Raw genomic sequence first — 55,540 nt, 5'->3', positions numbered from 1 at the left:
CGGACGGCTCGGTGCGCGGTGCGCCGGTCACAGCTTGCCTCCTCGGCTCTCACGGCGGGCGGGGGCGATGAGTGTGGACAGATAGGGCAGTCCGGTGTTCCCGGGGGCGGGTTCCGCCTCCAGCTCGGCCGCCGGGCGGATCGACTCCGCCGGCAGCCCCAGCGACGAACCCCACACCGCGCCCTCGGTGCGGCCCGTGGCCCGCAGCGCGGCGGCGACCTCGCCGGCCAGCCGCCCGAACTTGTACGCCACCACCGTGCCCGGCCCCTGAAGGGCCTCCTTCAGCACCGCCGTGCCCGCCGTCACCGGTACCAGCGTCAGCGGCTCCGTCCCCTCGGTGAGCACCGCACCGCTCCGCGCGGCCAGATCCTGCATCGCGGTGATGCCCGGCACGGTCTCCACGGCGGTCCCGGGCACCAGGGCGCCCACGGTCTGGGCGAGATAGGTGAAGGTGGAGTAGACGTTCGGATCACCGATCGTGGCGAAGGCCACCGTGCCGTGGGCGCGCAGCAGCTCCGCGACGCGCTCGCCCGCCATGTCCCACGCGGCCTCCCGGCGGGCCCGGTCCTCGCGCTCGTTGAGCGCGAAGACCACCCGGACGATCTTCTGCGGTGCCACGTAGTGCAGCACGGTGGCCTCGGCCCGGCCCGTGCCGCCGCCCGCCAGGACCGGCACGACCACCACGGCCGCCTCGCGCAGCGCGTTCACCCCCTTGACGGTCACCAGCTCCGGGTCGCCGGGACCCACCCCGACCCCGACCAGCCGTGGTTCGCGCGCGCCACGGTCACTGCCCGTGCTGCCCGCACCGGTCATGCGGCATCCCTCCCGACACACCTGTTGACGAAGCGCCGGGCGACGGACGGCTCGGCGGCCCAGTGCACATGCAGATACGAGGCATGCACACCGCCCTTCACAAAACCCTCGACGCGCCGCTCGGGACGGTCCGCGCCCCGGGAGCCTCCCCAGGTCAGCCCCCACGCGGGCGCCGCACCGGGGCCCGCCCCGGCCGGCGGTTCCACCGCGGTGCGGTGGAACTCGTGGCCGCGCACCCGGGTGCCGGCGGCGGCCAGCGCGCTGTCGCCCACGGCGACCGCCTCCCGGTAGCCGAGGGTGAGCCGCTCGGTCATCCGGGCGGTGACGTCCAGCACCCCGCACATCGGTGCCCCGTCCAGCTCCCGTGCCAGATACAGCAGCCCGGCGCACTCGGCGGCGACCGGTGCCCCCGAGGCGGCCAGTTCCGCGACGGCCTTCCGCAGCGGCTCGTTCGCCGACAGCTCCGGCGCGTACACCTCCGGAAAACCGCCGCCGACCACCAGCCCGGCCGTCCCCGGCGGCAGCGCGGTGTCCCGCAGCGGATCGAAGACGGCCACCTCCGCGCCCGCCGCCCGCAGCAGTTCGGTGTGCTCGGCGTAGGAGAAGGTGAACGCGGCCCCGCCCGCCACCGCGACCACCGGCCGTGCGCGCGGCGCGGAACCGGGACCCGGGAGCGCCCAGGGCTCGTCCGGCAGCGGTGGCGCGGAGTGCGCCAGAGCGAGCAGCGCCGTCAGATCGCAGCCGGACCGCACCTGCTCCGCCAGCGCGGCCACCGCCTCGGTGGCCTCGGCCCGCCGCTCGGCCACCGGCACCAGACCCAGATGACGCGAAGGGCTGCGCACCTGCCTCACACGGCGCAGCACACCCAGCACCGGCACCCCCGAGGCGTCCAGCGCCTCGCGCAGCAGCCCCTCGTGGCGGTCGGAGGCCACCTTGTTGAGGATCACCCCCGCCACCCGCACCCGGGGGTCCCAGGACGCGAAGCCGTGCACCAGCGCCGCCACCGAGCGCGACTGCGCGGAGGCGTCCACCACCAGCACCACCGGCGCCCGCAACACCTTCGCCACCTGCGCGGTCGAGCCGAGTTCACCCTCCCCCGCCGCGCCGTCGTACAGCCCCATCACGCCCTCGACCACGGCCAGGTCCGCCCCGGCCGCCCCGTGCAGGAACAGCGGCGCGACCAGCTCCGGCCCGCACAGGTACGCGTCGAGGTTGCGGCCGGGGCGGCCGGTGGCCAGCGCGTGGTAGCCCGGATCGATGTAGTCCGGGCCCACCTTGTGCGGGGAGACGGCCAGCCCGGCCGCCGTGAAGGCGGCCATCAGGCCGGTGGCGACGGTGGTCTTGCCGCTGCCCGAGGAGGGCGCGGCGACCACCAGCCGGGGGACGGCCGTACTCATCCGGTGCTCACCCGGCTCACCACTCCGCTCACCATTCGATACCCCGCTGGCCCTTCTGGCCGGTGTCCATCGGATGCTTGACCTTGGTCATCTCCGTCACCAGATCGGCGGCGCCGACCAGCGCCTCCGGCGCGTTCCGCCCGGTGATCACCACATGCTGGGTGCCGGGCCGCTCCCGCAGCACGGCGACGACCTCGTCGGTGTCCACCCAGCCCCAGTGCATCGGGTAGGTGAACTCGTCCAGCACGTACAGCCGGTACGTCTCGGCCGCCAGGTCCCGCCTGACCTGGGCCCAGCCCTCGCGCGCCGCCTCCTCGGAGGACTCGATGCCGCGCTGCACCCAGGACCAGCCCTCGCCCATCTTGTGCCAGGTGACGGCCCCGCCCTCGCCGCTGTCGCCCAGCACCCGCAGCGCGCGCTCCTCGCCGACCCGCCACTTGGCCGACTTCACGAACTGGAACACCCCGATCGGCCAGCCCTGGTTCCAGGCGCGCAGCGCCAGCCCGAAGGCGGCCGTCGACTTGCCCTTGCCGGTGCCCGTGTGCACCGCCAGCAGCGGGCGGTTGCGGCGCTGACGCGTGGTGAGCCCGTCCTCGGGCACGACACTCGGCTGTCCCTTCGGCACTACGCGGCCCTCCCGCGGCTCTGGTTCGGGTTCTGTGCGGACTGTACGGAGCGGGCGGAGCGGACGAGTCCCGCGACGGCGTCGGCGTGCAGCTCCTCCAGGGTGACGGCCGAACCGCCCAGCTCGGCGGCGAGCGCGCCCGCCAGTCCGAGCCGTACCGGCCCGGACTCGCAGTCCACCACCACCGACGCCGTCCGGCCGGCGGCCAGCAGCCGCGCCGCCTGCCGGGCCCGTGCCACGGGCTCGGGACCGCCGGTGGCCCGGCCGTCGGTGACGGCGACCAGCAGCGGCCGCCGCGCGGGGTCGCGCAGCCGCTCCACCCGCAGCACGTCACGGGCCTTCAGCAACCCGGCGGCCAGCGGGGTGCGGCCGCCGGTGGGCAGCGACTCCAGACGGGCGGCGGCGGCGTCCACCGAGGAGGTCGGGGGCAGCACCACCTCGGCCTCCGCGCCGCGGAAGGTGACCAGCCCGACCTTGTCACGGCGCTGGTAGGCGTCCAGCAGCAGGGACAGCACCGCGCCCTTGACGGCGCTCATCCGCTGCCGGGCGGCCATCGAGCCGGAGGCGTCCACGACGAACAGCACGAGGTTGCTCTCCTTGCCCTCCGTACGGGCCTCCCGGAGATCGTCCCGGCGCAGCACCAGCCCCGGCCCGGAGCGCCCGCGCGCCCGCTGGTGCGGAGCGGCGGCCCGGACGGTCGCGGACAGGTGCAGCCTGCCCAGCGCGCCGTGCGGGCGGCGGGCGCCGGTGGTGCGGCCCTGCGCGGTACGGGCCCGCGAGCGCCGTCCGGTCGTGCCCTCGCCCACCCCGGGCACACTCAGCGTCCTGGTGCGGAACGGCTCACCGGCCCGGGCGGGGGCCTGCTCCCCGGCGTCCCCGCCCCGGCCACCGGTCTCCTCGTCACCTCGGGACTGCCCGGGCACGGACGGCTCCGGGGGACCGTCCTGCGGCGGCTGCCCGCCACCGCCGTCCCCGTCCCCGGGGCCGCCGGGGCCGCCGTCCGGTCCGTCCGGGTCCGGCTCGTCGTTCCCGCCGCCGTGCTGCCGCAGCGTCTCGTCGAGCTTCTCCTCGTCCAGGCCGGGGGCGTCGAAGGGATTGCGGCGCCGGCGGTGCGGCAGGGCCAGCAGCGCCGCCTGCCGCACGTCCTCGGCCGCCACCTCGGTGCGCCCCGCCCAGGCCGCCAGCGCGGTGGCGGTGCGCGCCATCACGATGTCGGCCCGCATGCCGTCCACCTCGAACGCGGCGCAGGTCGCGGCGATCTGCCGCAGTGCCGGGTCGCCCAGCCGTACGTCCGGCAGCAGGGCCCGCGCCGCCGCGATCCGCTCCCGCAGCGCGTTCTCCTCGGCCACCCAGCGGGCGGCGAAGGCGTCCGGGTCCGCCTCGTACGCCAGCCGCCGCCGCACCACCTCCATCCGCTCCCCGGTGTCCCGGGAGGCGGCCACCTCCACGGTCAGCCCGAAGCGGTCCAGCAGCTGCGGGCGCAGCTCGCCCTCCTCGGGGTTCATCGTCCCCACCAGCAGGAACCGGGCGGCGTGCCGCACCGAGACGCCCTCGCGCTCGACGTGGGAGGCACCCATCGCGGCGGCGTCGAGAAGCGAGTCGACGAGAAAGTCCTGCAGCAGGTTGACCTCGTCCACATAGAGGACTCCCCGATGGGCCTGTGCGAGCAGACCCGGCTCGAACGCCCTGACTCCCTCGGAGAGCGCGCGCTCGATGTCGAGCGCCCCGACGAGCCTGTCCTCCGACGTGCCGACCGGCAGCTCCACCAGGTGCGCCGCCCGCGTGGCGCCCCGGCCCGTCTCGTGCGGGCCGTCGGGGCACCGCGGGTCCGGCCGGTGCGGATCACAGGAGAAACGGCACCCGGGCACCACCTCGATGCGGGGAAGCAACGCGGCGAGAGCCCTCACCATCGTGGACTTCGCCGTCCCTTTCTCACCCCGCACCAACACGCCGCCGACCGCGGGACTCACCGCGTTGAGCAGGAGCGCGAGGCGTAGATCGGCCATTCCGACCACGGCGCTGAAGGGGTAGGGGACGTTCATGTTGTTCTCCCTCCGTCGAGTGAACGAGCGGTGAGGTTCCGGACGTCCGCCGCGGGGCCGCGCGGGGCCGAGGAGACCGGCCCCGCGCCCGCGGGGACGGTCCGCCGCCGCACGGCCACGTGGCGGAACCGCTCCTGTGGCCCCCGCAGCCGCGGGGTCGGGGCGGGAACGGTCATTCCTCCCCCTCCAGGTCACCCTCGAGCTCGAGGTAGACCTCCCGGAGCCGGTCCAGGGTCGCCCGGTCCGGCTCCTCCCACAGCCCGCGGTCGGCGGCCTCCAGCAGCCGCTCGGTGACGCCGCGCAGCGCCCAGGGATTGGAGCGCTTCATGAACTCCTGGTTCGTCCCGTCGAAGACGTACTCGGCGGCGAGCTTCTCGTACATCCAGTCGTCCACGACCCCGGCCGTCGCGTCGTAGCCGAAGAGGTAGTCCACGGTGGCGGCCATCTCGAAGGCACCCTTGTAGCCGTGCCTCCTCATGGCGCTCATCCAGCGCGGATTGACCACCCGGGCCCGGAAGACGCGGTGGGTCTCCTCGCCCAGCGTCCGCGTCCGCACCTGGTCGGGGACGGCCGAGTCGCCGATGTACGCCTCGGGGGAGCCGCCGGTCAGCTGCCGCACCATGGCGACCATGCCGCCGTGGTACTGGAAGTAGTCGTCGGCGTCGGCGATGTCGTGCTCGCGGGTGTCGACGTTCTTCGCCGCCACCTGGATGCGGCGGAACGCCGTCTCCATGTCGCCGCGCGCCGGGCGGCCGTCCAGGCCGCGCCCGTACGCGTAGCCGCCCCACACCGCGTACACCTCGGCCAGGTCGGCGTCCGAGCGCCAGTTGCGGGCGTCGATCAGCGGCAGCAGCCCGGCCCCGTACGCGCCCGGCTTGGAGCCGAAGATCCGCGCGGTGGCCCGGCGCCGGTCGCCGTGCGCGGCGGTGTCCTCGTCGGCGTGGGCGCGCACGTAGTTGGACTCGGCGGGCTCGTCGAGCTCGGCCACCGTCCGCACCGCGTCGTCCACCAGGCCCACCACGTGCGGGAAGGCGTCCCGGAAGAAGCCGGAGATGCGGACGGTGACATCGATGCGCGGCCGGCCCAGCTCCTCCAGGGGCACGACCGTGAAGCCCGTCACCCGGCGCGAGGCGTCGTCCCACACCGGGCGGCAGCCCAGCAGTGCCAGGATCTCCGCGATGTCGTCGCCCTGGGTGCGCATGCAGGAGGTGCCCCACACCGTCAGGCCCACCGACCGCGGGTAGGCGCCGTGGTCGGCCAGATGGCGGGCCAGCAGGGAGTCCGCCAGCGCGGCGCCGACCTCCCAGGAGAGCCGGGACGGGATCGCCTTGGGGTCCACGGAGTAGAAGTTGCGGCCGGTCGGCAGGACGTTGACCAGACCGCGGGTCGGAGACCCGGAGGGGCCGGCCGGTACGTAGCCGCCGTCCAGCGCGTGCAGCACGTTGCCGATCTCGTCCGCCGTACGCGCCAGCCGGGGCACGACCTCGTCCGCCGCGAACTCCAGGGCCCGCACCGCCCCCGGCACCCGCTCGCCCAGCACCCCGGCGGTCACCTCGCCGACCGCCTCCCGCGCCCAGCCGCGCGCCTCCATGCCCGCCACCAGCCGCCGTGCCAGGTGCTCCAGCAGGTCGACCGCGTCGGAGGCGGTGCGGGAGGGCCCGTCCGCGAGCACCGTCAGGGCCCGGGGCACCTCGATGCGGGCGCCCGGCTCGGCCAGCAGTACGGCCTCCTCCAGCCCCACGTGCTCGGCCAGCACCGCACGCAGGCCCGGCAGGGCGCCGCCGACGCCGCCCCACATCTGCGCCGAGCGCAGCACGGCCAGCACCAGGTTGACACGCGGCTCGCCCACCGGGCCGCCGCCGAGCACGTGCAGTCCGTCGCGGATCTGCACGTCCTTGATCTCGCAGAGCCAGCCGTCGATGTGCATGACGAACTCGTCGAACTCGTCCTCACCCGGCTGCTCCTCGACGTGCAGGTCGCGGTGGAGCTCGGCGGCCCGCACCAGCGTCCAGATCTGGCCGCGCACCGCCGGGGCCTTGGCCGGGTCCAGGTCGGACACCAGCGCGTACTCGTCCAGCAGCTGTTCCAGCTTCGCCAGGTCGCCGTAGGAGTCGGCCCGCGCCATCGGCGGCACCAGATGGTCGACGACGGTGGCGTGACCGCGGCGCTTGGCCTGGGTGCCCTCGCCGGGGTCGTTGACGATGAACGGGTAGACCAGCGGCAGATCGCCCAGCACCGCGTCCGGCGCGCAACCGGCCGACAGGCCGAGCCCCTTGCCCGGCAGCCACTCCATCGTGCCGTGCTTGCCCATGTGGACCACGGCGTCGGCGCCGAAGCCCCCCTCCGGCTCGGCGGCCGCCAGCCAGCGGTAGGCCGCCAGATAGTGGTGGGAGGGCGGCATGTCGGGATCGTGGTAGATCGCGATGGGGTTCTCGCCGAAGCCGCGCGGCGGCTGGATCATCACCACCACGTTGCCGAACCGCAGGGAGGCCAGCACGATCTCCGCGTTCTCGCCCTCCCCGGTCACGTACAGCGAGCCGGGCGGCTCGCCCCAGTGCTCGGTCATGGCCTTCCGCAGCTCCGGGTCGAGCGCGGCGAACCAGCGCCGGTAGTCCGCCAGCGGCACCCGGGCCGGGGCGGCGGCGAGCTGCTCCTCCGTCAGCCACTCCACGTCGTGGCCGCCGGCGGCGATCAGCCGGTGGATCAGCTCGTCGCCGTCCTCGGGGAGTTCGCCGGTGTCGTAGCCGGCGGCCTTCAGGGCCCGCAGCAGTTCCACCGCCGAGGCGGGGGTGTCCAGACCGACCGCGTTGCCCACCCGGGAGTGCTTGGTCGGGTAGGCGGTGAAGACCAGGGCGAGGCGCTTGCCGGCGTTGGGCTTGTACCGCAGGGCGGCGTGCCGGGCCGCGATCCCGGCCACCCGCCGGGACCGCTCGGGGTCGGCGACGTAGACGGGCACCCCGTCGGGGCCCTCCTCCTTGAAGGAGAACGGTACGGTGACCAGCCGCCCGTCGAACTCCGGGATCGCCACCTGCATCGCCGCGTCCATCGGCGACAGGGCGGCGTCCGAGGCCTCCCACGCGGCGCGTGAGCCGGTCAGGCACAGGCCCTGGAGCACGGGTACGTCCAGGGCGGCCAGGGCACCGACGTCCCACGCCTCCTCGTCGCCGCCCGCGCTCGCGTCGGCCGCCCGGGTGCCGCCCGCCGCCAGCACGGTGGTGATCAGCGCGTCGGCGCGGCCCAGCAGCTCGTACAGGCCCGGCCCGGCACCGTGCTCCTCCACCGGGCGGGCTTCGGTTCGGCTCGGCTGTGGGCGGGTGCCGGTCGCTCGTTCCTCGCTCCCTGCCCCCGCCCCCTGCCTCGCCTCGACTGCGCCCCGCAGCGAACCGCAGTACACCGGCAGGGCGTTGGCGCCGTGTTCCTCGATCGCGTCGCACAGCGTGTCGACGAAGGAGGTGTTCCCCGACAGCTCGTGCGCCCGGTAGAACAGCACGCCCACGGTCGGCCGGGCGGGGTCGTGCGCGCGGTCGCCGTGCACCCCCCACTCGGGCATCGGACGCGGCGGGGCGAAGCCGTGGCCGGTCAGCAGCACCGTGTCGGACAGGAAACGGGCCAGCTCGGCGAGGTTCTCCGGGCCGCCCGCGACCAGGTACCTCAGCGCCTCGGCGACCACCCCGGCCGGGACGGTGGACAGGGCCATCAGCTCGGCGTCCGGCACCGCCTCGCCGCCCAGCAGCACCGCCGGGATCCCGGTGGCGCGCAGCGCCTCCAGCCCGTCCTCCCAGGCGCGCCGCCCGCCCAGCAGGCGCACGACGGCGATGTCCGCCCCCTCGAGCAGCCCGGGCAGTTCCTCCGCGACGTCGACGCGCGCCGGGTTGGCGATGCGGTACGGGGCGTCGCAGGCGCGGGCCGCCAGCAGATCGGTGTCGGCGGTGGACAGCAGCAGTACCGTGCTCATCGGGCTCCCATCGGTCCGTACGTCCCTCGGATCGGTCGTGTCGTTCGCGCCGGGGGCGCCGCCCGCGCCGGCGGGCCTGCCGTTCACGGCGCCCCCGGTGGTACGAACGGCAGGCCCGCCGGCGCGCCGTCCTCGATCAGCCGCAGCAGCGCGCCGGTGTCGGCGTGCTCCTCGACCAGATCGCCCAGCCGGTCGAGCTGCTCCTCGCGCAGCGCGGCGAAGGAGGTGCCGGGCGCGGGTACGAACGCCCGGCCCGCGTCCGCGGCCACCCTCCGCAGGAAGGCGCGCCGGAAACCGTCGCTCTCCAGTGACCCGTGCCAGTGCGTGCCCCACACCGCACCCGCGCGGCAGCCGTCCAGGAACGGCTCGTCCCCGCCGGTCACCTCGGCCACGCCGTGATGGATCTCGTAGCCCGCCACGGGCTCGCCCAGTGCCTCGCCGACCGGCCGGGCCAGGGTCTTCTCCGCCGCGAAACGCACCCGCACCGGCAGCAGACCCAGCCCCGGCACCGTCCCGGCGCGGGACTCCACCTCGTCCTCGATCCGCTCGCCCAGCATCTGGAAGCCGCCGCAGATCCCCAGCACCGGACGCCCCTCGGCGGCCCGGCGGGCCAGCGCGTCGGCCAGCCCGCGCTCGCGCAGCCAGGCCAGCGCCCGCACGGTGCCGCGGGTGCCGGGCACCACGGCCAGGTCGGCGTCGGCCAGTTCCTCGGGCCGGTCGGTGAGCCGCACCACCACACCCGGCTCCGCCGCCAGCGCGTCCACGTCCGTGAAGTTCGACATCAGCGGCACCGGCACCACCGCCACCCGCAGCACGTCGCGTCCGTGCGGCGGCGCGACGGACGACTCGCGCACGGTGCCGCGCAGCGAGACGCGCAGCCCGTCCTCCTCGTCGATGCCGAGCCCGTGCGCGTACGGCAGGACACCCAGCGACGGCCGTCCGGTCAGGTCCCGCAGCATCCGGAGCCCGGGCTCCAGCAGCGTCACGTCGCCGCGGAACTTGTTGACGACATAGCCCGCCACCAGCGCCTGGTCCTCGGGGGAGAGCAGGGCGGTGGTGCCGAAGAAGGAGGCGAAGACACCGCCGCGGTCGATGTCGCCGACCACCACGACCGGCAGCCGCGCGGCCCGGGCCAGGCCCATGTTGACGATGTCGCCGTGCCGCAGGTTGATCTCGGCCGGACTGCCGGCGCCCTCGCAGATCACCGCGTCATGGGTGCGCCGCAGTTCGGCCAGGCAGTCGGTGACCGTGCCCAGCAGCCGCTCCCGCCGCCCGGCGCGCCAGCCGCGCGCGTCCAGTTCGCCCACCGGCCTGCCCAGCAGCACGACCTGGCTGGTGCGGTCGCCACCGGGCTTGAGCAGCACCGGGTTCATCAGCGCGGTGGGCTCCGCCCGGGCGGCGGCGGCCTGCATGGCCTGGGCGCGGCCGATCTCGGCGCCGTCGCGGGTGACGAAGGAGTTCAGCGACATGTTCTGCGCCTTGAACGGCGCCACCTTCACACCCCTGCGGGCCAGCCAGCGGCAGACGCCCGCCGTGACCACGCTCTTGCCCGCGTCCGAGGTGGTTCCCGCGATCAGCAGTCCGCCGCCCGTCAACGGGCTCCCCTTCCGCGCCGGCCGTCGAGCCGCCTCTCCCGCGCCGTCCCGGTGACGGCGCACACCACCAGTGCCAGCGCGCCCACCCGGCGCGACAGCCGTACCGCCCGCTCGATGTCCGCGGCCCGCACCGGACGGCCGGCGGCGTTCAGCACCGGGCGGTGCTCGACGCGGCCGCCGTACGACAGCGTCCCGCCCAGCCGTACGCCCAGCGCGCCCGCGAAGGCCGCCTCGACCACCCCGGCGTTGGGGCTGGGGTGGCGGTGGGCGTCGGTGCGCCAGGCGCGGAGCGCGCCGCGCGGGCCGGGACCGGCGAGGACCGCCAGCAGCGCGGTCAGCCGGGCACCGGGCCACCCCGCCGCGTCGTCCAGCCGGGCCGAGGCCCAGCCGAAGCGGTGGTGGCGCGGCGAGTGGTGGCCGACCATCGCGTCCAGGGTGTTGACGGCCCGGAACCCCACCAGCCCCGGCACCCCGCAGGCGGCGCCCCACACCAGGGCGCCGACCACGGCGTCCGAGGTGTTCTCGGCGACGGACTCCACCACCGCCCGGGCGACGTCCTCCGCGTCCAGGTCCCGCGGGTCGCGTCCGCACAGACGGGGCAGCCGGGCGCGGGCCGTGCCGAGGTCGTCCGCCCGGAGGGCGGCGGCGATCGCCCGGGCCTCGCGCGCCAGTGACGTGCCGCCGACCACCGACCAGGCCGCGGCGGCGGCCAGGGCGGTACGGGCGGCGGGGGAGCGGCGTACGGCCCGCTCCAGCGCCGCGGCGGCGGCCACGGCGCTGCCCGCGCACACAACGGTGTACAGCGTGCCCGCGCCGCGGTGGTCGCGCCACAGCAGCCGCTCGGCGGCCGCGGCGGCGCGCCCGAAGGCGGCCACGGGATGGCCCCGGCGGGGATCACCGGCGATCAGGTCGAGCAGATACCCGGCCGACAGGCCGAGCGCCGCTTCGGGGACCCGGCCCGCGCCGGAACGGATCCGGATGGCGGAACGGGCGGCGGTCCGGGCCGTGAGGGCGGCCGTGCCGGTGGAAGGGGTGCCTGTGCGACGGGTGGTGTGGTCGGCGCGCATCGCGTCAGCCGGCCGTCACACCTCGTACGGTCCTCGCGGTGCGGAGTGGGGGCGGCAACGGGGAAGGCAGGGTGCCCGGCATGGCGGTATGTCCTCACTCAGGGTCCGCGCCCTGGCTCGACGTGACCGGCGGTGAGAGTCTCCTGGCTCCCGGATCGGCGCTGCCCCCGGTCTTCCAGCCCGCTGTGCGGGCCGTGACGCCGAGTGGGGGAGCGCTCCCCGGTGACAGTGGCGGGACCGCGCCGGATTCGCACCGGCTTCCTCTCCTGCCGCCGTTTGGCAACGGGCAGTCCACCACGGCCGACCGGACGCGTCAACTCGGCGATGACCTGCGACGGCGCGCTGTGTGGAAGCACACAGCGCCGGTGCGCGCGCCCCCGAACGCCGGCCGGCGCCGGGCGGACAGCGCCCGGCGCCGGCCGGCGGGGGATCCCGGAAGGACGCCGGGATTCAGGAGGCGATGATGTAGATGCCGTACGCCACGGCGGCCGCGCACAGGGCGTAGCTGACCCAGGCGCCGGTGCGGGCGAGGAGGGCGGTGCCGACTCCCGTTTGCTGGTTGGCGCGGTTGCCGACGATGCCGAGGGTGAACACGGCCACCAGGCCGATCGTCATCACGAGGCTGACGACGAAGACCTGGCCGAGTGCGGCCCAGTGGATGTCCATGAGCGGGGATTCCTTCTCTGCGGGACCCTGTCCGTGAGGTTCGTGGGGTCCATGGGGGTCCGCGGGGGCTGGGAGGGGCTGCGGGGCGCTCAGGAGGCGGGGGCGGAGGCCTTCTCCGCGTGCTCCGCCCGCTCGGTCTCCTCGGTGCCCACCGGGGGCGGGGAGACGGCCTGCACGGCCGTGGTGAGCACGTCCGGCTCTCCGGCGGTGTCCGTCTCGACGTCGTTGACGTTGGTGTGGTCCACCGGCTCCCGGCGCGAGGCGAGCCAGATCGCCGCACAGGCCGCCACGGTGAGAACCATGACCGCGGTGACGCCCCAGTCGCCGCGGGTCGTCAGGAACGCGGCGCCCGCGGCCACCAGGCCGGCGGCCGGGAGGGTCAGCCCCCAGGCGGCGAACATGCGGCCCGCGGTGCTCCACCGCACCACGCCGCCCTTGCGGCCCAGACCGGAGCCCATGATGGAGCCGGAGCAGACCTGGGTGGTGGAGAGCGCGAAGCCCAGGTGGGAGGAGGCCAGGATGGTGACGGCCGAACTGGTCTGGGCGGAGAAGCCCTGGGCCGGCCGGATGTCGGTGAGACCCTTGCCCATGGTGCGGATGATCCGCCAGCCGCCCAGGTAGGTGCCCAGCGCGATGGCGATGCCCGCGGAGGCGATGACCCACAGCGGCGGGTCGGCGTCGGCGCCCAGCACCCCGCCGGAGATCAGGGCGAGGGTGATGACGCCCATGGTCTTCTGCGCGTCGTTGGTGCCGTGGGCGAGGGAGACCAGGGCGGCCGAGGCGATCTGCCCGCCGCGGTAGCCCTTGGCGACGTCCTTCTCCGGGGTGCCGCGGCTGATCCGGTAGGTCAGCCTGGTGGCGAGCATCGCCGCGATGCCGGCGACCAGCGGGGCGACGACGGCCGGGAGCAGGACCTTCGAGAAGACCGCGCCCATGGAGACGGCGCCGATGCCGACGGAGGCGATGGTCGCGCCGATCAGACCGCCCATGAGGGCGTGCGAGGAGCTGGAGGGTAGGCCGGCCAGCCAGGTCAGCAGGTTCCAGACGATCGCTCCGACCAGCCCCGCGAGGACCACCGCGGGATCCACACCGGAGTCCTCGTTGATGAGCCCCTTGGAGATGGTGGCCGCGACCTCGACGGATATGAAGGCGCCGACGAGGTTGAGGACCGCCGACATCGCCACCGCCGTCTTGGGCTTGAGTGCCCCGGTGGAAATGGTGGTGGCCATGGCGTTGGCCGTGTCGTGGAAGCCGTTGGTGAAGTCGAACACCAAGGCTGTGACGATCACGATCCCGATGAGAAGCGTGATGTTTTCCATTCACCCAGGCAATCAGTCGAAGGGGAGGCGGATACGCGGTGAACGTAGGGTTTCATGGTGAACGCGAGATGAACTGAGAACGGCTTCGGAGTGTCTCCCGGGGGCTGTGTACGCAGGGTGGTGCATGGTTGTGCGCGAAGTGCGCCCCCGGCTCTCTTCATCCAGCCCGCGCCCTCCGGATGCGCCGCGGCGCTACAGTGCTCCGCCGGAGGTGGCACGCATGCGGCGGAGCACTCGGGAGCGGCCCCCGGAGTGGGCCCGGGCCTGGCGCGAACTGGTGGCCACGGCCCGCCGTACGGTGACGGACGGGCTGGTCGTGGGCACCTCCGGGAACGTCTCGGTGCGGGTCGGCGACACCGTGCTGGTCACTCCCAGCGGTGTCCCCTACGAGGAGCTCGGGCCGGACGGCCTGTGCGCCGTAGGCCTGGACGGGCGGCAGGTGGCCGGCCGGGCGGCACCCACCAGCGAGCTGCCGATGCATCTGGCGGTCTACCGGGCCACCGGCGCGGCGGCGATCGTCCACACCCATGCCGTGCACGCCACCGCCGTCTCCACCCTCGTCGACGAACTCCCGGCGGTCCACTACATGGCCGCGGCTCTGGGCGGCCCGGTACGGGTCGCCCCGTACGCCACCTACGGCAGCGAGGAGCTGGCCGTCCACGCCCTGACGGCGCTGCGCGACCGCAGCGGCTGCCTGCTGCGCAACCACGGCACGCTCGTGTACGGCGGCAGCCTCGGCCGGGCGTACGACGACACCGCCCAGCTGGAGTGGATGTGCCGCGTCTGGCTCGCCGCCGCCGCCGTGCCCGGCCGTACGCCGGCGCTGCTGCCGCCCGAGGAGCTGGGCCGGGTCGCGGAGAAGCTGCGCGGCTACGGGCGGCGGGACCGGGCGGCGGCGGAGACCACCGCGGACACCATGGAGACCGCGGCCGAGGAGGCGGCGGAGGGCCCCGGAGCGCCCGGCCCGCCCACCCGCCGGACCCGACCCACTGGCCCCGGCGGCGTGACACCGTCATCCTGGACGGGATGAGCCTGCGCAGAACGGCGGCCGTGGCCGCCACCACGATGCTGGGTGCCGGCGTGGCCGCGGTCGCGGCCGGGCGGTACGCGGCCGACGTCGCCCTGAGGCCGCCCGGCGGCCGCGCGCGGCCCGCCGGTTTCGAGGGGCCGCCGCTGACGGTCCACGCCACCGCCGCGGGACAGATCACCCTGACCCGCTCGCTCGCCTCCCGGTGGCCCGGCACCTACGTCCTCACCGGTCCCGGCCGGCACGCGGTCGTCGGCGCCGTGCTGGACGTGCCCTCCGCCCCGGACACCGTCGTACGGCGTCTGGAGCGGGTCGACCGGGGCCTGCTCGCCCCCGGCGACCGGGTACGGCTGTCCCCGCAGCTCCACCTGGGCGACCCGCGCGCCGCCCTGGGCCTGGAGCACACGGACGTGACCCTGCCCGGCGAGCTCGGCGCGCTGCCGGCCTGGTACCTGCCGGCCCTCCGCGACGTGTGGGTGATCGCCGTGCACGGGCTGGGCACCACCCGCGAGCACGCCATGAACCTGCTGCCGTTCCTGCACGCCATGGACCTCCCGGTGCTCGTCCCGGCCTACCGCGGCGATCCCGGGGCGCCCCGGCTGTCCGACGGGATCGGGCACCTGGGCGGCGCCGAGTGGCGGGATCTGGACTCGGCGGTCCGCCACGCCCTGGACCACGGCGCCCGCAGCGTCGTGCTGTACGGCTGGTCCACCGGGGCCACCATGGCGCTGCGCACCGCCGAGTACTCCCCGCTGCGGGACCGGATCGGGGGGCTGGTGCTGGACTCGCCCGTGCTCGACTGGCGGGCGACCCTGCGGGCCCTGGCCGGCAGCCGCGGGGTCCCCCGTCCGCTGCTGCCGCTGGCGGTACGGGCCGCCCAGGGCCGCGCCCGCTCGCGTCCGGAGTCCTCCGGTGAACTGCCCCGCCCGGCGGACCCGGGGATTCCCACCCTGCTTCTGCACGGTCCCGACGACGACATCGCCCCCTGGGACCTCTCCCGGGAGATGGCCGAACGGCGCCCCGGTCTGGTGTCGCTCCACACCGTCCGGCAGGCTCCGCACGCGGCCATGTGGAACGCCGGCCCGGAGAGCTACGAGGAGGCGTTGCGCCGCTTCCTGACACCGCTGCTGTAGCCCTTCGCGCCCCCGCGGGCGCGGGGTGCTCATATGAGGCCGTTACACGGGCGTTTGGGCTTTCGGGCCGTCATCAACAACACTGCTCCCGTGACGTCCCGTATCCCGCGAGACACCCGGCTGCGCCTTGTCCCCCGTCAGCCTCTCGCCGCCGCGCACCGAGCAGAGGGCGCGCGCCGCAGGCGGAGCGCGCCCCGGCCCCCGGCGGGGGTGCCTCCCCGCGACCAGCTGGCCCGGCAGGCGCGGGCCTGCCTCGGTGACGCCGTACGTCTGGCCCGCTGGGCGGAGCGCACCGGGCTGTCGCCGGCGACGGCGGCCGAGCGGGCCGCCGCGGAGCTGCGGATGCCGGTGGAGCAGGTACCCGTCCAGTGGGACCGCGCCCGGCTCGCGGGCCTCATCGAACTGCACGGCGACACCGCCCTGCCCGGCTGGCGGCTGCGGGCCTGGGACCGGGACGACTCCGCCGTGCTGCGCGGCTGGGTCGCCCTCTTCGACGCCTGGTCGCTCGCCCACCCGGCGCCCGCCGACGCCGGTCCGGCGGCGGTCGGCGAGGTCGTGGTGGCCGCTCCGCAGTTCCTGTCCGTGATGCATCTGTCCTCGGGACCGGTGACCGTGCCGGCCCTGCTGGACCTGCTGCGGCAGCGGATCGCGGAACTCCGCGCGGAGCGCGGAAAGGACTCTGCGGAGCGCGGAAAGGACCCCGCGGAGCGCGGCGCCGCCGCCCCGGACACGGCGTCCGCCGACACCGCCTCCGTGGACGCCGATCTGGACCTGCCCGCACTGCTCGACTGGGCGCTCGACGGTCTCGCCTCCGTCGGTGCCCTCACCCGCTGCGCGGCGGACGCCGAGGGGCGTCCCGGGCAGGCGGTGCTCACCCCGCTGGGCAACTGGGCGGTGTGGGTGAAGCTGGAGCAGATCTGTGTGGCCGCCCAGAGCCCCGCCGGGAACATAGAGCACCCGGCCGAGGACATGCTGCGCGGCTGCGCCCGGCTCTCGCCGGGGGAGGCCCGTGCCGAGTACCGAGCCTGGCTCGCCGCCCGTACCACCGCCCCGGCCGTCGCCGAACTGCTGGACGCCGCCCGCGGGGAGGACGCCCTCATACGCGGGCTGGCCTTCGACGCGCTGCGGGTCGTCGGCGCTCCCGCCGAACCCGCCGTCCGGGCGGCGTCCGCCGAGCCCACCCTGCGTCCCTACGCCCTGCTCTGGCTCGCCGAGCACGAGGGCGCCGACCCCGGGGAGCCGGGGGGCGGGGCCCCGGAGGTGCTGACCCGTGAGGAGGCCACCTGGCTGTGGGTGGACACCGCCGCGGCCGTCGCCGACCACGGTGAGGGGCATCTGCTGGTGGAGCATCTGGACTCCGCCGTGCAGGGCAGCGTTCCGGCGCTGCTGGAGGAGGTCAGGGCCACCGGCCATCCGCGTACGGTCCAGGTGCTGGTCGCGCTCGCCGCCGCCCATCCCGATCCCGCCCTGGCCAAGGCGGTGCGCCGCGCGGCCTTCCAGGTCCACACCGGCGAGAGGTGACGGCACCCGTCCCCACCCGGCCGGCGGACGGCACCGGGCACGGGGGGCGGTGCCCGTGCGGTGCGTCACGGTCCGGGCCGTGCCCGGCGCGGAAACCGGGTTGCGTACCGCCGTTAGACTGGCGGCATGGCGAACCTCCTCGTGCACTAGCGGCGTACGCCCGTCCCGAGAAGTCCCTGACCATGACGTACGCGCGTCCACCCTGCCCTGGAGTCTTTCCGTGATCACCGCCACCGGAGTGGAGCTGCGCGCCGGCGCGCGGGTCCTCATCGAGTCCGCCTCCTTCCGTGTCGCCCGGGGCGACCGCATCGGCCTCGTCGGCCGCAACGGAGCCGGCAAGACGACCCTCACCCGCTGCCTGGCCGGGGAGGGCACCCCCGCCGCCGGGACCATCACCCGCACCGGCGAGGTCGGCTACCTGCCCCAGGACCCCCGCACCGGCGACCTCGACGCGCTCGCCCGGGACCGCATCCTCTCCGCCCGCGGGCTGGACACCGTGCTGCGCCGGATGCGGGAGAACGAGGACCGGATGGCCAACGGCCGCGGTGCCACCCGTGAGAAGGCGATGAAGAAGTACGAGCGGCTGGAGACGGAGTTCCTCACCAGGGGCGGCTACGCCGCCGAGGCCGAGGCCGCCACCATCGCCGCCAGCCTCGGGCTGCCCGACCGTGTGCTCGGCCAGCCCCTGCACACCCTCTCCGGCGGTCAGCGGCGCCGGGTCGAGCTGGCCCGCATCCTCTTCTCGGACGCCGACACCCTCCTGCTGGACGAGCCGACCAACCACCTCGACGCCGACTCGATCGCCTGGCTGCGGGACTTCCTCAAGACCTACCGCGGCGGCTTCGTGGTCATCTCCCACGACGTCGACCTCGTGGAGACGGTCGTCAACAAGGTCTTCTACCTCGACGCCAACCGCTCCCACATCGACATCTACAACATGGGCTGGAAGCAGTACCTGATCCAGCGGGAGGCGGACGAGAAGCGGCGCAGGCGCGAGCGGGCCAACGCCGAGAAGAAGGCCGCCGCGCTCAACGCCCAGGCCGACAAGATGCGCGCCAAGGCCACCAAGACGGTGGCCGCGCAGAACATGGCCCGCCGCGCCGAGCGGCTGCTGGCCGGGCTGGAAGGGGAGCGGCAGGCCGACAAGGTCGCCAGGCTGCGCTTCCCCGACCCCGCCCCCTGCGGCAAGACCCCGCTGATGGCGGAGGAGCTGTCCAAGTCCTACGGCTCGCTGGAGATCTTCACCGATCTATCGCTCGCCATCGACAAGGGCTCCCGGGTGGTCATCCTCGGCCTCAACGGCGCGGGCAAGACCACCCTGCTGCGCCTGCTGGCCGGGGTGGAGAAGCCCGACACCGGCCGGGTCGTCCCCGGGCACGGGCTGAAGCTGGGCTACTACGCGCAGGAGCACGAGACGCTCGACCCGGACCGCACGGTCCTGGAGAACATGCGCTCCGCCGCTCCCGACCTGGATCTGGTCGAGGTCCGCAAGACGCTGGGGTCCTTCCTGTTCTCCGGCGACGACGTGGACAAGCCCGCGAGGGTGCTCTCCGGCGGCGAGAAGACCCGGCTGGCGCTGGCCACGCTGGTGGTCTCCTCGGCCAACGTGCTGCTCCTGGACGAACCGACCAACAACCTCGACCCCGCCAGCCGCGAGGAGATCCTGGGCGCCCTGCGCACCTTCACGGGCGCGGTGGTGCTGGTCACGCACGACGAGGGCGCGGTGGACGCGCTCCAGCCGGAGCGGATCATCCTGCTGCCGGACGGGGTGGAGGACCTGTGGGGCGAGGAGTACGCGGACCTCGTCGCGCTGGCCTGAGCGCGCGACGGCCGTGTTGATCACATCTTTATGGATCATTCGGCCGACGCGTGATCCATCATCTGTGTGAGACCGGCTCGTATCGCGGCGCTGTCGGACGTCGAGAGCGCGCGCGGTGTGGCATAGACCTCCCGCGACACTGGTTTGCCCTTTCCGCCCCCGTGCTGACCTGCGCCTTCCTGTGTCCGCCCGGTCGTGTGCCCGGTGCCGACGGACCGGAATCAGGCACTCCGGCGGTTCCCGCCCCTTGCCCGCAGGCCAAGGTCGTCGTACGGACCTTGTCGAATGGGTGGCCAGAAGACCGGCAAGGGGTGATCATGAGAGTCCAGAGCGCACTTCCCATGAGGAGGCACGGGTGGCCGAGACTCTGAAGAAGGGCAGCCGGGTGACCGGCGCCGCGCGCGAGAAGCTCGCGGCTGATCTCAAGAAGAAGTACGACTCCGGTGCGAGCATCCGGGCACTGGCCGAGGAGACCGGCCGTTCCTACGGATTCGTGCACCGGATGCTCAGTGAGTCCGGCGTGACCCTGCGCGGTCGCGGCGGCGCCACACGGGGCAAGAAGACCACGACGACGTCCTGAGACCCAGGGTGTCCGCCAGGGGCGCCACCCGGTCGGCCATCCGACCGGCTGGGTGGTTACTCTTCAGTCACTTGACTGTGGAAGCCCCTGGAGGTCCTCATGACCCTGCTCGACGAGGACGGCGTACGGCTCGCCGTCGACGGTGCCGTGGCCACGGTCACGCTCGACCGCCCGGCCAAACGCAACGCCCAGACCTTCGCCATGTGGCGTGCCCTGGCCGAGGCCGGGCGACTGCTGCCCGGTGACGTCCGGGTCGTCGTGCTGCGTGCCGAGGGGCCGTCCTTCTCCGCCGGCCTGGACCGGCAGGCGCTCACCCCGGAGGGCTTCGAGGGCGAGCCGTCCTTCGTCGACCTGGCCCGCGGTTCCGACGCCGAGCTCGACGCGGCCATCGCCGGCTACCAGGAGGCCTTCACCTGGTGGCGGCGGAACGACCTGGTGAGCATCGCGGCCGTGCAGGGGCATGCCGTCGGCGCCGGTTTCCAGCTCGCGCTCGCCTGCGACCTGCGGGTGTGCGCCGACGACGTCCGGTTCGCCATGCGCGAGACCGCTCTCGGACTGGTCCCCGACCTCACCGGCACCCATCCGCTCGTCGCCCTCGTCGGCTACGCCCGCGCGCTGGAGATCTGCGCCACGGGCCGGTTCGTGCACGCCGAGGAGGCGGAGCGGACCGGTCTGGCCAATCTCGTGGTGCCCCGCGCCGAACTCGACGGGGCCACCGCCGATCTGGCGGCGGCGCTGCTCGCCGCACCGCGCGACGCGGTGATCGAGACCAAGGCGCTGCTGCGCGGCGCGGCCGGGCGCACCTACGACGAGCAGCGCGCGGCCGAACGCGCGGCCCAGGCCCGCAGGCTGCGCGAGCTGGCCGGTCTCGGCGACTGACCCCGGACGCCCGGCGGGGCCGGTGCGGGGCGTCTCGCCGGCTCGTCACCGGCCACGCTCCGTCACCGCTCGTTCGGCTGATCCGCCGCCTCCGGGGGCTCCGTCACCTCCGTCACCTCCGTCACCACGACCGCGACCGTCACCGGGCCGGGCGCGCCGTCCGCCGTCCGCGCCACCGCGTCGCGGACCTCGCGCACCACGTCGAGGGCGCGGTGGCCCCCGGCGACCGCCAACTGGATCTGCACATGGCGGCCGGAGGGGCCCCCGGGGCCGGTGGTCTCCGTGATCCGCACGGGCCGCGCCGCGCCTCCCAGGAGGGGGGCGAGGTGTGCCACGCCCGGGACGGCCAGCGCGGCGGCGCGTACCGCGGCCTCCGGACCCCCCGCCGCCTCCGCGGTGTCCGCCGTCTCCCTCTCCGCCGCCTCCGCTCCGGTGGTGTCCCCGTCACCGGGGGAATCGTCGCCGGGATCCGCCTCGGGAGCCCCCTCCGGTGCGGCGGTGTCGTCCGGTCCCTCCAGCAGCCCGGTGATCCGCAGGTCGACCGCTGCCACCGCCAGCCCCAGCCGGCTGTCCGCGGCCTCGGCCAGCGCCGTGCGCAGCCGTTCGGCGGCCACCGGCAGCGGCTCGTCCGCACCGGCCGCGAAGTCCGCCTCGATCCGCACCGGACCGGGCGGCAGCGCACTGGGGGGCGCGGGCACGGCCGGTGCGGCCGTGTCCGGGCCGGCCGGTGCGAGCCGCAGTCTGCCGGGCCGCACCCCCGGCAGTCCGTCCACCGCCCGCCGCAGCACGCCGGCCGCGGCCCGTTCCGTGAGCCAGGCGCCGTCCGCCGCCTCGCCCAGGGGAAGCAGCCGGCCGAGGCCGAGCTGCCGGCGTACGGCCTGGGTCAACTGGTCCGCGACCATGGGTCCGCGCTCCTCTCCCGCAGGCCGCCGGGAACCGCCGTGTGCCTCCGGCGGTTCCCGGTGTCCTCCGGTGTTCTCCGGTGTTCTCCGATGTGTCTGTTCCGTCGTCTTCCCCGGGACTTCCCCCGTACCGTCCCGGACGCCAGCTTTCCGTATCGGAGCCGTTGCGGGCGCATGCTTCCTCCGATTGGCGGTACCCGTACGGGGCCTTGAGATCGAAGCATGCCTAACGTGGCTAAAGGCATGGAAATATCCATTCACACAGGTAAGGGTGAGAACGATGGCGGAGACCACACAGCAGAACCGCACGGGGCCCTCCGGTGCCACCAAGGAGTCCGCCGAGCTGGGCAAGGGCAGGCAGTTCGGTGAAGGGCGCGGCGCGAGCGACCCGGGTGCCCGGGGGAAGACCACCATCGCCGACGGAGTGGTGGAGAAGATCGCCGGTATGGCGGCCCGGGACGTCGACGGCGTCCACGCCATGGGAAGCGGGGCGGCCCGCACCTTCGGCGCGGTGCGCGACCGGGTCCCCGGCGGCGGCAAGCCTGTCACCCGGGGGGTGAAGGTCGAGGTCGGCGAGGTGCAGACGGCGATCGACCTGGACATCGTCGTCGAGTACGGGGTGTCGATCACCGAGGTGGCCGCCGATGTGCGGGAGAGCGTGATCAACGCGATCGAGCGCATGACCGGGCTGGAGGTCGTCGAGGTCAACATCGCGGTCGGTGACGTCAAGCTGCCCGACGAGGAGGACGAGGAGGAGCAGTCGTCCGACAGGCCGCGACTGCAGTAGGGCGACGGGCCGCGGGGGCTCGGCGAAGCATGAGCGAAGGAGCGCACGATGAGCATGGCCGTGGTTGGTCTGGCTGCCGGCATGGCGCTGGGCTTCGCCGGGTACTTCGGCGGTTTCTGGGCCTTTCTGCTGGTGGCGGTGCTGGGGGCCGTCGGCCTGGCCGTCGGCCGGTTCCTCGACGGCGATCTGGATCCGGGGCAGTTCCTCGGTTCCGGCGGCCGCGGCGAACGGCGGCGGTGACCGGTGGCACAGGAGTTCCGTACGGCCGGGGTCTCCCTGGTGCCGGCCGCAGAGCGGGGAGCGACGAGAATCGCCGACCGGGCCGTCGCCAGGATCGCCGCACGGGCCGCCCGCGAGGCGCTGGAGGCCGAACCGGATGTGGCCGGAGTGCCCTACGGCCCGGGCTCGGACCCGCGGACGACGATCGACGTCCACCGACCCCCCGACCGCGACGGCCTGAACGGCGAGGCCCGGGTGCGGGTCGCCGTCGAACTCCCCTACCCCTGTGACATCGGGGCGCGGTGCGGCGCGGTGCGGCGCCGGATCGTCTCACGGGTGCGGGAACTGGCCGGTATGACGGTCCGGCAGGTGACCGTCGAGGTGACACGGCTGCACTCGGCGCCGCTCGACGCCGGGGACACCGGAAGGGTGCGGTGAGCGCGATGAGCCATGACGCCGCCCGGCAGCCGCCGACCCCGGGGAAGGCCGCCGGCACCACTCCGGAGGACGGCGAGGAGCGGCCCGCCACCGACGCCTCCGCCGACACCTCGGCCACGGCCTCCCCGCCGGACGGCCCGGGAGACGGCACGGAGGGGGGCGGGGGAGGACGGGCCACTGGACGCCTCTGGTCCGCCCGGCGGGTGCCCGCCGCCGTCCTGGCCCTGATCCTGGCCGTCGTGGCGGCCGTACTGCTGTACGAGGCCGTCGCCGCGAGCATCGACAAGTCCGCCGCCCCGTGGCGGCGCGAGGTCACCGGTGAACTGGACGCCCGTCCGCTGGACGACCTCTGGGTGATCGCCGGCGCGGCGCTCACCGCCCTGCTGGGGCTGTGGCTCCTGGTCCTGGCGCTCACCCCCGGACTGCGCGGACTGCTGCCGATGCGCGGCAGCGGCACCGGCGGAGTCCGGGTACGCGCCTGGCTGGAGCGGTCCGCCGCCGAACTGACACTCCGCGACCGGCTGCTGGAGGTACCCGGGGTGCAGTCGGCACGGGTGCGCGTCGGACGGCACCGGATCACCACGCGGGTACGGGCGCACTTCCGGCCGCTGGAGGAGGTGCGGGGAGACGTGGACCGGACTCTGGAGGACGGCGTCCGGCTGCTCGGGCTCGCCCGGCGGCCGAGGCTGTCGACCCGGGTGCGCCGTCCGAAGAAGGAATAGCGGAGAGGGTGAGGTGGGCCGGATGCTCAAGGCGGTGAACCGGGTCCTGCTGGGACTGGCCGGACTGGTGCTGCTGGCGCTGGGACTGGCCGTGCTGGCGGCCGGCCTCGACCTGTGGCGGCGCTGGAACCTCGACCCGCCCTCGGGATGGCTCTGGAGCGGACCGGACGAGGTGCTGCTCGGCCGCGGGAGCCCGGCCTGGTGGCAGGACGCCGGCTGGTGGCGCTGGCTGGTGGTGATCGGTGTGCCCGCCGCCCTCCTCCTGCTCGCCCTGTGGTGGCTGGCGGTCCAGCTCCGGCGGCAGCGGGCGGACACGGTACTGGTCGACAGCGGCGACGGCTACGGGGCCCTGCTCCGGGCGGGGACCCTGGAGGACGCGGTGGCCGCCGAGGCCGGGACCATGGCGGGAGTGGAGCGGGCCAAAGTGACCCTGGGCCGCCGCCGCACCGGAGTGCGGGCCCGGGTCGCGGTGGCGCTGGCCGCTCACGCGGGACCCGCCGGGACCCTGGCGGGCCTGCGGGAGGGGCCCCTGGAGCACGCCCGCACCTCGGCGGGGCTGGACAGGCTCTCGGCGGATGTCCGGATGCGTTCGGCGCGGCACCGCGCCGGACGGGTGAGCTGACGGCGCGCGTCCCGGCCCCCGGACCGGTCCGGGGGCCGGGACACGCGCCGGGACCGGGTGACCGCCCGGCGGGCACCTGAGGGTCAGAAGCCGTGCCGGGTGCCGCCGTCCACCGGGAGCAGCACACCGGTGAGGTAGGAGGCGGCGGGGGAGAGGAGGAAGGCCGCCGCCCGTCCGAACTCCTCCGGGGTGCCGTAGCGGCGCAGCGGGATGGCGGCCGAACCGCGCTCCCGGGCGGCCTCGGCGTCCCCGGTGAGCGCGTCCAGCTCACGTACCCGGTCGGTGTCGATACGGCTCGGCAGCAGCCCGACGACCCGGATGCCGCGCGGCCCCAGTTCGTTCGCGAGCGACTTGGCGAAGCCCGCCAGCCCGGGCCGCAGCCCGTTGGAGACCGTCAGACCGGCGACCGGCTCGTGCACCGAGCCGGACAGCACGAAGCCGATCACCCCGCCCTCGCCCAGCCGCCCGGCCGCGGTGCGGGCCAGCCGCACCGCGCCGAGGAAGACCGTCTCGAACGATGACCGCCACTGGTCGTCGGTGATCGTCTCGAAGGAGCCGGCGGGTGGCCCGCCGACACTGATCAGCACCCCGTCGAGCCGGCCGTGCCGCTCGTACGCCGCCGCCACCAGCCGGCCGGCGGCGGCCGGGTCGGCGTTGTCCGCCGCGATGCCGGTGGCGTCCCCGCCCAGCCGAGCGGCGGCCTCGGCCGCCGACTCCCCGGTGCGGCCGGTGACGATCACCTTCGCGCCGTCGGCGGCGAGTTCCCGGGCGGCGGCGAAGCCCAGGCCGCGGGTGGCGCCGGTGACGAGATACACCCTGTCCTGCAGTCCGAGATCCATGGTGCTCAGTCTGCCCGCCGGTCCGCCGTCCCGAGAGCCGAGGGGGCGGGACCGGTGGGGGAGGGAACGGGGTGCCCGCCGATCCCGCCCCTCTCGGCGTCCTTCCGGGGACCACCGCCGGAGCCGGCACCGGGGCCGCCGCCGGCCCCTTTCCCGGCCCGCTCCGCCTCCGCCGCGCGGTCCCGGAGCTCGCGGCGGACCAGTACCACCCAGCCCACCGGGACCGCCGCCGCGAACAGCCACCACTGGAACGCGTACGCCAGATGCGCGCCGATGCCGTTGTGGTCCGGTTCGGGGAGGAGTTCGGGCTGCTCGCCCGACGGTTCCGGCGAGGTCTCGGCCAGAGCGAGGTAACCGCCCAGGACCGGCCGGTCCAGTTCCCGGGCCAGCCGTCCGCTGTCGATCAGCATCACCTGGCGGGGCGGCAGCCCCTCCTTCTCCTTGACCCCCTCGCCCGTCCTCTCGTCCGGCATCAGCCGCCCGGTCACGGTGACCTCACCGGTGGGTGCCGGCGGTACGTCGGGGAACCTCGTCAGGTCCTCACCCGTCGGGATCCAGCCGCGGTTGACCAGCACGGCCGTGCCGTCCGCGCGGACCAGCGGGGTCAGCACGTGGTACCCGATCCGCTTGCCGGCACCGGTCCGCTGCCGTACGACCACCTCGTCGCGGGTGTCGTAGGTGCCGGTCGCGGTCACCGGGCGGTACCGGTCGCCGTCGGCCGGGCCGCGGCCCGGGGCGGTCAGCTCGTCCACGGGCACCGGATCGGCGGCCAGGCTGGCGGCGATCAGCTCGTTGCGCGCCACCCGCTCCTCGTGCCGGTTCCACTGCCAGAAGCCCAGCCGGACCATGGCCGGGATCAGCAGGAGCGCGACAAGGGCGAGGATCACCCACTGCCGGGAGAGCAGGAAGCGGTACGGAGAGGACTCCGGCGCTTCCGGGGGCGCCGGCGGACCCGGCGGTCCCGGTGGGTCTGAGGACACTGACGACACGGTTTCGACGGTACCCCGCCGGGCGTCACTCCCGTGGGGCGGGGGCCTCGGCGGCCGGGAGCACGTCCCGCAGGAGCTGGGTGAAGGCGGCCTCGTCGATCACCGGGGTGCCGTGGGCACGCGCCTTGACGGTCTTGGAGGTGCCGGAGTCGGGATCATTGGTGACCAGCAGACTGGTGAGCCGGGACACACTGGTCGCGACATGGAGCCCGGCCTCCACGGCGCGGTCCTCCAGCAGCTCCCGGTCGGTGGAGGTGTCGCCGGAGAACGCCACTCGCATGCCCTGGACCAGCGGCCCGCCCGGCTCGTACCGCCCGGGGTTGGGATAGGGGCAGGCCGGCCGCCTGCGCGAGGGACGCCAGCTCCCCGCGGGGGACCGCGGACGTCCGCCGCGGGCACCCGGGGCGGTGACGCTGTCGGTCCACTCGGTCAGTGGCTGGCAGGCCAGCAGGGGCAGCCGTATGCCGCCGGCGGCGGCCAGGCGCAGACTCGGCCGGAACGCCTCGGCCAGCACCCGGGCGTCGTCCAGCGCGTGGTGCGCCCGGCGCTGGACGACGCCGTAGTGCGCGGCGAGGGTCTCCAGCCGGTGGTTGGCCAGGGGCAGGCCCAGCTCCTTGGACAGGGCGATGGTGCACAGCCGCTGCCGTACGGGGGGCGTCAGCCGGGCCCGGGCGTACTCACGGGCGATCATCGACCAGTCGAAGACGGCGTTGTGCGCGACCAGCACCCGGCCCCGCAGCCGCTCGGCGAACTCCTCGGCGACCTCCGCGAAGACGGGGGCGTCGGCCAGCATCTCGCTCGTCAGACCGTGTATCCAGGTCGGTCCCGGATCCCGCTGGGGATTGACCGGGGTGTACCAGTGGTCGATCACGTCCCCCAGCGCGTCCAGCCGGTAGACGGCGGCGGAGACGATGCGGTCGTCCCGGGCGAGCCCCGTGGTCTCCACGTCCACCACCGCGTAGCTCTCGGGGTATTCGACGGGCCAGGCCGGGGTGCTGGGCTGCGCCGCGTGCCGCGCCGTGGGTCGCAGGCGGTGGGCCGACTGGTCTTCGAGCATGGTCCCAGAGGATACGGGGCTCAACTGACACCCCCGTATCACCGCTGGTCGCACGGGACACCGGAGCGCTGACGCGGCGTCGGGCCCGGCCACCGGAGTTCCGGCGGCCGGGCCCGACGCCGCGGACCACTCGACCGGCGGGTTACTCGACGGCGTCCAGGGCGTCGACGATGCCGTGGCCGTAGAAGCCGTTGAGGTGCCTGCCGCCCTCACAGGTGGAGTCCTCGGTCCCGTTGCCGTCCGGGTCGTAGAACTCCGGGCAGCCGGGGTTGTCCGCCTGCGCCTTCAGCATCCACTGGAGGGCGGCCGGGCTCGCCCAGGGGTGCTCGCTCTTGAGCAGTGCCGCCACACCCGCGACATGCGGGCTGGCCATCGAGGTGCCCTGCAGGAACGCGTAGGACTCGTTCGGCATGGTCGACAGGATCCGGCCGTTCCCCGAGGGGGTGTCCGGGATCTGGAACCGGTCGCCGCCGGGCGCCGCCACATCGGCGACCTTGTGGCCGTAGCTGGAGTAGTACGACTTCAGGTCCTGCACGCCCGTCGCGGTGACCGTCACCACGCCCGGCAGCTGGGTGGGCAGGTCCAGGCACTCGGACGGGTCGATGGTGCGCGGGACCGGCTCGGTGTCGTTCGGGCTGGAGTCGTCGACGATCTCGTCGGCGGCGAGGTCGTCGTTGGAGTTGCCGGCCGAGGCGACGTGCAGGGTGCCCCTGCGCTCGGCGTAGCGGGCGGCCCGGTTGACGGCCTCCACGACCGCGCCCTGGTCCGGGTCGTCCTTGCAGTTGTAGAGGTAGGGGTCGATGTAGTAGCTGTTGTTGGTGATCTCCACGCCCTTGTCGGCCGCGAAGACGAACGCGCAGATCACCGCCTCCGGGTAGAAGAGGCTGGTGTCGGGCTCGCTCACCTTGATGGAGGCGACCTTCACCCCCGGCGCGACCCCCGCCACGCCGATGCCGTTGCGGGCGGCGGCGATGGTGCCCGCGACATGCGTGCCGTGGTAGTCGTCCGCGGTGTACGGCCGCCAGGCGCCCTCGCTGGTGTCGGCGACGCCGCCGACGCAGTTCGCGGACTGGCCCGCCGAGAAGTTCGGGGCCAGGTCCGGGTGGGTGTCGTCGACCCCGGTGTCGATGACCGCGACGGTGACCTTGCCGCTGCCCGGGTTGACCTTGCTCGCCTCGTCCGCGCGTATGGAGCGCAGACCCCACAGATCGGCCTCCAGCGGTTCGGCGTCGGGGACGTCGGCCGTTTCGGCGGCGCTCGTCCCGGCCTCCTGCGACACGTACTGGGGAGCGCCCACCTCGGTCGTCGCCGCGGGCCGCAGCGGCGCGGTGCGGGTGGCGCCGGCGGACCGCACGCCGCGCACCCCGCGCATCTCCTCGGCGAAGTCCGGGTTCGCGGAGTGGGCGACGATCACGCCGATCTTCCGGTGCGTGACGACGACCGTGCCGCCCGCCCCGGCCACCGCCCTCTCGACCCGCCTGACCGTGCCGGGGTGGGAGGAGGTGTTGACCACGTACGACAGTTGCTCGCCGTCCGCGGCCGCCGGTGCCGCGACCGCGGGCGCCGCCTCCTGCGCCAGTGCCGTGCCGGCGCCCGGCAGCAGGGCCAGGGAAGCGGCCACGGCCAGTCCGGTCGGCACCGCGACGGCGCGGCGTCGGCGGGAGGGTCTCGATGCCATGGATTCTCCATGTCTGTGGGAACGTGGGACCCGCAACTCCGCGTCCGCATAGCGGACTTGGGTGTGCGGATGTACAACGATGGAAGTTAACGCCCTCACCGGCGAGGCGGCAATGGGCCGGGCCCTCCGGAGCGGCGGGCTCCGCTCCGGGGCGGGCGCCTGCCGGCGAGGCCGGTTCCGGCGCACCCCCGCTCCGCCGGGGCCTCCCGTCCGGCCGGCGCGGCTCGCCGGTGCCGGGGCGAGGAGGCGAGTGGCCGGAACGACGCCGGCCCCAGGCGCGTTCCCCGGCCGGAGCGGGGGCCCGCCGGCGGACGCCCGCGCCGCGCCCGTGCGGCGCCGGACCGGGACACCGGCCGTACGCTGCCCGCCGGATGACAGGGGCGTCGCGTACGCTGCCTGGAGATGTCCAACCGTGGGAGGGGCTGTCGGCATGCTGCTGGACACCTACGGCCGGGTGGCCACCGATCTGCGCGTGTCGCTCACCGACCGGTGCAATCTGCGGTGCACCTACTGCATGCCCGAGGAAGGGCTCCAGTGGCTCGCCAAACCCGATCTGCTCACGGACGACGAGATCGTCCGCCTCGTCACGGTAGCCGTGACCCGGCTCGGGGTGCGGGAAGTGCGTTTCACCGGCGGTGAGCCGCTGCTGCGCCCGGGACTGGTGGGCATCGTCGAGCGCTGCGCCGCCCTCGAGCCACGGCCGAAGCTGTCACTGACCACCAACGGCATCGGGCTGGAGCGCACCGCCGGGGCGCTGCGCGAGGCCGGACTGGACCGGGTCAACGTCTCCCTCGACACCATCGACCCCGAGGTGTTCCAACGGATGACCCGCCGCAAGCGCCACGCCGACGTGCTGCGCGGTCTGGCGGCGGCCCGCGCGGCGGGACTCGCCCCGGTCAAGGTGAACGCCGTGCTGATGCCCGGCGTCAACGACACCGAGGCGCCCGAACTGCTCTCCTGGGCCGTCGAGCACGGCTACGAGCTGCGGTTCATCGAGCAGATGCCGCTCGACGCCCAGCACGGCTGGCGGCGCCGGGACATGGTCACCGCGGGCGACATCCTGGCCTCGCTGCGCACCCGCTTCACCCTCACCCCCGAGGGGGAGGACAGCCGGGGGTCCGCGCCCGCCGAGCGCTGGCTCGTCGACGGCGGTCCGCACCGTGTCGGTGTGATCGCCTCCGTCACCCGGCCCTTCTGCCGTGCCTGCGACCGCACCCGGCTGACCGCCGACGGCCAGGTCCGCACCTGCCTGTTCGCCCGGGAGGAGTCGGATCTGCGCGGGGCGCTGCGCGCGGGCGCGGAGGACGAGGAGATCGCCGGGCTGTGGAGGACGGCGATGTGGGGGAAGAAGGCGGGCTCCGGACTGGACGACCCCGCCTTCCTCCAGCCCGACCGCCCGATGTCAGCGATCGGCGGCTGAGCCGCCCCGGCCCGCGCCGTCCGCCCGGCCCTCCCAGACGTCCAGGGCCACCACGTCCTTGAGGAAGTCGCGCATCCCCAGGAACCGCGACAGGTACTCCCGGTGCTCCTCGCAGGCCAGCCAGGTCTTGCGGCGCTCCGGGGTGTGCAGCTTCGGGTTGTTCCAGGCCAGCACCCACACGGCGGGTTCCCGGCACCCCTTGGCGGAGCAGACCGGCGTGTCGCCGGGGCTGTCGTGGCTGCCGGAGTTCTTCTCGGACGCGGGGGCGCTCATGGGATCGGTCACGAGTCCCATGAGAACACGGTCACGGGAGGCGGTGGCGGACCCGGCGGGTGGCCCGGGGGTGAGAAAAAACGACGCCGGGCAGCCACGGGGGGAGCCGCCCGGCGTCGGTCTGTCGCTCCGACGGGGGATGCGGAGCGTGTACGCAGTATGGCACGTGCACCCATTCTCCCGGCACCGGAACAGCGCGATTGGTGGGAGTTTCCCAAGTCCGGCGCTCCGGAGCGGCTCATTCCCGCCGCTCGGGCCCCGACCGGCTCGGTTCCTGCCGGTGCGTCGTCTCCCGAGCCGCGCCGCCGGCCTCCCGCTCGGGGGCCCGCCCGTCCGGCTCCCGGTCGGACCGCGGCTCCGGGGGCTCCGGATACCCGGTGTGCGCCGTGTGCCCCAGCGCCGTCCGCGGCGGCGCGGGGAGCAGCGACGCCGGGGTGGGGGGCGCGTTCTCCCGTCCCGCGTTGGCGACCACCACCGCCACGTAGGGCAGGAGCGCCCCGAGCACCAGGGCGAGCACGGCGAGCGGACGCTGCACGTTCCACAGCAGCACGGTCAGCAGGACCGCCGCGGTACGCACCAGCATCGCCGCCACATAGCGCCGCTGCCGGCCGCGTACGTCCTCGTCGAGACCCTGCCGCGCTCCGGTGATCTGAAAGACCTGTGGCCCGTGCTGCCTGCGCCTCACGACTCCACCACACTCCACCACCCGCTCATATGGCCGGCAACCTGGGACGTCCGCGCCGGGTTCCCGGCTTTTTCCACACTACGCCCCTGCTGCGCCGCATACGAGGCCGGGGAGAGGGCACCCGGACCGCCAGGGACGACTCCCACCCGGACGGTCTCCCGGACCACCCGGTACGGGAGCTCTCCGGCACAAGCTGAACGCACAGGGCACATCGTGCGTCGCACGAGGAGGCGACATGAGCTGGTTGTGGGCGATCATCGTGGGTCTGGTACTGGGTGTGCTGGCCCGCGCCGTCCTGCCGGGCAGGCAGGACATCCCTCTGTGGCTGACGGCCATCTTCGGAATCCTCGGCGGGATCCTGGGCAACGCCGTGGCCGGCTGGGTCGGTGTGGGGAACACCGCGGGTATCGACTGGATCCGGCATCTGCTCCAGCTCGCCGGAGCCGTACTGATCGTGGCACTGGGCACCCCCCTGTACGCCAAGGTCAGGGGAGGCAGCAGGCGTACCGCCTGACACCGCCCGGCAGGATCCGGCCGCGGCTGCGAAGCCGCCCCGTACGGCGGGACGACAGGACGGGGGCCGGCGCGCTCACCGGGCGCGCCGGCCCCGTCCCGTCCGCGGGAGTCGGCCGGGCGGGAGTCCGTACCGCTCACACCCCCCGGCTGACGGAGCTCATGTTGAAGTCGGGTACGCGCAGCGGGGGCATCGCGGCCCGGGTGAACCAGTCCGACCACTCGCGCGGCAGCGTGCGCTCGCTGCGTCCGGCCTCGGTGGCCCGGCCCAGCAGGTCGACCGGCGACTCGTTGAACCGGAAGTTGTTCACCGCGCCCGTGACCTCGCCCTTCTCCACCAGGTAGACGCCGTCCCGGGTCAGCCCGGTCAGCAGCAGGGTCGCCGGATCGACCTCGCGGATGTACCACAGGCAGGTCAGCAGCAGGGCGGGACCGTCGTGCCCGGCGCCGGCCACCATCTCCTCCAGCGAGGCGCTGCCGCCCGCGTCCAGGATCAGGTTGTCGATCCCGGGTGCCACCGGCAGACCCGTCAGCCCCGCCGAGTGCCGGGTGGTCAGCAGCTGCCGCAGCTCGCCGTCGCGAATCCAGTCGGTGGCCGCCAGCGGCAGGCCGTTGTCGAAGACCGACGCGTCGTCCCCGGAGGAGTGCGCGATGACGAACGGCGCCGCCTCCAGACCGGGCGCGTCCGGGTCGCTGCGCAGCGTCAACGGCAGCTCCGACAGCCGCTCTCCGACCCGGGTACCGCCCCCGGGCCTGCTGAACACCGTGCGGCCCTCGGCGGCGTCGCGCCCGGCGGACGACCACAGCTGGTAGATCAGCAGATCCGCCACGGCGCTGGGCGGCAGCAGCGTCTCGTACCGCCCGGCCGGCAGCTCCACCTGCCGGTCGGCCCATTCCAGGCGCCGCGCCAGCTCGGCGTCCAGCGCCTGCGGGTCGACGTCACCGAAGTCGCGGGTGGCCCGCCCCGCCCACGCCGAGCGGCTGCGGTCCGGGGACTTGGCGTTGATCTCCAGAGTGCCGGTGGGCTGGTCGTGCCGGAGCCGCAGCCCGGTGGACGTCCCCAGGTAGGTGGAGACCATCTGGTGGTGGGCGAAGCCGTACAGCTCGCGGCCCTCGGCCCGGGCCCGGGCGAAGGACTCGCCCAGCGCCGGGGCGAAGGAGGCGAAGACCGCCGAGGAGGTCTCGGCCGGTGCCTCGGTGAAGCCGGGAGCGGCCGGCCCGCCGGTCACCAGTGGCTGGGCGTCCTCCGCCGGGCCCGCGGACCGCGCGGCCTGCTCCGCGGCCCGTACCAGCGGCTCGAGGTCCGCGTCGGTGACGGCCGAGCGGGAGACCACCCCCGAGGCCGTGCCCTCGGCCCCGTCGACGGTCGCGATGACGGTGAGGGTGCGGCCCCGGGTGACGCCGTTGGTGGTCAGCGCGTTGCCCGCCCACCGCAGGTTGGCGGTGGACTCCTCGTCGGCGATGACCACACAGCCGTCGGCCCGGGACAGCTCCAGCGCGCGTTCGACGACCTCGTGCGGGGCGGGGGACGCCGAAGATACCGAGAGTGCAGTCATCGACCGGCCTCCTGGGCGGTGTTGAGGATGTTGACGCCGCGGAAGAGCGCGGAGGGACAGCCGTGCGAGACGGCGGCGACCTGGCCCGGCTGGGCCTTGCCGCAGTTGAACGCGCCACCGAGCACGTACGTCCGCGGCCCGCCGACGGCCTCCAGCGAGCCCCAGAAGTCGGTGGTGGTCGCCTGGTAGGCCACGTCGCGCAGCTGCCCGGCGAGCCGACCGTTCTCGATCCGGAAGAAGCGCTGCCCGGTGAACTGGAAGTTGTGGCGCTGCATGTCGATCGACCAGGAGCGGTCGCCGACCACGTAGATGCCCCGCTCCACCCGGGAGATCAGCTCCTCGGTGTCCGGCCCGTCCGGGTCGGGCCGGAGCGAGACGTTCGCCATGCGCTGCACGGGGACGTGGCCGGGGGAGTCGGCGAAGGCGCAGCCGTTGGAGCGGCCCAGGCCGGTCAGCCTCGCGATCCGCCGGTCGAGCTGGTAGCCGACCAGGACGCCGTCCCGCACCAGGTCCCAGGACTGGGCCGCCACGCCCTCGTCGTCGTAGCCGATCGTGGCCAGCCCGTGCTCGGCGGTGCGGTCGCCGGTGACGTTCATGACCGGCGAGCCGTACTTCAGCGTGCCCAGCTTGTCGAAGGTGGCGAAGGAGGTGCCCGCGTACGCCGCCTCGTATCCCAGCGCCCGGTCCAGCTCGGTGGCGTGGCCGACGGACTCGTGGATGGTCAGCCAGAGATTGGAGGGGTCGATCACCAGGTCGTACGTACCGGGCTCGACGCCGGGCGCGCGCATCTTGCCGGCCAGCAGCTCCGGGATCCGCGCCAGCTCCCCGTCCCAGTCCCAGCCGGTGCCGGTCAGGTACTCCCAGCCCCGCCCCACCGGCGGGGCCAGGGTGCGCATCGAGTCGAACTCGCCGGAGTCGGAGACCGAGACGGCCGTCAGCTCCGGGTGGAGACGTACCCGCTGCTGGGTGGTGACGGTGCCGGCGGTGTCCGCGTAGAACTTGTTCTCCTGGACGGTCAGCAGTGAGGCGTCCGTGTGGGAGACCCCCTCCGCGGCCAGCAGCCGTTCGCTCCACTGCGCCAGCAGCCCGGTCTTCTCCGTGTCCGGCACGTCGAACGGGTTGGTCTCGTAGGACGAGACCCAGGTCCGCTCGCCGTGCACCGGCTCCTCGGCCAGCTCCACCCGCTCGTCGGAGCCCGCGGCCCGGATCACCCCTGCCGACAGCTCCGCCATCGCCACGGCCTGCTCCGCCACCCGGACGGCGGCGTCCGCCGTCATGTCCACGCCCGAGGCGAACCCCCAGGCGCCGCCGTGCACCACCCGCACCGCGTAGCCGGTGTCGGTGATGTCCGAGGAACCGGCCGGCCGGGCGTCCCGCAGCCGCCAGGAGGCGCTGCGGATCCGTTCGAGGCGGAAGTCGGCGTGCTGGGCCCCCAGCGCCCGGGCCCGCGCGAGCGCCGCGTCGGCGAGCGCGCGCAGCGGCAGCGCGAGGAAGGACTCATCGATCTCGTGCACCACGGACGCTCCTCCTTGTCGACGCATGATCGAAGTCAACCATGCCGGACCGGCCGGGCGCGGCGGATTTCGCGGGCTCCGGGCCATGCCCGTCCGGCCTACCCTGTCAGGGCGGCACGGCACACGGGGACCGTGTGCGGCGGGCGGGGCGGCGGGGGAGCGGGAGTGGGCGACACGGACCGGCCGGGCTTCCCCGGGCCGTGGCTGCTGCCCTCCCCGGCCGTTCTGCTGACGCTGACGGCCCGGGGTGTCGCGGTCCATCCGGAACTGCCGGAGCGCGTGCCGCGGCATGTGGGCCCGGGCGGCGTCGACGCCCGGACGGACAGGTCCGTCGGCGCGGTCTTCCTTCCCGTCTTCCGCTGCGCCGGGGCCACCGCGATGATGACGGCCGTCCGTGCGGCGACGCTGCGTCTCCGCCCTGCCGACGAGCTCGCCCCGGCGAGCGGACCTCGGGGCTGGTCAACCGGCCCGTCACCCGGGCCTCGGCGCTGCGGACCGTCAGGGCGGTACTGCTGACGAACGCGCTGATCGGCCTGCTCGTGGCCCTGGGCTGCGCGGTGACGTGGCGCACCGGAGCGGACTCGGACGTTCCCGGCTGGCTCCTCGCCCTGCCCCTGGGGCTGGCGAGCGCGGTGCCGGTGCTGGTGGCGGCGGTACGGGACCGGCGGGACCGCCGAGGACACGGCCGCCGCGGCTGATCCGGCGGGGGTGTCCGCGCGGGGATCGGGGGTACCCGCCACCGCCCCGGCCTCCGTGTCAGGGAGGCCCACCGCGTGGGAGGTGTGGACATGAGCGACTACTCCGGTCCCTACGGCGTCGACCACGATCCGTCCGAGATGGCGGACGCCGAGGCGAGGGACAGGGCGAAGGGCGGGGGAGAGAAGAAGGACCGGCACCCCGGCGGTACGGCGGGCACCGAACGAGGCGGTCGTCCGGCGGAGCCGGAACACGGCCGGTCCGGCGCGGAGAGCCGGGAGGGGGACGGGGAGCCCGGGGAATAGGCCGCGGCGCGGCCGGCCGGCGGACGGAGGTCAGTCCTCTGCGCCGTCCGGCTCCCCGTCCCCCTCCGCGGAGGTCTTGAACCCCGAGGTGTCCAGGTCGCAGCCGAAAGGCTCGGGGATGCGCAGCGGTTCCCCGAACGGCGTGGTCAGCCGTGCGTTGTGACCCCGCTCGGACGGCCGCCAGAACACCGTGGCGGTCTGCTCGCGCATGTCGAGCAGCAGGTACACCGGCACACCGCAGCGGCCGTACACCTAGACCCTGTCGTTCCAGTCCACCTCGCGCGTGGAGTCGGACGTCGGCTCGGCGACGAAGGACAGCGCGTCGCCGTCGATGTATCGCTTCCGGGTTCGGAAAGCCGCCATGTCCGCGACGAACACATCCGGCCCGTAGGCACGCTCGGCCCCGGGGAAAGCGAACAGGAAAGGCGCGTGGTCGACGGTGTGCCCGGGCGGCAGATGCGGCCCCGACTGAGCCCGAAGGGACTGCATGACCGGCAGGTAGTAGCCCTTCGACCACGGCGACATGACGATGTTCCCCCCGACGATCTCCGCCCGGTAACCGTCGGGCACCTCCATGCTCAGCAGAGTGCGGCACAGCTTTTGAAAGCGGGCTGTGCCGGAGGGAACGTCCATGGCCGTCGGTCGTTCGAGCATCACTGTCATGATGCGCCTCCTCGCGCCCTTACACCATTCGCCACCCAGCGTGTTTCTTCCGGGGCGCACGGTGGTCGCCCGATTCCCGTGCGGCCGGCCGCCGTACGAGCTCCCCGGGAGCCCTCCCCGTGCGGCTCTCTGTAGAAACCCCACAGTGTCCCGGCAGAGCCCCTGTCGGCCCCCGGTTCCCCGAAGGGGCATGCCTGGCGATAGCTTCTCCAGGAGTACCCGCTACCAACGGAAGGGTGTTCCCTTGAGCCGCTCGGTTCTCGTCACCGGAGGCAACCGCGGCATCGGCCTGGCCATCGCCCGTGCCTTCGCCGACGCAGGCGACAAGGTCGCCGTCACCTACCGGTCAGGTGAGCCCCCGGAGGGCTTCTGCGCCGTCAAGTGCGACATCACCGACGCCGAGCAGGTGGAGCAGGCCTACAAGGAGATCGAGGAGCGGCAGGGCCCGGTCGAGGTGCTGGTCGCCAACGCGGGTGTCACCCGCGACCAGTTGCTGCTGCGGATGTCCGAGGAGGACTTCACCTCCGTACTGGAGACCAACCTCACCGGCACCTTCCGGGTCGTCAAGCGGGCGAGCAGGGGCATGCTCCGCGCCCGCTCCGGGCGCATCGTGCTGATCTCCTCCGTCGTCGGCCTGCTGGGCTCGGCCGGGCAGGCGAACTACGCCGCGTCCAAGGCGGGGCTGGTCGGCTTCGCCCGCTCGATCGCCCGGGAACTGGGCTCCCGCAACATCACCTGCAACGTGGTCGCGCCGGGGTTCGTGGACACCGCCATGACGCGTGTGCTCACCGACGAGCAGCGCGAGAAGATCGTCGGGCAGGTACCGCTGGGCCGTTACGCCCGGCCCGAGGAGGTCGCCTCCTCGGTGCGCTTCCTGGCCTCGGAGGAGGCCGCTTACATCACCGGAGCCGTCATTCCCGTGGACGGCGGATTGGGTATGGGGCACTGAACGCCATGAGTGGACTTCTCGCCGGAAAACGTGTTCTCGTCACCGGGGTGCTCACCGAGTCCTCGATCGCCTTCCATGTCGCCAGGCTCGCCCAGGAGGAGGGCGCGGAGGTCGTCCTCACCGGCTTCGGGCGGCTGACCCTGGTGCAGCGGATCGCCAGGCGGCTGCCGAAGGAGGCGCCGGTGATCGAACTGGACGTGCAGAACAAGGAGCACCTGGACACCCTGGCCGACCGGGTCGCCGAGCACCTCGGCGAGGGCGTCGGACTGGACGGCGTGGTGCACTCCATCGGTTTCGCGCCGCAGGACGCGCTCGGCGGCAACTTCCTCAACACCGGCTGGGAGTCGGTCGCCACGGCGGTGGAGGTCTCGGCGTACTCGCTGAAGTCCCTGACCATGGCCCTGCTCCCGCTGCTCGAGAAGCGCGGCGGCTCGGTCGTCGGCATGGACTTCGACGCGCAGGTGGCCTGGCCCAAGTACGACTGGATGGGCGTGGCCAAGGCGGCGCTGGAGTCCACCTCCCGCTACCTCGCCCGTGATCTGGGACCCAGGAACATCCGCTGCAACCTGGTGTCGGCCGGTCCCATCAAGTCCATGGCGGCCAAGTCCATTCCGGGCTTCGAGGAGCTGGCGGACGTCTGGAACACCCGTGCCCCGATCGGCTGGGACCTCGCCGACCCCGAGCCCGCGGCGCGCGGTGTGGTCGCCCTGCTCTCGGACTGGTTCCCCAGGACGACGGGCGAGATCGTGCACGTGGACGGCGGCGTCCACATGATGGGGGCCTGACGGACGAGCGTCTGACGGCGGTCTGCCGCCCGGCGCCCGGCGTGGTCGCACGCCGGGCGCCGGGGCGTCTCACGGACCGGCGGGGCCGGGCCGCCTCAGACCTGGTTGCAGTACGGCACGCTGCCGGTGTTGGCCACATAGCGGGCCGCCACCCATGCCTGGCGGTCGCGCAGCAGGTACCAGACGGGGTTGCCGTCGATGTTCTGGGCGCGCACCTTGCACTTCAGGCCGACCTGGGCCCGGTAGGCCAGGCCGCCCACGACGTGGGAGTCGGTGCTGGGGTACTGACGCTCGTAGACACCGCTGGGCGCGGTGACGGTCCCGTACGGCAGGGCGGGGTGCGCCTGGGCGGTGCCGGTCAGGACCGTGCCGCCGAGCAGCGCCGCGGTCAGGAGCGTGCCGGCGGTCCTGGCCGCCGTCCTCCGGGTTTTCGTGCCGAACATGCGGGCCTCCTCCACTTGGGGATGAAAAGGGGCAAGAAGGCCATCCCGTCCACTGGGCCGGGGCAAACCGCGTCTCCGTCTTCCGGGCCCCCGTCTTCACGCGTCCGGGGCAGCGCACGGAGGGCGCGACGGCGCAGCAGAGGGATGGGGAGCACGGATCGGGTGCGGACGCCCGGTTGCGGGCCCGGCGCGCGAAGCGGCGGCGCGTCACCCCGGCCGGTTCGCCGGCCGCCGCCCGCCTCCCGCCGGATGTCCGGCGGCCCTTCGCGGACGAGTGCCCGGGGCGGATCCGGCCCGTCCGTCCGGTGAACCTATGCTGCCTGCCATGGCCGATGACCCCGTGAGCAGTGATCACCGGCCGGACGCCGGCACGGCGGCCGTACCCGCGGTGCCCGCGGTGTTGTCCCGGCGGGCGCGGCTGCTGCTGGCCGCCGCCCTCGTCCTGGCGGCACTCAATCTCCGTCCCGCCATCAGCGGGCTCGGCCCCCTGCTGGCGGAGGTCCGCGACGGCCTGGGGATGAGCGGCACCGTCGCCGGACTGCTCACCTCCGCGCCCGCGCTGTGCTTCGCCGTCTTCGGCGGCGCCGCGCCCCGGCTGGCCCGCCGCTGGGGGCCCGCCGCCGTGGTGACCGGCGCGCTGGCCGCCGTCACCGCCGGTCTGGCGCTGCGCCCGCTGGCGGGCGGCACGGCCGCGTTCCTGGCCGCCGGCGTGCTGGCGCTGGCGGGCATAGCGACCGGCAACGTCCTGATGCCCGTGGTCGTCAAGCGCTGGTTCCCGGACCGGGTGGGCCCGATGACCGGCCTGTACTCCATGGCGCTCTCCCTGGGCACCGCGGCGGCCGCCGCGTTCACCGTCCCGCTGACCGGTGCGCTGGGCGGCGGCTGGCGCCTGGGCCTGGGGATGTGGGCGCTGCCCGGGGCGCTCGCCCTGCTGGTCTGGCTGCCGGTCGCCCGTACCTGCCGCGCGCGCGCCGGTTCCGCGGACCGGGGCGGCGGCGGTACCGGCGCGGACGGCCGGACGCCCCCGGTGCGCGTCACCCGCTCGCCCACCGCCTGGGCGCTCGGTGTCTTCTTCGGCCTCCAGGCCACCGCCGCCTACGTCACCATGGGCTGGCTTCCGCAGATCCTCCGGGACGCCGGGGTCCCCGCCGCCACCGCCGGCCTGCTGCTCGCGGTCGCCATGGGCCTGGGCATCCCGCTGTCCTTCGTGCTGCCGCGGATCGCCGCCCGGCTCGGCCACCAGGGACCCCTGGTCGCCGTCCTGGCCGTCTGCGGGCTCGGCGGGTACGCCGGGCTGTGGCTCGCCCCGGCGGGCGGCGCCTGGGCCTGGGCGCTGCTGCTGGGCGTCTCCAACTGCGCCTTTCCGCTCGTCCTCACCATGATCGGCATGCGGGCGCGGACCGGTGCCGGGGTGGCCGGACTCTCCGCCTTCGCGCAGGGCACCGGCTATCTGATCGCCGTTCCCGGGCCGCTGCTGGTCGGTGTCCTCCACCAGCACACCGGGGGCTGGCACGCCCCCCTGCTCCTGCTGGCGGTCCTGATGGCCGTCCAGCTCGCGGTGGGCACGGTGGCGGGCCGGGACCGCTGCGTGGAGGACGGCCACTGAGTGGAACACTGGGCGTATGCCAGTGCTCGAACCCGATCCGCCCAACGGCCGGAAGAAGCTGCTCGTCGTCCTCGGCGCGATGCTCGGCATCACCGTCGTCATCGCCCTCGCCGCCACCGTCATCGCCCCGTAGACCCCCGACGGCCGCCCCCGGACCGGTCCGGCCCGGTGCCCGCCCGGCCGACCGGACGGGCACCGGGTGGTGGGGCTGTCCCCACCACCCCCTAGGGGGTCAGGCTCAGGGGGCAATGGGTGGGTCACCGGATGGGATCGCCGCCCCGGAGCCCGTAGCGTCGTGGAAGAGGCAGACGAGGCCACGCGACACAGGACGGAGGCGAGTTCGATGACCGCCCACGCACCCACCGGCCGGCCCTCCCGCCGCACCGCGGGCCGCGGCGCGGCCACCCGGCTGCCGTGGTGGGCAGTGGCGCTTCCCGCACTGGCCTTCGCCGTGCTGCTGTCGCTGGCCGCCGGCGGCGGCGATGCCGAGGCGGCCGAGTCCTCCACGCACCTCTTCCGGCTGCTGGAGTACTTCTGGCAGCTCCTGACGGGCTGACCCGCGGCCCGCGCGACACACCGGTGACCGCGCCGGCGGCGGCTTCGGCGGCAACACGGCGGGCACGGGGCCGGCCGGCCCCGCAGGCGCCCAACTCCCCGCGCCACACGCCGCCATTCGTGCGAAGCTGGACACATGAGCGTCGAAGTGCCCCGCAGGATCGTCATCCTCCGACACGCCAAGGCAGACTGGCCCCAGGTGGCCGACCACGACAGGCCGCTCGCGGAGCGGGGCCGCAAGGACGCCCCGGTCGCCGGCCGCTGGCTCGCCGCGAGCGGCATCCTCCCCGATCTCACCCTCTGCTCCACCGCCGCCCGTACCCGCGAGACCTGGAAGCTGTTCGCCCACGAGCTGCCCAGCCGTCCGAAGACGGTCTACGAGGAGCGGCTCTACGAGGCCACGCTCGGCGAGCTGATCGCGGTGGTCAACGAGACGCCGGACGACGTCCGGGACCTGCTGCTCATCGGCCACAACCCCGGGATGCACGCACTGGCCGACGCCCTCGCGGGTGAGGCCGAGGAGGACGCCAGGACCAGGCTGGACCGCATCGGCTTCCCCACCTCCGCCATCGCGGTGATCTCCTTCACCGGCCCCTGGAAGTCCGTCGAGCACGGCGTCGGCCGCCTCGAGGCGCACTGGTCGCCGCGCGACTGAGCGGGTGGCGCGGGCGGGTACGCGTCCGCGCCACCCCGGCCCGGTCCGGGGCGTTCTCACGCCTGGGCGGCGTCGGCCGCCTCGACCTCCTCGCGGGTGATGCCCAGCAGGTAGAGCACGGTGTCCAGGAACGGCACGTTCACCGCCGTGTGCGCGGCCTCCTGCACCACCGGCTTGGCGTTGAACGCCACTCCCAGACCCGCGGTGTTGAGCATGTCCAGATCGTTGGCGCCGTCGCCGATCGCCACGGTCTGGGACAGCGGGACGCCGGCCTCGGCCGCGAAGCGGCGCAGCAGCCGCGCCTTGCCCGCCCGGTCCACGACCTCGCCGACGACCCGGCCGGTCAGTTTCCCGTCCACGATCTCCAGGGTGTTGGCCGAGGCGAAGTCCAGCCCCAGCCGCTCCCGCAGATCGTCGGTGACCTGGGTGAAACCGCCCGAGACCACCCCCACCTGGTAGCCCAGCCGCTTGAGGGTGCGGATGAGGGTGCGGGCGCCGGGGGTGAGCCGGACCTCGGCGCGCACCTTGTCGACGACCGACTCGTCCAGCCCCTCCAGCAGTGCCACCCGGGCGTGCAGCGACTGCTCGAAGTCCAGCTCGCCGCGCATCGCGGCGGCAGTGACCTCCGCGACCTTCGCCTCGCAGCCCGCGTGCGCCGCGAACAGCTCGATCACCTCGTCCTGGATGAGCGTGGAGTCCACGTCCATCACGACCAGGCGCTGCGCCCGCCGGTGCAGCCCGGAGGCGACGACGGCGACATCCACGCCCAGGGCCGCCGACTCGGTGGCCAGCGCGGTGCGCAGCGGCCCGGTCGCCGCGCCCGAGACGGCGAACTCCACCGCCGTGACCGGGTACTTCGCCAGCCGGAAGATGCGGTCGATGTTGCCGCCGACACCGGTTATCCGGGCGGTGATGGAGGCCGTCGCCTCGGCGGTCAGCGGATTGCCCAGGACGGTGACATGGGAGCGGCCGGTGCCGCGCGGCCGGTTGTCGCCCCGGCCGGAGATGATCTCCGCCTGGAGCCTCACCGACTCCGCCCAGGTGTGCACCCGGGCCCGCAGCTCTCCCTCGGCGCCGTCCCCGCCCGGCGTGGTGACCAGGGCGCACAGGGTTATCCGGCCCCGGGTGACGACCTGCTCGATGTCGACGACGTCGAGGGAGTAGGCGGACAGGACCTCGAAGAGACCGGCGGTGATGCCGGGCCGGTCCCTGCCGAAGATCTTCACCAGGAGGGTGGGGGTGTCCTCGTCGGTGGCGGAAGGGATAGCCGACGGGACAGTCGGCGGAGTCTGCGAAGCGCTCATGGTGGTCCCTACGGTATCGAGCACCGGTACGGTTCCGTACGTGCCGTCCGTACCCCGGACACCCGCTCCGAGACCGGTACGGAGCCGGCGGTACCCGCGTGCCCAGGGGCGTCCACCGCCCCGGGTGCCCCGTGGTGCCGCGGCGGCGGGGAGGCGTTCCCGCGCCGGATCGGCTGCGTGCGGGTTCGATGGTCTTCCCCCGGGGGAGGGCGCGGACCGTAGCGGTTCCGCAACCATCCATCGGGGCGGCTGTCTGCGTGGGCGCGTGGCCTGGGATAGTGCCTCCACGATCGTTCGCCATCCCCGCCTCCTCGTCGGAGGGGGTAGCTCGGGGGGACAACTTTGTGGGGCATGGAGTGCCGGAACTCGTAGTGCAACTGAACGGAGGGACCTGGACGCTCGACCCGTCCCGGTCCTACACCCTGGGGCGGGACCCGCAGGGGGATCTCGTGGTCGACGACGCCAGAGTCTCCTGGCGGCATGCCACGCTGAGCTGGAACGGGACGGCCTGGACCGTCGAGGACCAGGGCAGCACCAACGGTACGTACGCGCGGGGCGGCCGGGTGCAGCGGCTGGAGGTCGGCGCGGGCTCGGTCGTGCACCTGGGCAACGCGGCCGACGGCCCCCGTCTGGACTTCTCCGCCGCCACAGCCGCGGCACCCGCCGCCGGGCCCCCTGGAGCCCTGGCCGCGACGGCCGCACCGCAGGCACCCGCCCGGCAGCCGCAGTCGCAGCAGCACGGCGCCGCCCCCGGCTGGGGGCAGCCGCCGGCCGGCCCGGCCCCACAGCAGCAGACCCCACAGCAGCAGGTGCCGCCGCAGCCCACGCCGCGGCCCGCCCAGGAGGGCATGTCCCCGCGGAGCGGCGCGCCCCTGCACGGCGACCACCGCAGCCCGACCACGTTCCACCAGTTCGCGCTGGGCCGGGTCATGCGGATCGGCCGCGCGCTGGAGAACGAACTGGTCGTCTCCGACCTCCAGGTCTCCCGGCACCACGCGGAGTTCCGGTCCACCCCCGACGGCCGCTTCGAGATCCGTGACCTCGGCAGCCACAACGGCACGTACGTCAACGGCCAGCCGCTGCCCAAGTCGGGCTCGGCGGTCATCGGCCCCGACGACGTCGTCGGCGTCGGCCACTCGGCCTTCCGGGTGGTCGGCGACCGGCTGGAGGAGTTCGTCGACACCGGCGAGGTCTCCTTCTCGGCCCGGCATCTGACCGTCAAGGTCGACGGCGGCAAGGTGATCCTGAACAACGTCAGCTTCGGCGTCCCCGAGAAGTCCCTGGTCGCCGTGATCGGCCCGTCCGGTTCCGGCAAGTCCACCCTGCTGCGCGCCCTCACCGGCTACCGCCCGGCCGACATCGGCGAGGTCCTCTATGACAACCGGAACCTCTACAAGCAGTTCGCCGAGCTGCGCCAGCGCATCGGACTGGTCCCGCAGGACGACATCCTCCACAAGGAGCTGACCGTCCGCACCGCCCTGCGTTACGCCGCCAAGCTGCGCTTCCCCGGCGACGTCGCCGAGGCCGAGCGCAACGCGCGGGTGGAGGAGGTGCTGGCCGAGCTCAAGCTGGACGTCCACGCCGCCAAGAAGATCACCTCCCTCTCCGGCGGCCAGCGCAAGCGCGTCTCGGTCGCCCTGGAACTGCTCACCAAGCCGTCGCTGATCTTCCTGGACGAGCCGACCTCCGGCCTGGACCCGGGCATGGACCGGGACGTGATGCAGCTGCTGCGGGGCCTGGCCGACGACGGCCGCACCGTCCTGGTGGTCACCCACTCGGTGGCCGAGCTGGCGCTGTGCGACCGGCTCCTGGTGATGGCCCCGGGCGGCGGCGTGGCCTACTTCGGCCCGCCGGACGAGGCCCTCAACTTCTTCGGCTACGACAGCTGGGCGGACGTCTTCTCCGCGTTCGAGAACTACCGCGATTACGACTGGATCGGCCGCTGGCAGGGCTCCCAGCACTACCGGCGCTACGCCGCCGACATCGACGCCGCGGCCCCCCAGACGTACCAGCACGCCCAATACGCCCAGTACGCAGTGCCGGCCGCCCGGCCCCCCAAACCGCAGAGCTGGGGCTCCCAGCTGTGGACCCTGACCCGGCGCTACACCTCGGTGATCGCCTCCGACAAGGGGTTCCTGGCGCTCATGGTCATCCTGCCGGTGATCCTGGGCACGGTCAGCACGGTGATCCCCACCGAGTACGGCATCACCCGCAACCCCAACGGCTTCAACCAGCACGCGGGCACGATCCTGCTGATCCTCGCGGTCGGCATGTGCCTGGCCGGCGCGGCCAACTCCGTGCGCGAACTGGTCAAGGAACGGGTCATCTACGAGCGGGAACGGGCCACCGGGCTGTCCCGGTCGGCGTACCTGATGTCCAAGGTGATCGTCCTCGGGGTGATCACCGCCTTCCAGGGCGTGATCATCTCCGTGATCGGCTTCTCGGCCCGGGAGCTGCCCGACGAGGGGGTGATCCTGCCCGCGAACGTCGAGCTGTGCGTGGGGATCATCGCCTTCGGCCTCACCTCCATGATGATCGGCCTGGTGATCTCCTCCCTGGTGAAGACCTCCGAGATGACCATGCCCCTGCTGGTGGGCTTCGCGATCGTCCAGCTCGTCTTCACCGGTGTGCTCTTCCAGGTCTTCGACTCGCCCGGCATCGAGCAGCTCGCCTGGCTGATGCCCTCCCGCTGGGCGGTCGGCGTGCTCGGCGCGACCGTGGACCTGTCCCGCACCATGGCCCCCTGGGACCGGGAGAACCCCACCAACCTCGACCCGCTGTGGGAGCACAGCACGGGAGTGTGGGTGATGGACCTGCTGATCCTGCTCGCCATGGGCGTCGCCTGCGGCTTCGCGGTGGCCCGGCTGCTGCGCCGCCACGAGCCGGAGGTCATGCGCGGGTAACCGCGCCCCTCGCACGGCCACGCGGTTCCCGCGGCCGTACGTCCTCCGCCCCGCCGGACGGACCCGGCGGGGCGGAGGCGTCCCGGGACGCCCGGGAAGGCAGCACGCCGCGGACGCTGCCGGGACCGGGCAGTGCTCCCTCCTGCTCCCCGTCCCAGCCTTCTCCGGCGGCCCGTCCGGCCGCACCGGCACGGCGGGGGAGAGACGGACATGACCGGAACCACGCGGCGGGGCCGGCGGACGGGCGGCCCGGCACCGGTCGACCCGACGGGCTGAGCGGCCCCCCGGCGGGGCCCGGGCCCGAGGTCCTACGACCGCCGCCGGGACCGGCCGCGACGACGGACCGATCCGCCCCGCCCGCCTGCGCCGGTACGGTGACGGCATGCTCCCCAGAACCGGGCTGGCGGCCGTCAGCGCCGCCCTGCTCGCGATGAACCGCCGCCTGGAGGTCCGCGACGTCCTGCAGACGATCACCGCCTCCGCCCGCGAACTCCTGGACGCCGAGTACGCCGCGCTCGGCGTCCCCGACGACCACGGGGGCTTCGCGCGGTTCGTCGTGGCCGGGGTCAGCGACGAGCAGTGGAAGGCGATCGGGCCGCTGCCCCGCCAGCACGGCGTCCTCGCCGCCATGCTGCGCGACGCCACCCCGCAGCGGCTCGCCGACGTCCGCCGGGACCCGCGCTTCGAGGGCTGGCCGTCGGCCCACCCGGAACTGGCCGACTTCCTCGGCATGCCGATCGCCGACGGCGAGGAGGTCCTCGGCGCGCTCTTCCTCGCCAACAAACGCGGTCCCGACGGGGAGCGGAGCGGGCACCCGCCGGCCGGCCGCGGCTTCACCGAGGAGGACGAGGAGCTGCTGCGCCTGCTGGCCGAGCACGCCGCCATCGCCCTGACCAACGCCCGACTCTACGAGCGCAGCCGGGAGCTGACCATCACCGGGGAGCGCGCCCGCATCGCCCACGAACTGCACGACGCCGTCTCCCAGAAACTGTTCTCCCTGCGTCTGACCGCCCAGGCCGCCACCACCCTGGTGGACCGCGACCCCGCCCGCGCCAAGGAGGAGCTGCGGCAGATCACGGAACTGGCCGCCGAGGCCGCCGACGAGCTGCGCGCCGCCGTCGTCGAACTGCGCCCCGCGGCCCTCGACGACGACGGTCTGGCCGCCGCCCTGCGGACCCAGGTCCAGGTCCTGGACCGGGCGCACACCGCCTCCGTCACCTTCGACAGCGCCGGGGTGCGGGCCCTGCCCGCCGCCCGGGAGGAGGCGCTGCTCAAGGTGGCCCAGGAAGCGCTGCACAACGCCCTGCGGCACTCCGGCGCGCGGCGTGTCGCGGTCTCCCTCACCCGCCGCGGCACCGCCGTCGTGCTGCGCGTGACCGACGACGGGAGCGGCTTCGACCCCTCGGCGGTCCGCCGCGCCGGACGGCACCTCGGCCTGGTGTCGATGCGCGACCGGGCGAGCGGCGTCGGCGGCACCCTGACGGTGGAGTCGGTGCCCGGCAGGGGCACCGCGGTCGAGATGGAGGTGCCCGGTGTCTGACGGGCCGGCCGGAGTGATCCGGGTCCTGCTGGTGGACGACCACCAGGTCGTGCGCCGGGGGCTGCGCACCTTCCTGGAGGTCCAGGACGACATCGAGGTGGTCGGCGAGGCCGCCGACGGGGCCGAGGGCGTGGCGCGCGCCGCGGAGCTGCGGCCCGACGTCGTCCTGATGGACCTCAAGATGCCCGGCACCGACGGCGTCGAGGCGCTGCGCGCCCTGCGCGAGTCACAGCACCCCGCCCGGGTACTGGTCGTCACCAGCTTCACCGAGCGGCGCACCGTCGTCCCCGCCCTGCGCGCCGGTGCCGCCGGCTACCTGCACAAGGACATCGACCCCGACGCGCTGGCCGCCGCCATCCGCTCCGTGCACGCCGGGCACGTCCTCCTCGAGCCGGAGGTCGCCGGGGCCCTGCTCACCCAGGAGGGAAGCGGCGACGGCCCGGGCCGCGGCACCACCCTGACCGAACGGGAACGCGAGGTGCTCGGGCTGATCGCCGACGGACGCTCGAACCGGGAGATCGCCCGGCACCTGGTGCTGTCCGAGAAGACCGTCAAGACCCATGTGTCCAACATCCTGATGAAGCTGGACCTCGCCGACCGCACGCAGGCGGCGCTGTGGGCGGTCCGGCACGGCATGGCCGGCTGACGGCCGGCTGGCACCGCCGCTCCCGCTCGGCCGTCAGCGTCGCTCCCGCTAGGCCCTCACCGTCGCTCCCGCTCCTCCACGTACGCGTTGTACGCGGCCACCTTCGCCCGCCGCGCGGTGCGCTCCACAGGCCGCAGCGCCTCGGCCCGTACCGCCATCGCCCCGGCGCTCACCGCGCCGCCGTGCTCCGGTCCGTACGCGATGTCCACCAGCGCCCCCACCCGCTGCGCGAGCTCCAGCACCCGCACCGCACGCGGCGGATAGCCCGGTGCCAGCAGCCGGCGCCCGGCCTCCGCCCGCGCCCGGTACGCCCGGAGCGCCGCGTCCGCCACGGGTCCCGACCCGGCCACGTCCAGCCGGGTCAACGCCTCGGTCGCCTCCCGGAGCGCCTCCGCCAGCTCCCGCTCGGCCTCTCCGAGCGAGGGCACGTCCGCCGGCGGCGCGTCGCGCACCGCCCGGCAGCGCCACACGACCTCGGTGTGCACATCACCCTCCGGGCCGGCCTCGGTGACCTCCGGCACCAGCCCCAGCGCCACCCCCGCCGCGACCACCGCCTCCCCGGCGTCCAGGGCCGCGGCGTTGAACTCCGGGGGTCCGCTCAGGCCCAGCGGATGCCCCGGCGCGGGCAGCGCGAGCCGCAGCCCCGACGCACCCAGCGCGCGCAGCCGGCCGAGCGCGAGGGTCAGACCGACCTCCCCGGACTCACCGGGCAGGTCCGCCACCCGGTGCACCGCGTCACCGCCCACGACGCGCGACACGGCGTCGTCCGGCGCGACCACTCCGGCGAACAGGGCATTTCCCCAGGCGGTCAGCCGCCCGGAACGAGGTTCTTCGAGCATGCCCCCAGCCTAAGGACAGCGGTGGGGGAGGCGTGGCGTAGGTTTTCCCTGGGGACTGTGCCCACCGGCACAGACACAGGCCACAGCCGAGACTGCATTGGGAGACGACACGCCATGAGCGATGTACTGGAGCTGGTGGACGTATCGGTGGTCCGCGAGGGCCGGGCTCTGGTGGAGGACGTCTCCTGGTCGGTCAAGGAGGGCGAGCGCTGGGTGATCCTCGGCCCCAACGGCGCGGGCAAGACCACCCTGCTCAACATCGCCTCCAGTTACCTCTTCCCGACCTCCGGCACCGCCACCGTCCTCGGCGAGCGGCTCGGCCGGGTCGACGTCTTCGAACTGCGTCCGCGCATCGGCATGTCCGGCCACGCGCTCGCCGAGAAGCTGCCGCCGGGCCAGACCGTCCTCCAGACCGTCCTCACCGCCGCCTACGGCATGACCGCCGGCTGGCGGGAGCACTACGACCAGGTCGACAGGGACCGGGCGCTGGCCTTCCTCGACCGGCTCGGGATGAACGACTACCTCGACCGGAAGTTCGGCACCCTCTCCGAGGGCGAGCGCAAGCGCACCCAGATCGCCCGCGCGATGATGACCGACCCCGAGCTGCTCCTCCTGGACGAGCCCGCCGCCGGACTGGACCTCGGCGGCCGCGAGGACCTGGTCCGCCGGCTGGGCCGGCTCGCCCGAGACCCGTACGCCCCCTCGATGATCATGGTGACCCACCATGTCGAGGAGATCGCCCCGGGCTTCACCCACGTACTGATGATCCGCCAGGGGAAGGTGCTGACGGCCGGGCCGGTCGAGACCGAACTGACGTCCGCCAACCTCTCGCGCTGCTTCGGTCTGCCGCTGGTCGTGGAGCGCGTCGGCGACCGCTGGACGGCTCAGGGTCTCCCGCTCGGCTGACCGCCGCCCTACCATGACGGTGTGGACGCATGGGTGTGGTGGCTGATCGCCGCCGTAGGACTCGGAATCCCGCTCGTCATGACCGCCATGCCCGAGTTCGGCATGTTCGCGGTGGGCGCCATCGCCGGGGCGGTCGTGGCCGGTCTCGGGGGAGGGGTGGTGGCCCAGGTGGTGGTCTTCGTGGTGGTCTCGACCGCCCTGGTCCTCGTCGTACGTCCCCTCACCCGACGGGCCCAGCACCCCGGAATGAGAACCGGGATCGACGCCCTGACGGGCCGCCAGGCCGTCGTCCTGGAACGGGTGGACGGTACGGGGGGCCGTATCAAGCTCGCGGGCGAGGTCTGGTCCGCGCGCGCCCTCGACTCGAGTCTGTCCTTCGAACCCGGGGCGCAGGTGGACGTGGTGGAGATCGACGGGGCCACCGCCGTCGTGATGTGATGTCGGTAACCGCACGGTCACACCGGCGGGTCGCACCGATGCCCGCTTCGGTCACCGCAGTCAGCGCGAAATCCTAGGAACGCAGGGGGAAAGACGATGGACGCCATCATCATCGTGCTGATCATCCTGGTGGTGCTGGTCTTCATCGCACTCATCAAGACGATCCAGGTCATTCCACAGGCCAGCGCCGCGATCGTCGAGCGCTTCGGCCGCTACACCCGGACACTGAACGCCGGCCTCAACATCGTGGTCCCGTTCATCGACACCATCCGCAACCGGGTCGACCTCCGCGAACAGGTCGTCCCCTTCCCGCCGCAGCCGGTGATCACCCAGGACAACCTGGTGGTGAACATCGACACGGTCATCTACTACCAGGTCACCGACGCCCGGGCAGCCACGTACGAGGTCGCCAGCTACATCCAGGCCATCGAGCAGCTCACCGTCACCACCCTGCGCAACATCATCGGCGGCATGGACCTGGAGCGCACCCTGACCTCCCGCGAGGAGATCAACGCCGCGCTGCGCGGCGTCCTGGACGAGGCCACCGGCAAGTGGGGCATCCGCGTCAACCGCGTCGAGCTCAAGGCGATCGAGCCGCCCACCTCCATCCAGGACTCGATGGAGAAGCAGATGCGCGCCGACCGCGACAAGCGCGCCGCGATCCTCCAGGCCGAGGGTGTGCGGCAGTCGCAGATCCTCACCGCCGAGGGCGAGAAGCAGTCCGCCATCCTGCGTGCCGAGGGCGAGGCCAAGGCCGCCGCACTGCGTGCCGAGGGCGAGGCTCAGGCCATCCGCACCGTCTTCGAGTCCATCCACGCCGGCGACCCGGACCAGAAGCTGCTGTCCTACCAGTACCTCCAGATGCTGCCGAAGATCGCCGAGGGCGACGCCAACAAGCTGTGGATCGTGCCCAGCGAGATCGGCGACGCCCTCAAGGGACTCGGCGGCGCGCTGGGCAACTTCGGCCCCGGCCCCTCCGTCGGCCCCTCCTCCGGCGACGGCCGCACCGATCTGGCCAAGCGCCGCGAGCAGCCGCCGATCGAGTAGCGCCCGTACCGCCCCACCCCGGTCCACCGGGGCCACGCCCCTCGGGCATGATCGGTCGTCCACGGACCGGTCGACCGAGGGGCGTCGTAGATGAGTATCTGGGAGGCACTGGCCGTCTGTGCCGCGGGCGTCGGCGCCGGCACCATCAACACGATCGTCGGCTCCGGGACCCTGCTCACCTTCCCGGTGCTGCTCGCGGTCGGACTGCCGCCCGTCACGGCGAACGTCTCCAACGCGCTGGGCCTGGTGCCCGGGTCCGTCAGCGGCGCCATCGGCTACCGCCGCGAACTGCGCGGGCAGCGCGACCGGGTGCTGCGGCTGAGCGGCGCGGCCTTCGTCGGGGCACTGGCCGGAGCGGCCCTGCTGGTCACCCTGCCGTCCGAGGCGTTCAACATGATCGTCCCGGTGCTCATCGCGCTGGCCCTGGTCCTCGTCGTGGCCCAGCCGCGCCTGGCCGGGGCGATCCGCCGCCGCCGCGAGCGCGGTGGCGGCGCCGCCCCCCACCGCCACGGCGGCCCCGTCCTCCTCGGCGGTATCACCCTGTCCAGCGCGTACGGCGGCTACTTCGGCGCGGCCCAGGGCGTCATCTACCTCGCCCTGATGGGCCTGCTCATCCCCGACGACCTCCAGCGCATCAACGCCGTCAAGAACATCCTCGGCGCCGTCGTCAACGGCACCGCCGCGCTGTTCTTCCTCTTCGTCGCGGACTTCGACTGGACCGCGGTCCTGCTCATCGCCGTCGGCTCGGCGGCCGGCGGCCAGCTCGGCGCCCGGCTCGGACGCAGACTGCCGCCGACCGCCCTCCGCGCGGTCATCGTCACCGTCGGCGTGGCGGCGATCCTCCAGCTCCTGCTGGGCTGACCGCCGGATCGCTCAGGCGGAGGCGGGCACCGGGACGGCCGCCGGACCGGGTACGGCCAGCCACTCCGGCAGCGCCGCACCACCGTCCCGCAGCCCCAGCGCGAGGACCAGCGCGTCCGCCGGGGTCGGCTCGAACGGCCGGGTGATCAGCCGCATCCCCGCCTGCGCGGGCGTACGGTCCGCCTTGCGGTGGTTGTCCTCCGCGCACGCCGCCACCGTGTTCAGCCAGGTGTCGCCGCCGCCGTGCGAACGCGGCACGATGTGGTCCACCGTGGTCGCCCGCCGGCCGCAGTAGGCGCACCGGTGCCGGTCCCGCACCAGCACACCGCGCCGCGACCACGGCGCGCGTTGTCGGAACGGCACCCGTACGTATCTGCGGAGCCTGATCACCTGCGGCACCGGGATGTCGAGGTGCGCCGCCCGCAGCCGCAGCCCGGGGTGGGACTGCTCGACGACGGCCTTGTCCCGCATCACCAGCACCACGGCACGCCGCAGCGACACCGTCGACAGCGGCTCGAAACTCGCGTTGAGCACCAGCGCCTCGCGCATCTCACCCACCTCCGGACCCGTCCCCGCCCCCGTGGCGGGGTGGCACCAACTGTGCCGTTGCCCCGTGCGGTGAACAACGCAATTTCACGGCGCCGTACGGAAGATGCCGACGGACGGACATCCGGATGACGGGGGTGCGTCGGCGGGGGAAGCCGGTGGAGGACGGAGAAGGACACCGGACCGGAAGGCACGGAGCGACGGACGGGCGGCGGTGGGCGGCGCAGGGGCGAGAGGCAGTCGGCGCGGTCGTCCGGCCCCCGCCGGACTCCGGCAGGCGGCGGGCGTACCTGCGCCCCGCCACCCCCGCCGCTGCGGTGCCGACTGCCCGGCCACCACTGTGCGATCCGGGGAGGGCGGGGCGCAAAGCCTTTTCCGGGGCCCGGCCGGATCAGTCCCGCGCGGGCACTTCGTACTCACCGATCAGCTGTGCCCGCGCCAGGGTGTGGAAACGCAGGTTGAAACCGACCACGGCGGGGGACGCGTCCGCGTCCACCCCCAGCCGCTCGGTGTCCACGGCGTAGACCGTGAACACATAGCGGTGCGGGCCGTCCCCGGGCGGCGGCGCGGCCCCGCCGAAGGCCCTGGTGCCGTAGTCGTTGCGCACGTGCACCGCGCCCGCGGGAAGCCCCTTCATCCCACCGGTGCCGGCACCCGCGGGCAGCTCCGTCACGGTCGCCGGGATGTCGAAGACCGACCAGTGCCAGAAGCCGCTGCCGGTCGGCGCGTCCGGATCGAAGCAGGTGACGGCGAAGCTCCTCGTCTCCTCCGGGAAGCCCTCCCACCGCAGGTGCGGCGAGGTGTTGCCCTCGGCGTGCACCTGGTCGGGCTTCAGCCGGGCACCCTCGGACACATCGTCACTGACGACCGTGAACGACGGCACCGGGGGATGGAAGTCGTGGGGGAGCGGGCGCCGCTTCTGCTCGGTCACGTCGGAAACCTCCTCGGTAGCGCGACATCGCTGCGGCGGCCAGCCTAACGAGCCGCGCGCCGCGAAAGCCGGAGGCGCAGCCGCCGGGCGCCGACGGGGACCGGCCGGGCGGCGCGGGCCGGCGGCGCAGGAGGAGCACACCGCGGACAGCGAGACGGGGCGCGGCCCGTTCCCGGGCCGCGCCCCGCGTGAAAGCCGGAGTCCTCAGAGCCAGTTGCGCCTGCTGCCGACCTCGGCCAGCCACTGGTTGAGGTAGGCGACCCAGTCGTTCTGCTGGAAGTTCGCCAGGTCCACGGTGAAGGACCGGTACGTGTCACTGCCGTCGCTGAACAGACCGGGCTTCTTGTCCATCTCCAGGACGACGTCCATCTCGCGCTCGTCCGCGACGAAGCTCAGCTCGACCTGGCTGAGACCGCGGTACTGCTGCGGCGCCAGGAACTCGATCTCCTGGTAGAAGGGCAGCTTCTGCCGAGTGCCGCGGATGTGGCCCTGCTCCGTGTCCGCGTTCTTGAAGCGGAAGCCCAGGGCCCCGAACGCGTCGAGGATCGCCTGCTGGGCGGGGAGCGGGTGGACGTTCACCGGGTCGAGGTCGCCGGAGTCCACGGCCTTGGCGATCGCCAGCTCCGTCTTCACCCCGATGTTCATCCCGGTCAGGTGCTGGCCCATGAACATGGTGATCGGGGTCTCCCACGGCACCTCCAGCCCGAACGGAACCGTGTGCACCGAGCCCGGCTGGAGCTCGAAGGCGCCACCGAGCTGCTGGCGGTGGAACTCGATGTTCTTGTTGTACTCCTCCTCGCCGCTCTCGACCTCGACCTTCGCCTGGAGACCGACGGAAAGCCCCTGGATCTCCTGCGCGACCGAGCCGCCCTGGATCCGGACCTCCCCCTGGACGACGCCGCCCGGTACCACGTTCGGCTCGGTCAGCACCGTCTCCACCGACGCGCCGCCGATGCCCACGCTCGCGAACAGCTTCTTGAAGCCCATGTTCTTCCTCCCCCAGGCCCTGGCCTGTGTGTCCACTGGCTCTACATACGCCGGCAGTCTGCCCTACGGTTCCACGGTGCCGGACCCACTGCCGACAGTCGTCACCCGATGGCTGCAGTACGCTCGGCGGGCGTGATCGCCGACCATGACCGTAAGCCCCCGCCCCGCGCCTTCTTCCACCGCCCCGTCCCGGAGGCCGCCCCGGACACGCTGCTCGGCCGGACCCCGGTCCGTACGACCGAGGACGGCCCGGTCGAACCCCACGCGGGCCGGTCCGGTCCCGGACCACACGCCTGCCGCGGCCGCACCGGGCGCAATGCCGTGATGTCCGGCCCGCCCGGCCACGCGTACGCCCGCTTCACCTGTCGCACGTCGAGGCGGTCGGCATGAAGGTCATGGATCTCGCTCACCCCGCCGAAGAGGTCGCCCCCAGGCTGCTCGGTGCCGTCCTCACCCACGAGGCCCCCGAGGGAACCGTGAGCGTCACCATCACGGAGACCGAGGCGTACTCCGGTACGGCCGACCCCGCCTCCCACGCCTACCGAGGCAGGACACCCCGGAACGCCGTTATGTTCGGACCTCCGGGACACCTGTACGTCTACCGGTCTCACGGTCTCCACTGGTGCGCCAACATCGTCACCGGAACAGACGGTGCCGCCTCGGCCGTCCTCGTCCGGGCAGGCAGGGTCATAGAGGGGGAAGACCTGGCACGCAAGCGGCGCGGGACGAATGTCGAGAGTCCACGCCTTGCGCGCGGTCCGGGGAACTTCTGCCAGGCGCTCGGCATCACTGCAGAGCACAACGGCGCGGCCCTGCTGACGGGCGCCTCGGTCGTGCTGTCCGAGGGCGAGCCGGTACCCGCTGAGCTCATCCGGGTCGGTCCCCGGGTGGGCGTGAGCAGAGCCCATGACTGGCAGCATCGCTTCTACCTCGCCGGTGATCCAACAGTCTCGGCGTACCGGCTGAGTCCGAGAGCCAAGCCGTCCGGCGGAGCCTGAGCCGCTGTACGCGTCGCTCGCGAGCGTGGCTCGGTGAGCTCCCACCGGGCACATCGACCGCGCCGCCGGGCGGCGCTTGACGCAGGAGGGAACGACGTCTAACGTGGACCGAGCCGCTGAAGCGGGACGAGATCCTCACGGTGACCGAGAAGGTCGAGTGAGAGAGCCCCGGAGCGGACAACCACCATCCACGGACTCCCCGGCTGGGGCCGTCTCCGCTGTGCGGAGATCCACCCGAATGGCTCGATTATGAGTCGCCGGAAAGATCCGCTAAGGTGGGAACAC

Annotated in this window: 55 protein-coding genes, 1 pseudogene and 1 riboswitch (1 of these 57 cut by a window edge); of the genes and pseudogenes, 29 read left to right on the top strand and 27 right to left on the bottom strand. The window is 73.9% G+C overall.

What is annotated here, in order from left to right; all coding sequences use genetic code 11:
- The 10 genes from cobM to V1L54_RS19370 form a co-directional block, all read right to left on the bottom strand.
- A protein-coding gene (cobM, locus tag V1L54_RS19415; RefSeq protein ID WP_330119326.1) for a precorrin-4 C(11)-methyltransferase crosses the window boundary here: on the bottom strand, nt 1–31 show its beginning. Its footprint begins 842 nt before the window's first position; 31 of the gene's 873 nt are visible here — the first part of the coding sequence; it begins with the start codon at nt 29–31; its stop codon lies off the left edge, out of view.
- Entirely contained in the window at nt 28–813 is a 786-nt protein-coding gene (cobI, locus tag V1L54_RS19410) for a precorrin-2 C(20)-methyltransferase (RefSeq protein ID WP_330119325.1), read from the bottom strand. Before cobI ends, cobM begins: the two co-directional genes overlap by 4 nt.
- A complete protein-coding gene (locus V1L54_RS19405) occupies nt 810–2,210 on the bottom strand; it encodes a cobyrinic acid a,c-diamide synthase CobB (protein WP_330119324.1) in 1,401 nt (466 codons plus the stop codon). The genes cobI and V1L54_RS19405 overlap by 4 nt, the downstream gene beginning before the upstream one ends.
- A gap of 28 nt (nt 2,211–2,238) precedes the next feature.
- Complete coding sequence (cobO, locus tag V1L54_RS19400) at nt 2,239–2,835, bottom strand: cob(I)yrinic acid a,c-diamide adenosyltransferase (protein WP_330119323.1); 597 nt, start codon at nt 2,833–2,835, stop codon at nt 2,239–2,241.
- A complete protein-coding gene (locus V1L54_RS19395) occupies nt 2,835–4,877 on the bottom strand; it encodes a putative cobaltochelatase (RefSeq protein ID WP_330119322.1) in 2,043 nt (680 codons plus the stop codon). The genes cobO and V1L54_RS19395 overlap by 1 nt, the downstream gene beginning before the upstream one ends.
- Before the next feature lie 172 nt (nt 4,878–5,049).
- Nucleotides 5,050–8,832, bottom strand: coding sequence for a cobaltochelatase subunit CobN (cobN, locus tag V1L54_RS19390; RefSeq protein WP_330119321.1), 3,783 nt, complete (start codon nt 8,830–8,832; stop codon nt 5,050–5,052).
- A gap of 83 nt (nt 8,833–8,915) precedes the next feature.
- Nucleotides 8,916–10,427 carry a cobyric acid synthase gene (locus tag V1L54_RS19385; RefSeq protein ID WP_330119320.1) on the bottom strand — a complete coding sequence of 504 codons (1,512 nt, stop codon included), beginning with the start codon at nt 10,425–10,427 and terminating at the stop codon, nt 8,916–8,918.
- Nucleotides 10,424–11,494: a cobalamin biosynthesis protein gene (locus tag V1L54_RS19380; RefSeq protein ID WP_330119319.1), complete on the bottom strand. Its 1,071-nt coding sequence runs from the start codon at nt 11,492–11,494 to the stop codon at nt 10,424–10,426. The genes V1L54_RS19385 and V1L54_RS19380 overlap by 4 nt, the downstream gene beginning before the upstream one ends.
- A 137-nt stretch (nt 11,495–11,631) precedes the next feature.
- Nucleotides 11,632–11,757: riboswitch (cobalamin riboswitch) on the bottom strand.
- Nucleotides 11,758–11,944: 187 nt separating this feature from the next.
- Nucleotides 11,945–12,160, bottom strand: coding sequence for a hypothetical protein (locus V1L54_RS19375; RefSeq protein ID WP_330119318.1), 216 nt, complete (start codon nt 12,158–12,160; stop codon nt 11,945–11,947).
- Between the two features lie 89 nt (nt 12,161–12,249).
- Complete coding sequence (locus V1L54_RS19370) at nt 12,250–13,479, bottom strand: inorganic phosphate transporter (RefSeq protein ID WP_330119317.1); 1,230 nt, start codon at nt 13,477–13,479, stop codon at nt 12,250–12,252.
- Nucleotides 13,480–13,699: 220 nt separating this feature from the next.
- Between V1L54_RS19370 and V1L54_RS19365 the strand changes: the two are divergent.
- From V1L54_RS19365 to V1L54_RS19340, 6 genes and pseudogenes are all read left to right on the top strand, one after another.
- Nucleotides 13,700–14,362 (top strand): annotated as a pseudogene (locus tag V1L54_RS19365) (class II aldolase/adducin family protein); the annotation flags it as partial.
- Between the two features lie 143 nt (nt 14,363–14,505).
- The gene (locus V1L54_RS19360; RefSeq protein WP_330119315.1) at nt 14,506–15,639 is read left to right on the top strand and encodes an alpha/beta hydrolase; all 1,134 of its coding nucleotides are present in this window, start codon (nt 14,506–14,508) and stop codon (nt 15,637–15,639) included.
- A 90-nt stretch (nt 15,640–15,729) separates the two neighbouring features.
- Nucleotides 15,730–17,160, top strand: a complete 1,431-nt coding sequence (locus tag V1L54_RS19355) for a hypothetical protein (RefSeq protein WP_330119314.1) — start codon at nt 15,730–15,732, stop codon at nt 17,158–17,160.
- 220 nt (nt 17,161–17,380) lie between these two features.
- Nucleotides 17,381–18,979, top strand: coding sequence for an ABC-F family ATP-binding cassette domain-containing protein (locus tag V1L54_RS19350; RefSeq protein WP_330119313.1), 1,599 nt, complete (start codon nt 17,381–17,383; stop codon nt 18,977–18,979).
- Between the two features lie 355 nt (nt 18,980–19,334).
- Nucleotides 19,335–19,559: a helix-turn-helix domain-containing protein gene (locus tag V1L54_RS19345; protein ID WP_330119312.1), complete on the top strand. Its 225-nt coding sequence runs from the start codon at nt 19,335–19,337 to the stop codon at nt 19,557–19,559.
- A 99-nt stretch (nt 19,560–19,658) separates the two neighbouring features.
- Complete coding sequence (locus V1L54_RS19340) at nt 19,659–20,438, top strand: enoyl-CoA hydratase/isomerase family protein (RefSeq protein WP_330119311.1); 780 nt, start codon at nt 19,659–19,661, stop codon at nt 20,436–20,438.
- A 62-nt stretch (nt 20,439–20,500) separates the two neighbouring features.
- Here V1L54_RS19340 and V1L54_RS19335 read toward each other — a convergent pair whose 3' ends face one another.
- The gene (locus V1L54_RS19335) at nt 20,501–21,340 is read right to left on the bottom strand and encodes a nucleopolyhedrovirus P10 family protein (protein WP_330119310.1); all 840 of its coding nucleotides are present in this window, start codon (nt 21,338–21,340) and stop codon (nt 20,501–20,503) included.
- 280 nt (nt 21,341–21,620) lie between these two features.
- On the opposite strand from V1L54_RS19335, the gene V1L54_RS19330 reads away from it, so the two are divergent.
- Genes V1L54_RS19330 through amaP form a run of 5 tightly spaced genes read left to right on the top strand, consistent with a single transcriptional unit; the run spans nt 21,621 to nt 24,128 of the window.
- On the top strand, nt 21,621–22,127 hold the full coding sequence (locus tag V1L54_RS19330) for an Asp23/Gls24 family envelope stress response protein (RefSeq protein WP_330119309.1): 507 nt from the start codon (nt 21,621–21,623) through the stop codon (nt 22,125–22,127).
- Between the two features lie 48 nt (nt 22,128–22,175).
- On the top strand, nt 22,176–22,367 hold the full coding sequence (locus tag V1L54_RS19325) for a hypothetical protein (protein ID WP_330119308.1): 192 nt from the start codon (nt 22,176–22,178) through the stop codon (nt 22,365–22,367).
- A 3-nt stretch (nt 22,368–22,370) separates the two neighbouring features.
- Nucleotides 22,371–22,784 (top strand): hypothetical protein, encoded by a 414-nt coding sequence (locus V1L54_RS19320; RefSeq protein WP_330119307.1) that lies wholly within the window; start codon nt 22,371–22,373, stop codon nt 22,782–22,784.
- A 5-nt stretch (nt 22,785–22,789) separates the two neighbouring features.
- The gene (locus tag V1L54_RS19315; protein WP_330119306.1) at nt 22,790–23,506 is read left to right on the top strand and encodes a DUF6286 domain-containing protein; all 717 of its coding nucleotides are present in this window, start codon (nt 22,790–22,792) and stop codon (nt 23,504–23,506) included.
- A gap of 22 nt (nt 23,507–23,528) precedes the next feature.
- Entirely contained in the window at nt 23,529–24,128 is a 600-nt protein-coding gene (gene amaP, locus V1L54_RS19310; RefSeq protein WP_330119305.1) for an alkaline shock response membrane anchor protein AmaP, read from the top strand.
- Between the two features lie 83 nt (nt 24,129–24,211).
- On the opposite strand, the gene V1L54_RS19305 is transcribed toward amaP, so the two are convergent.
- The 4 genes from V1L54_RS19305 to V1L54_RS19290 all read right to left on the bottom strand — a co-directional run bounded on the left by V1L54_RS19305 (nt 24,212) and on the right by V1L54_RS19290 (nt 28,691).
- Nucleotides 24,212–24,967 carry an SDR family oxidoreductase gene (locus V1L54_RS19305; RefSeq protein WP_330119304.1) on the bottom strand — a complete coding sequence of 252 codons (756 nt, stop codon included), beginning with the start codon at nt 24,965–24,967 and terminating at the stop codon, nt 24,212–24,214.
- Between the two features lie 5 nt (nt 24,968–24,972).
- On the bottom strand, nt 24,973–25,872 hold the full coding sequence (locus V1L54_RS19300; RefSeq protein ID WP_330119403.1) for an SURF1 family cytochrome oxidase biogenesis protein: 900 nt from the start codon (nt 25,870–25,872) through the stop codon (nt 24,973–24,975).
- A 109-nt stretch (nt 25,873–25,981) separates the two neighbouring features.
- Nucleotides 25,982–27,013 carry a DEDDh family exonuclease gene (locus tag V1L54_RS19295; protein ID WP_330119303.1) on the bottom strand — a complete coding sequence of 344 codons (1,032 nt, stop codon included), beginning with the start codon at nt 27,011–27,013 and terminating at the stop codon, nt 25,982–25,984.
- Between the two features lie 142 nt (nt 27,014–27,155).
- On the bottom strand, nt 27,156–28,691 hold the full coding sequence (locus V1L54_RS19290) for a S8 family peptidase (protein ID WP_330119302.1): 1,536 nt from the start codon (nt 28,689–28,691) through the stop codon (nt 27,156–27,158).
- A 430-nt stretch (nt 28,692–29,121) separates the two neighbouring features.
- On the opposite strand from V1L54_RS19290, the gene moaA reads away from it, so the two are divergent.
- The gene (gene moaA / locus V1L54_RS19285) at nt 29,122–30,111 is read left to right on the top strand and encodes a GTP 3',8-cyclase MoaA (protein WP_330119402.1); all 990 of its coding nucleotides are present in this window, start codon (nt 29,122–29,124) and stop codon (nt 30,109–30,111) included.
- On the opposite strand, the gene V1L54_RS19280 is transcribed toward moaA, so the two are convergent.
- Together V1L54_RS19280 and V1L54_RS19275 are read right to left on the bottom strand one after the other, a co-directional pair.
- Complete coding sequence (locus tag V1L54_RS19280; RefSeq protein WP_330119401.1) at nt 30,094–30,384, bottom strand: hypothetical protein; 291 nt, start codon at nt 30,382–30,384, stop codon at nt 30,094–30,096. The genes moaA and V1L54_RS19280 overlap by 18 nt on opposite strands.
- Nucleotides 30,385–30,622: 238 nt before the next feature.
- Entirely contained in the window at nt 30,623–31,069 is a 447-nt protein-coding gene (locus tag V1L54_RS19275; RefSeq protein WP_330119301.1) for a DUF3099 domain-containing protein, read from the bottom strand.
- 235 nt (nt 31,070–31,304) lie between these two features.
- On the opposite strand from V1L54_RS19275, the gene V1L54_RS19270 reads away from it, so the two are divergent.
- Nucleotides 31,305–31,583 (top strand): GlsB/YeaQ/YmgE family stress response membrane protein, encoded by a 279-nt coding sequence (locus tag V1L54_RS19270; protein WP_330119300.1) that lies wholly within the window; start codon nt 31,305–31,307, stop codon nt 31,581–31,583.
- Nucleotides 31,584–31,719: 136 nt separating this feature from the next.
- Here V1L54_RS19270 and V1L54_RS19265 read toward each other — a convergent pair whose 3' ends face one another.
- Nucleotides 31,720–33,138, bottom strand: a complete 1,419-nt coding sequence (locus V1L54_RS19265) for a metallopeptidase TldD-related protein (RefSeq protein ID WP_330119299.1) — start codon at nt 33,136–33,138, stop codon at nt 31,720–31,722.
- Nucleotides 33,135–34,655, bottom strand: a complete 1,521-nt coding sequence (locus V1L54_RS19260; protein ID WP_330119298.1) for a TldD/PmbA family protein — start codon at nt 34,653–34,655, stop codon at nt 33,135–33,137. Before V1L54_RS19260 ends, V1L54_RS19265 begins: the two co-directional genes overlap by 4 nt.
- A 554-nt stretch (nt 34,656–35,209) precedes the next feature.
- Here V1L54_RS19260 and V1L54_RS19255 point away from each other — a divergent pair.
- Nucleotides 35,210–35,350, top strand: a complete 141-nt coding sequence (locus V1L54_RS19255) for a hypothetical protein (RefSeq protein ID WP_330119297.1) — start codon at nt 35,210–35,212, stop codon at nt 35,348–35,350.
- Between the two features lie 90 nt (nt 35,351–35,440).
- On the top strand, nt 35,441–35,653 hold the full coding sequence (locus tag V1L54_RS19250; RefSeq protein ID WP_330119296.1) for a hypothetical protein: 213 nt from the start codon (nt 35,441–35,443) through the stop codon (nt 35,651–35,653).
- Between the two features lie 30 nt (nt 35,654–35,683).
- On the opposite strand, the gene V1L54_RS19245 is transcribed toward V1L54_RS19250, so the two are convergent.
- On the bottom strand, nt 35,684–35,905 hold the full coding sequence (locus V1L54_RS19245) for a PDDEXK family nuclease (protein ID WP_330119295.1): 222 nt from the start codon (nt 35,903–35,905) through the stop codon (nt 35,684–35,686).
- Entirely contained in the window at nt 35,906–36,316 is a 411-nt protein-coding gene (locus V1L54_RS19240; protein WP_330119294.1) for a hypothetical protein, read from the bottom strand.
- Between the two features lie 244 nt (nt 36,317–36,560).
- On the opposite strand from V1L54_RS19240, the gene fabG reads away from it, so the two are divergent.
- Complete coding sequence (gene fabG, locus V1L54_RS19235; protein ID WP_330119293.1) at nt 36,561–37,265, top strand: 3-oxoacyl-[acyl-carrier-protein] reductase; 705 nt, start codon at nt 36,561–36,563, stop codon at nt 37,263–37,265.
- 5 nt (nt 37,266–37,270) lie between these two features.
- Complete coding sequence (gene fabI / locus V1L54_RS19230; protein WP_330119292.1) at nt 37,271–38,050, top strand: enoyl-ACP reductase FabI; 780 nt, start codon at nt 37,271–37,273, stop codon at nt 38,048–38,050.
- A 95-nt stretch (nt 38,051–38,145) separates the two neighbouring features.
- On the opposite strand, the gene V1L54_RS19225 is transcribed toward fabI, so the two are convergent.
- Nucleotides 38,146–38,493, bottom strand: a complete 348-nt coding sequence (locus V1L54_RS19225; RefSeq protein WP_330119291.1) for an SH3 domain-containing protein — start codon at nt 38,491–38,493, stop codon at nt 38,146–38,148.
- Nucleotides 38,494–38,818: 325 nt separating this feature from the next.
- Here V1L54_RS19225 and V1L54_RS19220 point away from each other — a divergent pair, with 325 nt between their 5' ends.
- The 4 genes from V1L54_RS19220 (at nt 38,819) to V1L54_RS19205 (ending at nt 41,309) form a co-directional block, all read left to right on the top strand.
- Nucleotides 38,819–40,099 (top strand): CynX/NimT family MFS transporter, encoded by a 1,281-nt coding sequence (locus V1L54_RS19220; protein ID WP_330119290.1) that lies wholly within the window; start codon nt 38,819–38,821, stop codon nt 40,097–40,099.
- 16 nt (nt 40,100–40,115) lie between these two features.
- Nucleotides 40,116–40,232 (top strand): SGM_5486 family transporter-associated protein, encoded by a 117-nt coding sequence (locus V1L54_RS19215; protein ID WP_330119289.1) that lies wholly within the window; start codon nt 40,116–40,118, stop codon nt 40,230–40,232.
- Nucleotides 40,233–40,442: 210 nt separating this feature from the next.
- Nucleotides 40,443–40,655: a hypothetical protein gene (locus tag V1L54_RS19210; protein ID WP_330119288.1), complete on the top strand. Its 213-nt coding sequence runs from the start codon at nt 40,443–40,445 to the stop codon at nt 40,653–40,655.
- 135 nt (nt 40,656–40,790) lie between these two features.
- Nucleotides 40,791–41,309, top strand: coding sequence for a SixA phosphatase family protein (locus V1L54_RS19205; protein ID WP_330119287.1), 519 nt, complete (start codon nt 40,791–40,793; stop codon nt 41,307–41,309).
- A gap of 56 nt (nt 41,310–41,365) precedes the next feature.
- Here V1L54_RS19205 and serB read toward each other — a convergent pair whose 3' ends face one another.
- Nucleotides 41,366–42,613 (bottom strand): phosphoserine phosphatase SerB, encoded by a 1,248-nt coding sequence (serB, locus tag V1L54_RS19200; RefSeq protein WP_330119286.1) that lies wholly within the window; start codon nt 42,611–42,613, stop codon nt 41,366–41,368.
- A gap of 344 nt (nt 42,614–42,957) precedes the next feature.
- Between serB and V1L54_RS19195 the strand changes: the two genes are divergently transcribed.
- The 3 genes from V1L54_RS19195 to V1L54_RS19185 all read left to right on the top strand — a co-directional run bounded on the left by V1L54_RS19195 (nt 42,958) and on the right by V1L54_RS19185 (nt 47,702).
- Entirely contained in the window at nt 42,958–45,516 is a 2,559-nt protein-coding gene (locus tag V1L54_RS19195) for an ABC transporter ATP-binding protein/permease (protein ID WP_330119285.1), read from the top strand.
- Nucleotides 45,517–45,898: 382 nt separating this feature from the next.
- Complete coding sequence (locus tag V1L54_RS19190; protein WP_330119284.1) at nt 45,899–47,056, top strand: GAF domain-containing sensor histidine kinase; 1,158 nt, start codon at nt 45,899–45,901, stop codon at nt 47,054–47,056.
- Nucleotides 47,049–47,702, top strand: coding sequence for a response regulator (locus tag V1L54_RS19185; protein WP_330119283.1), 654 nt, complete (start codon nt 47,049–47,051; stop codon nt 47,700–47,702). Before V1L54_RS19190 ends, V1L54_RS19185 begins: the two co-directional genes overlap by 8 nt.
- 56 nt (nt 47,703–47,758) lie before the next feature.
- On the opposite strand, the gene V1L54_RS19180 is transcribed toward V1L54_RS19185, so the two are convergent.
- On the bottom strand, nt 47,759–48,541 hold the full coding sequence (locus V1L54_RS19180; protein ID WP_330119282.1) for an Rv1486c family protein: 783 nt from the start codon (nt 48,539–48,541) through the stop codon (nt 47,759–47,761).
- A 114-nt stretch (nt 48,542–48,655) separates the two neighbouring features.
- Between V1L54_RS19180 and V1L54_RS19175 the strand changes: the two genes are divergently transcribed.
- The 4 genes from V1L54_RS19175 (at nt 48,656) to V1L54_RS19160 (ending at nt 51,793) form a co-directional block, all read left to right on the top strand.
- Entirely contained in the window at nt 48,656–49,447 is a 792-nt protein-coding gene (locus V1L54_RS19175; protein ID WP_330119281.1) for an ABC transporter ATP-binding protein, read from the top strand.
- Nucleotides 49,448–49,525: 78 nt separating this feature from the next.
- Nucleotides 49,526–49,885, top strand: a complete 360-nt coding sequence (locus tag V1L54_RS19170; RefSeq protein WP_330119400.1) for an NfeD family protein — start codon at nt 49,526–49,528, stop codon at nt 49,883–49,885.
- A gap of 96 nt (nt 49,886–49,981) precedes the next feature.
- Nucleotides 49,982–50,932, top strand: a complete 951-nt coding sequence (locus V1L54_RS19165; RefSeq protein ID WP_330119280.1) for an SPFH domain-containing protein — start codon at nt 49,982–49,984, stop codon at nt 50,930–50,932.
- A gap of 90 nt (nt 50,933–51,022) precedes the next feature.
- Nucleotides 51,023–51,793, top strand: coding sequence for a sulfite exporter TauE/SafE family protein (locus V1L54_RS19160; RefSeq protein ID WP_330119279.1), 771 nt, complete (start codon nt 51,023–51,025; stop codon nt 51,791–51,793).
- A 12-nt stretch (nt 51,794–51,805) separates the two neighbouring features.
- Here V1L54_RS19160 and V1L54_RS19155 read toward each other — a convergent pair whose 3' ends face one another.
- The 3 genes from V1L54_RS19155 to V1L54_RS19145 all read right to left on the bottom strand — a co-directional run bounded on the left by V1L54_RS19155 (nt 51,806) and on the right by V1L54_RS19145 (nt 54,257).
- Nucleotides 51,806–52,342 carry an HNH endonuclease gene (locus V1L54_RS19155; RefSeq protein ID WP_330119278.1) on the bottom strand — a complete coding sequence of 179 codons (537 nt, stop codon included), beginning with the start codon at nt 52,340–52,342 and terminating at the stop codon, nt 51,806–51,808.
- A gap of 388 nt (nt 52,343–52,730) precedes the next feature.
- Nucleotides 52,731–53,270, bottom strand: coding sequence for a YbhB/YbcL family Raf kinase inhibitor-like protein (locus V1L54_RS19150; RefSeq protein WP_330119277.1), 540 nt, complete (start codon nt 53,268–53,270; stop codon nt 52,731–52,733).
- Between the two features lie 204 nt (nt 53,271–53,474).
- The gene (locus tag V1L54_RS19145) at nt 53,475–54,257 is read right to left on the bottom strand and encodes a sporulation protein (RefSeq protein ID WP_330119399.1); all 783 of its coding nucleotides are present in this window, start codon (nt 54,255–54,257) and stop codon (nt 53,475–53,477) included.
- Nucleotides 54,258–54,643: 386 nt separating this feature from the next.
- Here V1L54_RS19145 and V1L54_RS19135 point away from each other — a divergent pair, with 386 nt between their 5' ends.
- Nucleotides 54,644–55,255 carry a DNA-3-methyladenine glycosylase gene (locus tag V1L54_RS19135; RefSeq protein WP_330119276.1) on the top strand — a complete coding sequence of 204 codons (612 nt, stop codon included), beginning with the start codon at nt 54,644–54,646 and terminating at the stop codon, nt 55,253–55,255.
- Nucleotides 55,256–55,540 lie beyond the last annotated feature (285 nt).

This window comes from Streptomyces rubellus, assembly GCF_036323805.1.
In the GTDB taxonomy this organism is placed as follows: Bacteria; Actinomycetota; Actinomycetes; order Streptomycetales; family Streptomycetaceae; genus Streptomyces.
The sequence above is the reverse complement of the archived record's forward strand: the minus strand, read 5'-3'. Positions and strand labels throughout refer to the sequence as shown.

Coding starts and splice junctions, on each gene's coding strand:
- V1L54_RS19190 (WP_330119284.1), top strand. CDS start 45,899: ATGCTCCCCAGAACCGGGCTGGCGGCCGTCAGCGCCGCCCTGCTCGCG.
- V1L54_RS19210 (WP_330119288.1), top strand. CDS start 40,443: ATGACCGCCCACGCACCCACCGGCCGGCCCTCCCGCCGCACCGCGGGC.
- V1L54_RS19375 (WP_330119318.1), bottom strand. CDS start 12,160: ATGGACATCCACTGGGCCGCACTCGGCCAGGTCTTCGTCGTCAGCCTC.
- V1L54_RS19280 (WP_330119401.1), bottom strand. CDS start 30,384: ATGAGCGCCCCCGCGTCCGAGAAGAACTCCGGCAGCCACGACAGCCCC.
- V1L54_RS19170 (WP_330119400.1), top strand. CDS start 49,526: ATGACCGCCATGCCCGAGTTCGGCATGTTCGCGGTGGGCGCCATCGCC.
- V1L54_RS19370 (WP_330119317.1), bottom strand. CDS start 13,479: ATGGAAAACATCACGCTTCTCATCGGGATCGTGATCGTCACAGCCTTG.
- V1L54_RS19155 (WP_330119278.1), bottom strand. CDS start 52,342: ATGCGCGAGGCGCTGGTGCTCAACGCGAGTTTCGAGCCGCTGTCGACG.
- serB (WP_330119286.1), bottom strand. CDS start 42,613: ATGAGCGCTTCGCAGACTCCGCCGACTGTCCCGTCGGCTATCCCTTCC.
- V1L54_RS19160 (WP_330119279.1), top strand. CDS start 51,023: ATGAGTATCTGGGAGGCACTGGCCGTCTGTGCCGCGGGCGTCGGCGCC.
- V1L54_RS19220 (WP_330119290.1), top strand. CDS start 38,819: ATGGCCGATGACCCCGTGAGCAGTGATCACCGGCCGGACGCCGGCACG.
- V1L54_RS19330 (WP_330119309.1), top strand. CDS start 21,621: ATGGCGGAGACCACACAGCAGAACCGCACGGGGCCCTCCGGTGCCACC.
- V1L54_RS19315 (WP_330119306.1), top strand. CDS start 22,790: ATGAGCCATGACGCCGCCCGGCAGCCGCCGACCCCGGGGAAGGCCGCC.
- V1L54_RS19145 (WP_330119399.1), bottom strand. CDS start 54,257: ATGGGCTTCAAGAAGCTGTTCGCGAGCGTGGGCATCGGCGGCGCGTCG.
- cobI (WP_330119325.1), bottom strand. CDS start 813: ATGACCGGTGCGGGCAGCACGGGCAGTGACCGTGGCGCGCGCGAACCA.
- V1L54_RS19225 (WP_330119291.1), bottom strand. CDS start 38,493: ATGTTCGGCACGAAAACCCGGAGGACGGCGGCCAGGACCGCCGGCACG.
- V1L54_RS19325 (WP_330119308.1), top strand. CDS start 22,176: ATGAGCATGGCCGTGGTTGGTCTGGCTGCCGGCATGGCGCTGGGCTTC.
- fabI (WP_330119292.1), top strand. CDS start 37,271: ATGAGTGGACTTCTCGCCGGAAAACGTGTTCTCGTCACCGGGGTGCTC.
- V1L54_RS19305 (WP_330119304.1), bottom strand. CDS start 24,967: ATGGATCTCGGACTGCAGGACAGGGTGTATCTCGTCACCGGCGCCACC.
- V1L54_RS19335 (WP_330119310.1), bottom strand. CDS start 21,340: ATGGTCGCGGACCAGTTGACCCAGGCCGTACGCCGGCAGCTCGGCCTC.
- V1L54_RS19135 (WP_330119276.1), top strand. CDS start 54,644: ATGAAGGTCATGGATCTCGCTCACCCCGCCGAAGAGGTCGCCCCCAGG.
- V1L54_RS19265 (WP_330119299.1), bottom strand. CDS start 33,138: ATGACTGCACTCTCGGTATCTTCGGCGTCCCCCGCCCCGCACGAGGTC.
- V1L54_RS19175 (WP_330119281.1), top strand. CDS start 48,656: ATGAGCGATGTACTGGAGCTGGTGGACGTATCGGTGGTCCGCGAGGGC.
- V1L54_RS19290 (WP_330119302.1), bottom strand. CDS start 28,691: ATGGCATCGAGACCCTCCCGCCGACGCCGCGCCGTCGCGGTGCCGACC.
- V1L54_RS19395 (WP_330119322.1), bottom strand. CDS start 4,877: ATGAACGTCCCCTACCCCTTCAGCGCCGTGGTCGGAATGGCCGATCTA.
- V1L54_RS19205 (WP_330119287.1), top strand. CDS start 40,791: ATGAGCGTCGAAGTGCCCCGCAGGATCGTCATCCTCCGACACGCCAAG.
- V1L54_RS19405 (WP_330119324.1), bottom strand. CDS start 2,210: ATGAGTACGGCCGTCCCCCGGCTGGTGGTCGCCGCGCCCTCCTCGGGC.
- V1L54_RS19215 (WP_330119289.1), top strand. CDS start 40,116: ATGCCAGTGCTCGAACCCGATCCGCCCAACGGCCGGAAGAAGCTGCTC.
- amaP (WP_330119305.1), top strand. CDS start 23,529: ATGCTCAAGGCGGTGAACCGGGTCCTGCTGGGACTGGCCGGACTGGTG.
- V1L54_RS19250 (WP_330119296.1), top strand. CDS start 35,441: ATGAGCGACTACTCCGGTCCCTACGGCGTCGACCACGATCCGTCCGAG.
- V1L54_RS19295 (WP_330119303.1), bottom strand. CDS start 27,013: ATGCTCGAAGACCAGTCGGCCCACCGCCTGCGACCCACGGCGCGGCAC.
- V1L54_RS19270 (WP_330119300.1), top strand. CDS start 31,305: ATGAGCTGGTTGTGGGCGATCATCGTGGGTCTGGTACTGGGTGTGCTG.
- V1L54_RS19240 (WP_330119294.1), bottom strand. CDS start 36,316: ATGACAGTGATGCTCGAACGACCGACGGCCATGGACGTTCCCTCCGGC.
- V1L54_RS19165 (WP_330119280.1), top strand. CDS start 49,982: ATGGACGCCATCATCATCGTGCTGATCATCCTGGTGGTGCTGGTCTTC.
- V1L54_RS19180 (WP_330119282.1), bottom strand. CDS start 48,541: ATGCTCGAAGAACCTCGTTCCGGGCGGCTGACCGCCTGGGGAAATGCC.
- V1L54_RS19380 (WP_330119319.1), bottom strand. CDS start 11,494: ATGCGCGCCGACCACACCACCCGTCGCACAGGCACCCCTTCCACCGGC.
- cobN (WP_330119321.1), bottom strand. CDS start 8,832: ATGAGCACGGTACTGCTGCTGTCCACCGCCGACACCGATCTGCTGGCG.
- V1L54_RS19360 (WP_330119315.1), top strand. CDS start 14,506: ATGAGCCTGCGCAGAACGGCGGCCGTGGCCGCCACCACGATGCTGGGT.
- moaA (WP_330119402.1), top strand. CDS start 29,122: ATGCTGCTGGACACCTACGGCCGGGTGGCCACCGATCTGCGCGTGTCG.
- V1L54_RS19340 (WP_330119311.1), top strand. CDS start 19,659: ATGACCCTGCTCGACGAGGACGGCGTACGGCTCGCCGTCGACGGTGCC.